The following is a 56,178-nucleotide window of genomic DNA, read 5'->3' as shown; positions in this document are numbered from 1 at the left end:
TGGTCGTGCGGAGCACTCCAGGCGATGCGACGCGGGCGCTGAGCGCCGGCGGTTACACGTGCCGCAGATCCTCCGCAATCGCGGCGGTCGTCTCCAGCAGACGCGGAACATGCTCCTCGCGGAGCCGAGCGAGCGAGTCTCTGCTCGCACTCGTCGACACGTTCACCGCCGCGGCGACGGACCCATCGCGGCGACGCACCGGGGCGGCAGCAGATCGCAGCCCCACCTCGAGCTCGCCGTCGACGATCGCCCACCCCTGCTCGCGCACGCGCAGGAGTTCAGCGCGGAGCCGCTCGGGGTCGGTGAGGGTCCGTTGCGTGAGCGCGGGCGTCGGAGCATGCGCGAGCACGGTCTCGGCCTCCGATTCGGGCAACGCCGCGAGCAGTACCCGCCCCATGCTCGTCGCGTAGGCGGGGAAGCTGGTGCCGATGGTGATGCCGACGGTCATGATGCGCCGCGTCGGCACCCGGGCGACGTAGACGATGTCGCTGCCCGCGAGCACCGCGGCCGACACCGATTCGCCGGTCTCACGTGAGAGCCGCTCGAGGTGCGGCTGCATCACCTCGGGAAGCGAAAGGGCGGAGAGGTAGCTGAACCCCAGTTCGAGCACTCGCGGGGTCAGGGCGAAGGCGCGTCCGTCCGACCGCACGTACCCGAGCGTCTCGAGCGTGCGCAGAAACCGCCGCGCAGCCGCCGCAGGAATTCCGGCCCGCCGTGAAACGTCGCTGAGGCTGAGCTCCGGATGCTCCGCGTCGAAGGCCCGGATCACGGCGAGCCCGCGCGCGAGCGACTGCACGAAGTCGCCGCTCGCCGCCTCGCCCGCGGGTTCTGAATGCGCATTCACGCGCCCACCTTACCGGCCCGACCCGGTGGCCTCCGCACGTGTCATCGTTCGAGCACGACGGCGAGCCCCTGCCCCACTCCGATGCAGATCGCGACCACGGCGACGCCCCCGCCGAGACGCCGCAACCCGTGAGCCGCCCGCCCGATGATGCGCCCCCCTGATGCTCCGAGCGGGTGCCCGATCGCCAGCGCGCCACCGTGCACGTTCAACCGTTCCGGGTCGAGCTCCGGCCACCCGGCCAGGCAGGCGAGCGACTGCGACGCGAAGGCTTCGTTCAGTTCGACGAAGTCGACGTCGGACCAGCTGCGCCCGGATCGCGCGAGCGCCCGATTCGCCGCCTCGATCGGAGCGATGGGGAAGAGGTCGGGATCCACACCGTGCGTCGCGCGCCCCGTGATGCGGGCGAGCGGTTCTGCGGCGATCGCCCCCTCGCCGCCGATGAGGACCGCCGATGCGCCGTCGTTGATCGACGAGGCGTTCGCCGCGGTGACGGTCCCGTCGGCCGCGAACAGCGGTCGTAGGGCGGCGAGCTTCTCGACGGTCGAACCGTCGCGTATCCCCTCGTCTCGAGCGAGCTCCGCTCCCGGCACCTGCACGATCTCGTCGTCGAACACTCCGTCCGCCCACGCCGCCGACGCCCGCTGATGCGAGCGCACCGCGAACGCGTCCTGGCGCTCGCGCGAAATGCTCCACTCGCGTGCGATCCTCTCGGCGGACTCGCCATTCGAGATGCTCCACGGCGCGGGGAACGCCGGGTTCACCATGCGCCACCCGATGGACGTGTTCCACATCGTCTGGTTGCCGACCGACGGCCACGGCTTCGCCGACTTCTCAACGACGAAGGGAGCCCGGCTCATCGATTCGACGCCGCCGGCCAGCACGATCTGAGCGTCGCCGGATTCGACCGCTCGCGCGGCCTGGATCACCGCTTCGACCGACGATGCGCAGAGCCGATTGACGGTCGTTCCCGTGACGGTGGTGGGGAAGCCTGCGAGCAGGGCGCCGAAGCGCGCGACGTTGCGGTTGTCTTCGCCCGCTTGATTCGCATCGCCGAAGATCACATCGTCGATGCGCCCGGGGTCGATGCCGGTGCGCTCCGCACTCGCCCGCATCACGGTGGCAGCGAGGTCGTCGGGGCGCACTCCGGAGAGAGCTCCTCCGGCGCGGCCGAACGGCGTGCGCACCGCATCGTAGATGAATGCTCCGGTCATGATCGTCCCTCCGCAGTCGCATCCGTGAGGCGCAGGCCCGTGGCCGCCTCGAGCATCGGTATCGAGTTATCGCCGAACAGCTCGCGCACGGCGAACCCGTCCTCGGTCACCTCGAAAACGGCGTGATCGGTGTAGACCCGCGAGACACACGCGGTGCCGGTCAACGGATACGAGCCGGCCGCGACGAGTTTCGACTCCCCCTGCTTCGTCAGCAGGTCGGTCATCACGTACACGTGCTTCGCCCCGATCGCGAGATCCATCGCCCCGCCGACGGCCGGAATCGCCCCGGGAGCCCCGGTCGACCAATTGGCGAGATCCCCGTTGGAGGCGACCTGGAACGCCCCGAGCACGCACACGTCGAGGTGACCCCCGCGCATCATGCCGAAGGAGTCCGCGTGGTGGAAGTAGGCGGCGCCGGCGACGGCGGTCACCGCCTGCTTGCCTGCGTTGATGAGATCGGGATCGACGCGTCCGGCGGCAGGTGCTCGACCCATGCCGAGCATGCCGTTCTCAGTGTGCAGGATGATCTCGGCGTCGTCCGACAGGTAGTCGGCGACCAGAGTCGGCGCACCGATGCCGAGGTTGACGACGGACCCCTCGGCGATGTCGGCTGCGATGCGTGCCGCGAGCTCCTCGCGGGTGATGCGGGTGCTCATGCGACGTCCCCCTCGGCCTGCACCGGCGCTCCTGCGAGGTCCACGCCTCCCACGAAGACGCCGTCGCGCAACCAACGGCGCTCGCCGACGGCGACCACGCGATCCACGTAGATGCCGGGAGTCACCACGACCTCGGGATCGATGTCGCCGAGCGGGACCACCGTGTCGACTTGCGCGATCGTCGTCTGCGCGGCCGCCGCCATGATCGGACCGAAATTGCGCGCGGTCTCGCGATAGACGAGGTTGCCCCAGCGATCGGCGTTCCACCCACTGATCAGCGCGAAGTCGGCGCGAATCGGGTACTCGAGCGCGTATGCTCGCCCAGCGATCTCGCGGATCTCCTTGCCTGCCGCGAGTTCCGTGCCGACGCCCGTGGGGGTGTAGAAGGCGCCGATGCCGGCGCCGGCCGCGCGGATCCGCTCCGCGAGGTTGCCCTGCGGCACCAGTTCGAGCTCGATCGCGCCTGCGCGATAGAGCCCGTCGAACACCCAGGAATCCGCTTGTCGGGGGAACGAGCAGATGATCTTGCGTACGCGACGCTCGGCGAGCAGCGCGGCGAGGCCGTCGTCACCGTTTCCCGCGTTGTTGTTCACGATCGTGAGGTCGCTCGCGCCGTGGGCGATGAGTGCGTCGATCAACTCGATGGGCTGCCCGGCTCTGCCGAATCCGCCGATCATCACCGTAGCGCCGTCGTGAATGCCCGCCACCGCGGCCGCGGGATCCGGCACCGTCTTGTCGATCATGAACGCGTCATTTCGCACAGCGAAGTATAGTTCGTCATGCGAACACACTACCCGATTGCGGCGGTGGGGCACACCCCTGGTCGTCCGCACCGCGTGCTGGCAGACTGGGCCGATGCCTCTTACCGCACTGATCACCGGCGCATCGACAGGACTCGGAGCCGAGTTCGCCCGGCAGCTCGCCGCCGCAGGCGTCGACCTCGTGCTCGTCGCACGCGACCGCGAACGGCTCGAGATCCTGGCCTCCGAGCTGCGGGATCGCCACGGCATCGACGCCTCCGCGCTGCCAGCCGACCTCACCCGCGCTCCCGACCTGGAGCGGGTGGCGGGCCGGCTCAGCGCGCGGGATCGTCCCGTCGACATCCTCGTGAACAACGCGGGATTCGGTGTTGCCGACGGCTTCGAGACGAGCGAACTCGACGACGAGCGGAGGCTGCACGAACTGCTGTCATGGGTGCCGCTCCACCTGTCGCACGCCGCCGTCCCGGGAATGCTCGACCGGGGCTACGGCTGGATCCTGAACGTCGCCAGCGTCGCCGCATTCACGCCGACGGGCACCTACGGAGCCGCGAAGGCGGCGATCGTGTCGCTCTCGCGCTCCCTCAACGCGCGCTACCGCCGTCGCGGCGTGCGCGTGACCGCTCTCTGCCCGGGCCTGCTCGGCACCGAATTCCATGCGCGCATGGGAGAGGATCACCTGCCCCGCCTCCCACGGATCGCCTGGGCGAGCACCGCCCGCGTCGCGCAGGAGGGACTCTCCGCAGTTCGACGCGGCCGGAGCGTCCTGATCTCCGATTGGCGCTACCGACTCCTCGCGCCGCTCATCCACGTGCTGCCCGACCGACTGCTCGAGCGCACGTCGACGACGAACGACGGCGCGCTGAACTGAGCCCGAGCGGCACCCGCGCGGCCCGCACCGCACATTCATCCGACTCACTGCCCGCGCACGCCGAGCGGGCATAGGCTGAGGCAATGGTCAACTATCGGTATCTCGGAAACAGCGGCTTCAAGGTCTCGGAAATCACGTTCGGCAACTGGGTGACGCACGCGTCTCAGGTCGCCGACGACGCGGCGATCAAGACGGTGCACGCGGCGCTCGACGCCGGCATCACCACGTTCGACACCGCCGACACGTACGCGAACACCGCGGCCGAGGCCGTGCTCGGGCGCGCGCTGGAGGGGCAGCGACGCGAGGGTCTCGAGATCTTCACGAAGGTGTACTTCCCGACCGGCCAGAAGGGGCCGAACGACACCGGGCTGAGCCGCAAGCACATCCTCGAATCGATCAACGGCTCGCTCCGCCGCCTCGGCACCGATTACGTTGACCTGTACCAGGCTCACCGCTTCGACTACGAGACGCCGCTCGAAGAGACGTTCCAGGCGTTCGCCGACGTCGTGCGGCAGGGCAAGGCGCTCTACATCGGCGTCTCGGAATGGACCGCCGAGCAGCTGCGCGAGGGGCACCAGCTCGCGCGCGAATTCGGCGTGCAGCTCATCTCGAACCAGCCGCAGTACTCGATGCTGCACCGCGTGATCGAGGGGAAGGTCGTTCCGGCGTCCGAGGAGCTCGGCATCTCGCAGATCGTCTGGTCACCCATGGCGCAGGGCGTGCTCTCGGGCAAGTACCTTCCCGGACAACCGGTGCCCTCGGGTTCGCGCGCGACCGATGGCAAGAGCGGTGCGGAGTTCATGCGGAAGTTCTTGGACGACCGGATCCTCGAGGCCGTGCAGGGCCTGAAGCCGATCGCCGAGCAGGCCGGGCTCACCATGCCGCAGCTCGCGATCGCCTGGGTGCTGCAGAATCCGAACGTGGCCGCGGCCCTCGTGGGGGCCTCGCGACCCGAGCAGCTCGCCGACACGGTGAAGGCGTCAGGAGTCGTGCTCGACGCCGACACGCTCGCAGCCATCGACGATGCGCTCGGCGACATTCCCAATCGCGACGCCGAGGACACGTACGAGGTGTCGCCGAAGACCCGTCTGGTCTGATCCGGCCGGCCGCCTCCGGCCTGCCGCTCTCCGCCGAGCACGGGAGAGTGCGATGCGCTTGCGCACCGCACTCTCCCGTGTTAGTTTTGCCGCAAAACTACTTGGGGACCTCCCATGAACTGGAGTGATCAATGAAGATCGTCATCATCGGCGCCGGCATCGGCGGCCTCCTCAGCGCACTCAGCCTGCACGCCGCCGGCTTCGAGCACATCGAAGTCTACGAGCGATCCGAGGAGATCCGCGGCCTCGGCGTCGGCATCAACCTGCTGCCTCACGCGGTCCGCGAGCTCACCGAGCTCGGCATCGTCGACGACATCGCCGCACTCGGGGTCGAGCCGAGCACGCTCGCCTACTACAACCGCCACGGTCAGCCCATCTGGAGTGAGCCTCGCGGCACCGCCGCAGGGTACGCCTGGCCCCAGCTCTCCGTGCATCGGGGGCGGCTGCAGATCGCGCTCCGCGACCTCGTCGAGCAGCGCGTCGGCGACATCATCCGCACCGGGCACCGGGTCGTCTCCGTGGAACACGGGGAGGAGCAGGATCTGGCGCGGTTCACGACGGAGGCCGGCGAGGTCACCGTGTCGGCTGACATCGTGATCGCCGCCGACGGCATCCACTCGGCTGTGCGCGCAGAGCGCTACCCGGAAGAGGGAGCTCCCCCCTCCAACGGGCTCACGCTCTGGCGCGGTGTCGCGTACGCCGAACCGTTCCTCGACGGCAGCACGATGGTGATGGTGGGCGACGGCGAGCAGAAGTTCGTCGCGTACCCCCTCGGCCCGGTCGGAGACGACGGGCGCATGCCCATCAACTTCATCGCTGAGCAGCGGGGAGCAGGATCCGGCCAGGTGGACTGGAACCACCCCATCGACCCGAAGCCCATCGTCGAACTCTTCCGCAAGTGGGCGTTCGACTGGATCGACATTCCCGGCCTCATCGCGAGCGCCGACGAGATCCTCGAATATCCGATGGTGGATCGCGACGCGCTCCCGCAGTGGACGTTCGGGCGCACCACGCTCCTCGGAGATGCCGCGCATGCGATGTACCCCAACGGCTCGAACGGCGGATCGCAAGCGACCCTCGACGCCCGCACGCTGGCATTCCACCTCGCCCACGCCCCCACCCCGCGGGACGGCCTCCGCGCATACGAAGCCGATCGCCGACCGGCCACCGCTGCACTGCTCGAGCAGACGCGCCAGGCCGGCCCCGAGAAGGTGATGGTGCTCGCCGCGGAGCGTGCGCCTGAGGGCTTCTCGCACATCCACGACGTGATTCCCGAGGCCGAGCTGGCGGAAGTCGCGACCGCCTACAAGCAAGCCGCAGGGTTCCACCCGGAGATGCTGAACGCGCGCGCTTCGCTGTCCGTCGAACGCTGACCGATGACCGGCATCGTCGACTCCGCCCGCCTCGCCGGCGTCATCTCGCCCCTGCGGCGTGCGCTGCTCAGCGCCGCGCGGGCCGCCGGGGATCTTCCGGAGATTCCCGATTCTCAGATTCAGGTCATCCGCGCACTCCCCTCCGGCACGGCTCTCGCGCCCAGCGATCTCGCTGAGGCGCTCCACCTCGACCGCTCCACGGTGAGCAACCTGCTCGCCTCGATGCAGCGAGCCGGGCTCGTCGAGCGCCGACCGGACGAGGCCGACGGCCGACGCGTACTGGTGACGACCTCGGAACGAGCCAGGGCGCTCTTCACCGCCTACGACCGTGCGAGCACCCGCATTCTCGGGGAATCACTCGAAACGCTCGCCGGTGACGACCTGACCTCGATCGCCGCTGCACTGCCCGCACTCGAACGGCTGCTCGGCGCGCTCCTCAGCGCACACGATCCGAGTCTCCCCCGCGCCACCGAAGAACGGAGCACCTCATGACCCCTCCCGCAGCGCGCCCGTCGGAATCTGCGCTTCCGGCTCCCGGCCTCGAGCACGTGTTCGACGTCTCCGTCGAGCTCGGTGCGATCGAGGATCACGGTCGGACCCGAGCGGGCCACCGCAGAGTCATCCCGATTCTCGGGGGCAGCATCTCCGGGGACGTGAAGGCCGAGATCCTGCCGGGCGGCGCGGACTGGCAGATCGTGCGGACCGACGGCTCGATCGAGATCGACGGCCGCTACTCGGCGCGCACCGCCGACGGCGAGCTGCTCTACCTGCAGGCGTCGGGGGTGCGCAGCGGAGAACCGCACGTGCTCGAATCGTTGCTCAAGGGCGAGACGGTCGACCCCTCCGAGTACTATTTCCGCACCGTGGTCACGATCGAGACCTCGGCACCGGCGCTCGCGCACCTCGAACGATCGCTGTACCTCGCCGTCGCCCAGCGCACGGCGAGCGCTGTGCGCTACGCCACGTACCGCTTCGTGTGACACGACTCGGTGCGTCGCGTCGCGTCGCACGCCCGAGTGGCTGACGCACGGTCACTCCGGCCGATCCTTCACCACTCGCCGGTGCAGCAGCGCCGTGACCACCGCGATCACCGAACCGATGAGCGTGTCGAGCACGCGCTCGGTCGCAGCGCCCATGAGATCGCCTCCGCCGGCTGCTGCCCCCGTGAGGAGGAGCACGAGCGGCGTGATGAAGACGAGGGCAAGAGCGTAATTGCGCACCACCACGAGCTCGATGATGAACTGCAGCCCGGTGAGTAGCAGCACGAGCGCGAGGGGGAAGGCCCCGAGCGGGGCGATCGCGAGGTAGAGCACCGCGCCGACGAGGGTGCCGACGGTGCGATGCAGCCCGCGGGCGAGCGAGTGTCGGCGCACCGCACTCAAGCCGATGACGGCGACACCCGCGGAGACCGTCCAATAGGCGCGATGGGGATCGATCCAGAGCATCGTGACGACCGTGCCGACGACGGCGACGATCAGAATGCGCAGGATCAGCCGGCGCTCGCCCGGTCCCAACCAGGGCCCGGGCAGCAGCTCGCCGAGGGGCCGCACCGGTTTCGCCCGCTCGGCGTCTCGGAGCAACGGGGCGAGGGCCAGCAGGTACGAGAACAGCGCACCACCCGCGAGCGCCGCGATGAGTATGAGCGGGGAGTTCAGTCGTTCGCCATCGACCACTGCGGTGATGTTGCCGGCCAGTCCGTAGCTCAGCACGAAGAACACCGGACCGGGCGGGCCGAGCCGGAAGGCGAACGACAGCGCCGCAGTCGCTCCGGCGACGACGACGAGCCCGATGCCCAGCAGCACCGGCCACGGCGACAGCACCGCGCCGAGCGCGGCAGAGCCGATGAGGGCGAGTGCCACGAACGGCAGCACCTTGGCCCGCTCCGCAGCGGCGAGGCTGGCGGCGAAGAGTGCGACGAAGGCTCCGGCAGCGGTCTGCAACCCGATGCCTTCGTATCCCAGTGCGGTCAGCACGCCGAACGGTACGCCGATGGAGAGCGCCGCTCGCAGCGCGATCCAGAGTCTCGGGCCCGGGCCGGCGGGCATCTCGACGAGACTGCGCACCGCTTTGATCACGGCGGTGGGCGGCGTACGGCGATCGGGTCGAGAGGACTCACCGTCTCCGACCGCTTCCGCCATACTCGCCTCCATCTCGCTCGCGCCCGTCCATTCTCCCAGGTGCGGAGTACTCAGGGCGCTCAGGCGTTGCGTTCAGGGCGCGGAATTGCTCGATTCGGGATCGATCGCCTCCGCTGCGAGCCGGGCGGCGCCGATGATGCCGGCGTTGTTGCGCAGTCGCGCCGGAACGACCGGCACCGTGACACCCGCGAACGGAAGAAAACTGTCGGATGCCTTGCTGATGCTGCCGCCCAGTACGAATCGGTCGGGGTTCAGGATCTTCTCGAGGTAACCGATGTACCGGGAGACGCGCGACGCCCACTCGTCGAGCGTGATGCCTTCGCGCTCGATCACCTTCGCAGCCGTGTGGCGTTCGATCGAGGTGAACCCGTCGAGCTCCAGATGCCCGAGCTCGAAGTTCGGCACAAGCACGCCGTCGGCGACGAGCGCCGAACCGATCCCTGTTCCGAAGGTGAGCACGAGCGTCACGCCGGGAAGCCCGCTGACCTCGCCGAACGCGACCTCGGCGATGCCAGCTGCATCCGCATCGTTCACGACGGTGCACGGCGCCGCGACCGCCGCCGAGAGCAGCGCGTGCGCGTCCGTGCCGATCCAGCTGAGGTCGATGTTCGCGGCGGTGCGCATCACGCCGTCGCGCACCACTCCCGGGAGCGTGACTCCGACGGGGAGGTTCGCGCTGCTGTCGAACCCGGCGGCAGCGAGCTCAGCCCGAATCGCAGCGGCCATCGATCCGACCTCGCGAGCGATATCGGCCGGCGCACCGCCTACGGGGGTCGCGACCTTGTGCCGAGTGCTGATCTTCTCGCCGGTCGTCACGTCGATCGCGGCGCCCTTGATACCCGTACCACCGACATCGATGCCGATGGCTGCGTGCTGCAGTCCCATAGCGGCGAGTGTATCGGCAGCGCAGGGGCGATCGCTAGACGGCGCGGAGCACGATGGCGCTGCCCTGCCCGCCGCCGCCGCAGATGCCGATGGCTCCGAGGGATCCGACACCCTCCTCGGCGAGCTGCCGCGCGAGCGTGCCGACGATGCGAGCACCGGAGGCCCCGATCGGGTGACCGAGAGCGATCGCTCCACCATGCCGGTTGACGATGCTCGGATCGAGGCCGAGCTCGCGGCCCGACTGCACGCCGACCGCCGCGAATGCCTCGTTGATCTCGACCGCTGAGAGGTCGGCGACGGCGATTGCGCCGGTCTTCGCGAGTGCAGCCGTGATCGCCCGCGCGGGCTGCGAATGGAGTTGCGTGTCGGGGCCGGCGACGAATGCGGTCGCCTCGACGCGGGCGAACGGCGCGAGGCCGAGTCGCTCCGCGGCCGCCTCGCTCACGATCACGAGCGCCGCAGCGCCGTCGGTGATCTGCGAGGCGTTGCCCGCAGTGATGGTGCCCTCCTTCGAGAAGGCCGGCCGCAGACCCGCCAGTGCTTCCGCGGTGGTCTCCGCACGCACGCCGTCGTCGCTCGAGACGACCGTTTCGCCGCGACGCGACGTCACCGTGAACGGTTCGATCTCGCCGGCGAGGAATTCGGCCGAGGCTGCGGCGCGCTGGTGGGAGACCGCCGCGAACGCGTCCTGCTCCTCACGGGTCAGCCCGAGCGGCGTATTGCCGGTCTCGGTGAGCGCGCCCATGGCAACCTGATCGAATGCGTCTGACAGGCCGTCGCGGTCGACCGTGTCGACGAGAGCCGCGTCGCCGTACTTCGTGCCAGCGCGCAACGGCAGCACGTGCGGGGCGAGCGACATCGATTCCTGGCCGGCTGCGACGACGATCTCCGCCTCTCCGCTGTTGATGAGGCGCACCGCCTGAGAGACGGCCTCGGCGCCGGAGAGGCACACGGCGTTGAGCGTTACGGCAGGCACTTCGAGGGGGATCCCCGCGCCCACCGCCGTCTGACGGGCCGGGTTCTGGCCGGCGCCCGCCTGCAGCACCTGGCCGACCACGACCGCGTCCACGTCAGCGGGGGCAACGCCTGCACGGGCGAGTGCCGCACGCACGGCGTGGGCGCCCAGCACGGTAGCCGGCTGCGCGGCGAGCTGTCCGGTGAAACGAGTGAACGGGGTGCGGGCGTATCCCGCGATGAGTGCGGTCATCGGCTGGCTCCTCGGTGGTCGAACGGGGTGCATCCATCATCGCGCACCAGCGGAGCCGCGGCACCTGCGCACCTGCACGGGCGGAGGGCTTCACGGTGTGCACGATGATCGCGCCAGGGCTTGTGCTTGCGATCGGGCTCGGGCTCGGGCTCGGGCTCGGGCGATCATGAATGTCGGTGGTCGCCGGTTGACTGGGGGCATGTTCTCCCTCACGATCGGCACCATCCCGGCGGAGGTGTCAGACGCGCCCGCTGATGCGGTGGCTGATGCGAGTCTGTCGCTTGGACAGGTCGTGAACCTGCTGGAGCAGATGGAGTATCGGCAGCGCGCCCTCGACGCGTTCAGGTACGAGCTCATGGCGGTCGCGGTGCAGATGGCGACCGGCGCCGCGCGTTCCGGCGCCGCGCGTTCCGGCTCCGCGCCCGCCGGCGAGAACGAGCTCGCCTACCGCTCGGTGCGGGCGGAGATCGCGACCGCGTTGAACGTGAGCGAGCGCGCAGCGGAAGCCCAGATGGGCGCGGCGTGGTCGCTGCGAAACGACTACGGCATGACGCATCAGATTCTCGCCGCTGGCGAGATCTCGGCCGCGCACGCGCGCGTGATCGCGGATGCCGGGCGACGTCTCGGCGTCGGGGCCGCTCCTGAAGTCGTCGCGAGGCGGGAGGCGTATCAGGCGGAGGTGTTCGAGTACGCGCGTCGGGAGTCGGTGAACCGGCTTCGTCCGATCGCGCGCAGGATCGCCGAGCAGTACGCCGGTGACACCCTCGACGAGCGGCACCACGAGGAGGTGCGCAGGCGTCGAGTAGTCGTGCAGGAGCGCGAGGACGGGATGTCCGATCTGCTGGCGTATCTGCCCACCGCGGAGGCGTACGCGATACACGACCGGTTGACTCGGATCGCCTGCGAAGTCGAGCGCAGCGAGCGGGCTGAGTCGGCCGAGCGGGCCGGACTGCATGAGCGCGACGGGGGCGCCGAGCGGGGCCAGCGGGCGGCGGCGGAATCTTCGGCGCGACGCTCGCGCGATGAGATTCGGGCCGATGCATTCGCCGAACTTCTCCTCGGCTCAGACGCGAGCGCTGTGACCTCGTGTGCGAGCAGCGAAGCGATACGGGCTCGGGTGCAGGTCATCGTGCCCGTCACGGCACTCGCCCCCTCCCGCCGGAGCGCTGCTCCTGTGGCAGAGCTCGTCGGAGCGGGGCCCATCCCGCTCGCCTCTGCCAGGAACCTCGCAGCGGCGACGCCGGTGTGGGAGCGGGTGACGGTGGATGCGGAATCGGGTTCGGTGCTCCAAGTCGATCGCTACCGTCCGAGCGAAGCGATGAAGCGCCGACTCGGCGCGCGCGATCAGCACTGCCGGTTCCCGGGGTGCCGTGTGCCGGTCGCGCGGTGCGATCTCGACCACACCGTCGACGCGGCCTTCGGCGGCCCGACCTCGACGGCGAACCTCGCGCACCTGTGCCGTGGCCATCACGTGCTCAAGCACCACTCCGAATGGGCCGTACGCCAGAAGAACGATGGTGAACTGCACTGGACCAGCCCCACGGGCAGGCGCTACGTCGACCGACCCCCGAGTCGTGTGAGGTTTATAGAGACCGGGCCACCGGGGCCGATGCGACGAATCGAACGCCGAGAACCCGCGCGTGAACGCAGAGAACCCGAGCATGAACGAGACTTCGCGCGTCACCCGTTCTGACGCGGCCCCTAACACTGCGCATCTTCATTCCCATCATCAGGGCTACCGAGCATCCCAGCGCCTAGCACCCGAGTGTCCAGTGCCCCTGTAGCCCCTAGTGTGGGTCGAGTGAGCCCGAACGCAGCACCGAGCCCCCCTGGCGAGCGCTCCTCCGGAACAGCACCGCGGACCGCCGCCGGGCACCGCCAACGCGCGGGGCGAGTCATCGGAATCGGCGCAGGATCCCTCGCAATCGTGCTCGCGGCAGGCTACGCCGTCGTCTGCGCCATCGCTCCGCTGCCAGAACCGGTGGTGACGTTGGACGCACCCGCGGCGGTCACGATCTCGGCCGACGATGCCGACGTGCGACGGGCGGTCGATGCCGAGCCGGAGCCGACCGCGATCGGATGGCTGCACGACGACGAGATCTGGACGAACACGCAGAGCCCGGCGCCGATCGCGAGCATCTCGAAGCTCGTCACCGTGCTCGTCGCGCTCGATGCAGCACCCGTGGCTGCGGGCGCCGAAGGGCCGACGCACGTCTGGACGGCCGAGGACGCCGCGCGGCAGGCACGGTACGTCGCCGATGACGGCGTCGCGTTTCCCATACCCGTCGGCACCGAGGTGACCGCGCGTCAGATGCTGCAGCTCGCGCTCGTACCGTCGGCGAACGACTTCGCAGCAGCCTACGCGTACTCGGTGTTCGGCGACAACGATGCGTTTCTCTCCGCGGTCCGGGCCTGGCAGGACCGCGAAGGGCTCGCATCGCTCTCGCTGTTCGAGCCGACCGGTACGGACGAGCGCAATGCGGCCTCCGCGTCCGACGTGCTGCGCCTCGCGCGCCTCGCGCTCGCGAACGACACGGTCGCCGAGATCGTCGCGATGCCGCAGGTCTCCCTTCCATGGGGCATCGGCACCGTGGAGAACACGAACCCGCTGTACGGAGCGCTCGACGGTGTGATCGGCATGAAGACCGGGCGCACGAGTGTCGCCGGATACAACCTCGCGGCGGCGCGCACGAGCGATGCGCTGGGTCGCGATGTCGTCCAGCTCGCGGTCGTGCTGGGTCGAGCGACGGCCGAGGATCGCCTGAGCGCGAGCCTCAGCATGTTCTCCGCGCTGGACGCCGCGCCCGCACGCACGCAGATCGTGGCGCACGACGAGCGGGTCGGCACGGCGAGAACGGCCGACGGCGTCGAGATCCCGATCCTGATATCGGGCGACGGCGCCGAAGTCGTGCTCCTCCCCGGAGAAGCCGCAGAGCGAACGGTCGCCCTGGAGACGGGCGGGTTCTCCGAGGCCGGCGCGCCGGATGCCGGACTCACGGGGGCCGATGCCGAAGCCGGGCGACGAGTGGGCATCCTGCACCTCTCGGGCCCCACCGAATCCGACGAGCGCGCCTTGGACGTCATCACAGGTGCCGCGATCACCGCGCCCGACTACGGCTGGCGCCTCACGCACCCCCGCGAGCTCTTCACCTGGAGCTGAGCCGGGTTCCCGAGAACGAGCGGGCGGCGCTGTCTCAATTCACCGGATCGACGACGTCGAATCCCAGCGAGTCGGCGACGGTCGCCATATTCGCATCGTGCGTCACGATCGTCACGTTGCCAGCACCGATTCGCTGCGCGGAAGCCAGATGCAATGCGTCGAGAGACTTGATGTGGGGGCGGATCGCCGCTGCCTCCGTGATCAATCGATTGTCGACCGCGAGCAGGGCGAGCTCCGATAGGAACTCATCGGCCCCATCTACTGCGATGGACTCGCGGCGCAGCACTCGTTTCATCTCGAGCTCGAGGATGCGTGATGAGACGAACGTCGCGCGCCGATCGGCGAGATTGTCGTACCAGTCGATCGCCGATTGGCTGTGCCCCAGCAGGATGCGCAGCGCGACCGAGGTGTCGAGGTACCAGTAGCTGCGGTCCAGTTCCTCAGAGCGCGCTGTCATCGCTCACCTCTGCGATCAACTCGTCGAGATCGCGAGAAAGACGGACGGGCGAGCGGTGCCCGATGGGACGGTGACCGCGTCGCGGCGCGGACGCCAGCCCGGCGGCGACGAGCTCATCGATCGGATCGCCGCTGCTCACAGGCTCGGGCACCAGTCGCAGCACGACGCGGCCGCGGTTGGTCACGCGAACCGTCTCGCCGCGTTCAATCGCGTTGCGCGCAACAGACGACACACGCTGATTGAACTCGGTCATCGTGATACTCTTCATATCCGAATTGTAGTATCTTCATGCTAGATTCGGAAGCAAGGTTGTTACCGCAACGACCTCAATCGAGCAGCGCGCCACCGGCGAGCCGGCGCACGACGCCGGTGAGATGGTCGACTCCCGCGACGAGATCGGCTTCCTCCGTGAACTCGTCGAGGCTGTGGGAGATGCCCGCGACGCTCGGCACGAAGAGCATGACGGTCGGCACCGTGTCCTTCATGTTGGTCGAGTCGTGCCCGGCGACCGTCATCACGCGATCATGGGTGAGACCGAGCTCCTCCGCGACCTCACGGGCGAGCTCGACGCCGGCTTCGGGGTACGGGTTCTGATCCCAGCTGTGCTCGGCCGTGACGGCGATCTCCACGCGATCCTCGCGCTGCACCCGCTCGATCGTGCGCTGCAGCGAGGCATGGGCCTCCCGGATCACGTCGGCGCTCGGCGAGCGCAGGTCGAGCAGCAACCGCACCTCACTGGCGACGACCACGGGCGAGTTGGGATACACGTTGAGCTCACCGCACGCGGTGTGCAGCGCGCCCGGCTCGAACTCGTCGACGAGCTCGCGCGCCGCCACGACAAGCCTGGCCGCGCCGAGCAGGGCGTCGCGCCGATCGACCATCAGCGTCGACCCGCTGTGCGCCTGCGCCCCGGTCACCGTGAATTCGAACTTGTGCGCCGCCCACGTCGCATTCACGAGACCGATCGTGACGCCGTCCTCCTCCATGCTCCGACCCTGCTGCACATGGATCTCGGCGTACGAGGCGACCTCGCGGCCCGAGTCGCCTCCGAATACGTCACCGGCGCCACGTTCCCCGATGGCATCGAGCGCGTCGCCGACCGTCACCCCTCGCGGATCGGTCGTCGCGAGCGCTGCGTCGAGCGGCATCTTGCCGGTGAACACGGAACTGCCCATCATCGAGGGCTTGAAGCGCGACCCCTCCTCGTTGAACCAGTTGACGACCGCGAGATTCACACGGGCAGCCGACGGATCGGCACGAAACTCTTCGGCCACGCGGAAGCACGCGTGGGCCGACGCCATCACGCCGAAGGCGCCGTCGAAGCGGCCGGCGGTCGGTTGCGAGTCCAGGTGCGACCCGGTCAGCACGTAGGGCGCACCGGGCACGAGTTCCAGCAGCCCGAACTGGTTGCCGGCCGCATCGCGCTCGACCGTGAATCCGTGCTGCTCGAGCAGCTGCGCGAACCAGGCGCGCTGCTCGCCGTCGGCTGCGGTCGCGGCCTGCCGGTCGACGCCGTTCGTGCCCGGCACGGCACCGAAGCGCGAGTGCACGGCCCAGTCTGCGAGGAATGCGTCATCGAGGTGCTGCGTCATGGTCGTCTCTGTTCTCTCGTTCTTCACTGTCGTCTGCTGCGCGAGTGCCTCAGGCCGCGATCTCGTCGGATGCCGGTGGCATCACCCTGTCCGAGATCAGCACATGAATCAAGGCGGGAGCATCTCCCGCGAGTGCGCGATCCAGCGCCCCCGCAAAATCCTCTGTGGCCTCGACGCGCTCACCGTGCCCCCCGAACGACCGCATCCAGGCCGCGAAGTCGGGATTCGCCATCCGCGTGCCCGACGGTCGACCCGGATAGTGCCGCTCCTGATGCTGCACGATCGTCCCGTAGATCCCGTTGTCGACCACGATCACCAGCGGCTTCCCGCCGTGCGCGACCGCGGTCGCGAGTTCCTGCCCGTTCATCATGAAATCGCCGTCGCCGCACACCGCGACCGCACGTCGATCGGGAAACACGAGTGAGGCCGCGACGGCCGCCGGAACGGCGAGGCCCATCGCGCCGTTGCGCGCGCCCACGAGGCTCGCCGGGGTCAGGTGCTTCACGAACCGGTGCGCCCAGATCGTCGCGTTCCCCGCGCCGAAGGTGAGCACCGCCTCGCCCCGCAGCCGCTCGTCGAGCTCGCCGAAGGCGACGCCGAGGTCGACGCCCGGATTCTCGACATCTGCCGGGATCCCCGAAGCGCCGGCGACACCGGGCACCGACGCGTCAGGTCGATGCGCCGCGAACCGCGCCTGAGCCACTGACCGGTCTCGCATCCACGAATCGTCGCGGTCGCCGCGAACTGCAGCGGCATCGACACCGGAGAGCGCCTTCGCGAAGGCCTCCGGCGTTGCGAGCAGGTGCTGATCGAGTCGCCCCGCATGCATCGTCGCCTCGGGATCGACGCCGACGAGCACGGTCTCCGCATCGAATCCGAGTCGGTATCCGTCGCTCATCACGTCGGATCGACCGCACCCGACGAACACGAGGAGGTCTGCCTCCGCATACCCGGCAGCGACCGCATCCGCGCGGCCGTACCCGAGCCAGCCCGCCCACGCGGCTCCGGTGTGCGGCACCGCGTCGTACGCACGCCAATCCGCGAACACCGGGACGCCTGCGGATTCGGCGAAAGCGAGCACCTCTCGGCCAGCTCCTGCATGCCAGCCGTCACCTCCGACCACGAACGCCGGGCGCTCGGCGCGGGCGATCCGTTCACCGAGCTCCTCGATCTCGGCACGTGACGGCTGCGGGTTCGGGGAGGCGATCCGCCCACTCGGCGCAGCCTCGGTCACGTGCACGAGCACGTCCTCCGGCAACCCGACCACGACCGGACCGGGGCGGCCGGAGGCCGCGATCCGCATGGCCTCCGCCACGAGCTCCCCCGCACGATCGGCGTCGTCGATCGTGAGCACCCGCTTCGCGGTCGACCCGAACCATCCGGTGAGACTGAACTCCTGGAACGAGTCCCGCTCACGGTCGGCCACCGGAATGAGCCCGACGAACAGCACCAGAGGGGTCGCGTCCTGCCACGCCGTGTGGATCGCGATCATCGCGTTCGACGCCCCCGGGCCGCGCGTCACCATCGCGATCCCCGGCACGCCGGTCAGGCGCCCCTCGGCGAGCGCCATGAACCCCGCACCGCCCTCCTGCCGGCACACGACCGTCTCGATCGACGAATCGTGCAGACCGTCGAGCACGTCCAGGTAGCTCTCCCCTGGCACTGCGTAGACACGGGAGACCCCGTGCTGCTCGAGCGTGCGAACGATGAGATGACCGGCCGACTGCGACATACGATAATCCTTCCAAAAACGGTGTGAGTGAGACTGTGAAGTCCGGGGTCAGGGGCCGATCGGGAGCAGGGACGCGAGCGATTCGCCCGCGGCGATCCGCGCGAGCAGCTCGGGCTCGTCGCGATCCGATGCCCGAGCCGCGCTGAGCACCTCCGGGTCGATGCGGCCGCCCGGGAGGACGAGCACGCCGTGCGCGTCGCCGAGCACGAGGTCCCCGGTCGACACGGGCACGCCGCCGATGACGACGGGCTGGTCGACAGCGCTTCCCGCCAGTGTGCCGGTGCGTTTCGTCGTTCGAGCGGTGAGCCCGGTCGCGTACACGGCGAACCGATCCTGCGTCTCGCGCAGCGCCTGGACGTCGGTGACCGGGCCGTCGACCACGATGCCGACCGCACCCTGCGCGATCGCAGCTCGCGCGGTGACGGCTCCGACGGGCGCGTGCGCACCGCCCGCGACCCGGATCACGAGCACCTCGCCGGGCCGGGCCGCGAGAAGCGCTCGGTTCACCTCGTACGCGTCGGGTTCGCGCAGGTCGAGGGTCCTCGCGAAACCGACGAGTTGCGGGCTCCGCGTGACCGGATGCACCCGGGGGTCGACGAACCCGTCTTCGATGAAGTGGCCGAGCGTCGGCAGCTCGACCTCGCGCAGAGCGTCGAGAAGCTGAGCGTGCTCGAGCGTCATGCGACGACCTCGGGCACCACCGCGACGCACTCGATCTCGAGCGCGATCTCCCAGATCGATACGCAGACCGTCGTCCTCGCGGGCAGGTCGTCGGTGAAGTACCGCGCGTACACGCGGTTGAACGGTTCGCGCTGCTCCGGAGATGTCAGGTAGGCGTTGACTTTGACGACGTGCTGCAGGCCGCTTCCCGCCGCAGCGAGCACTGAGACGAGGTTCTCGAGGCAGCGCGCCACCTGGTCTTCGAAATCCTCCGGCGCGGAGCCGTCTGCGCCGAAGGGCACCTGGCCCGTCGTGAAGACGAAGCCGTTGGCGACGACCGCCTGCGAATACGGACCCAGCACCGGGGCGAGCCCCGCTGCTGCGCTGATCCGCCGGATCACGGCGCGACGTCCACGCTGGTGGTCGCTTCCACCCGGTCGATGTTCTTCTGGCTGTTCTCCCCCAACAGGAAGAGCGCCACGAACGACAGCCCTGCTGAGGCGGCGATGTACCAGGCGATCGAATCGCTCTGCCCGGTCAGGTTGAGGAGCCACACGGTCACGGCGGGGGTGATCGCCGAGCCCAGCAATCCCGAGAGCATGTACGCCACGGACAGCCCCGAATACCGCACCTTCGCTCCGAACAGTTCGGCGAGGAAGGTGGCGATCGGCCCGTAGTTCGCCGAGAAGGCGATCATCATCAGGCCGTACGCGAGGAACACGGCCGCGGGGTTGCCCGTGTTCAGCAACCAGAAGAATGGGAACGCGAGCAGGGCCTCAGCAGCGATACCCGCGGCGATGATCGGCTTGCGTCCGACTCGGTCGGAGAGCCGCCCGAAGAACGGGATGAAGAAGATGCCGAGCAGGCAGGCGACGAGCACGACCCAGAGCATGAGGTTCGCGGAGTACCCCTGCTCGCTCGTGCCGTAGTTCACTCCGGATGCGACCATGAGCGTGAAGCTCGAACCGGTCGACAGCGTCGCCACACCGCCGAGGATGACCTGCTTCCAGTAGTGGCGCATGAGGTAGGCGAACGGGAGCTTCGCCTTGGCGCCCTGTTCGCGCACCTGCTGGAAGCTCGGCGTCTCCTCGATGTTGAGTCGGATGTAGATGCCGACCGCGACGAGCAGCACCGATGCGATGAACGGAACGCGCCAGCCCCACGTGTACAGCGCTTCCGTCGACACCGTCGCCGTGACGATGAGGAAGGCGACGTTCGCGAGGAGCGTTCCGAACGGGACGCCCACCTGGACGAGCGATCCGTACCAGCCGCGGCGCTCCTGGGGAGCGTGCTCGACGGTCATCAGGACAGCGCCGCCCCATTCACCGCCGAGCGCGAGGCCCTGGATGATGCGCAGCGTCAGGAGGATGAACGGCGCCGCGATGCCGATCGTCGCGAAGTCGGGCACGAGACCGATGGCGAGCGTCGCGCCGCCCATGGTCAGCAGCGAGATGAGGAGCATCGATTTGCGGCCCAGACGATCGCCGAAGTGGCCGAAGAGGATCGCGCCGAGGGTGCGCGCGACGTAGGCGGCGGCGAACGTGAGGAAGGAGAGGATCGTTCCGACCGCCGGGGGCAGATCGGGGAAGAACACCTGATTGAAGACGAGCGCGGAAGCGGTTCCGAAGAGGAACAGGTCGTACCACTCGACGGTCGTGCCGATGACGCTCGCGGTGGCGATCTTCCTCATCTTGGATTGGTCGAGTCGTGCGCTGCGGACTTCCGTGTCCTGAGCGGGCGTCGTAGTCATCGAGTCTCCTGTGATTCGAGTGGCGATCGGGTCAGAGTTCACCCTCCCAGCGCTCCGAGGCCCCGACAAGCAGCATCTGCACACGAGTCCCGCGAAGTTCTAGTGAAATGCACAAGGGGCGAGCCGAGCGAGCGGCGATCAAGCAAAATGGGGTGTGTGATTGCTCAACCCTCCGCCGAGACCCGCGACTGGTGGTCGGTCGCGCTGCAGCGGCTGGAGACCGATCTCCCTGCGCTCGTCGACGACTTCCTCGCCCGCCTCACTCGGCTCAGGGGCGGGTACGCCTCCGTGCAGGAAGCCGACCTGCGGCAGACGGCCCATGACACGCTCTCCTACCTCATCGCGCGACTGGCCGGTCGACCGGTACCGCGCGGCCTCGTCGATCTGCCGCAGCGGCTCGGGGTGAGGCGCGCACGGCAAGGAGTCGATCGCGATCAGTTGCTGGAAGCCGTGCGGCTCGATTACCGGGTGCTCTGGGCCGGCCTCGTCTCGATCGCCGGCGATGCTCATGCCGACGAACTGGTGCAGCACGCTGAACCCGTGCTGACCTCCGTGGAGGACTACATTCACGCGGTGCAGGTCGCGTTCCTCGACGAGCGAGAAGCGCTCGCCTCCGACAGCCGCACTCAGGAGACGCGGGCGTTCGCGCAGCTGCTGGCCGCAGACGACCCGGCGGGCATCGCCGCCGAGATCGCTGCACGACTGCGGTTTCCGGCCGATGCGATATTCGAGATCTGCCTCATCCCGACGTTCTCGGCTGCTGACGCCCGCCGCATCGCCATCACGTTCGAGCGCACCCGGCAGCGCTTCTTCGCCTGGGACTTCGACGACAGCGTGCTGTTCGTCAGACCGCGCGTGGCAGGCGATCATCCGCTGACGAGCATCGGCGGCGTGCAGATCTCCACGGTTCGAGGCCTCGCCGCAGTGCCGCCGGCTGTCGAGTTCGCCCACCAGCTGCTCCCCTTCGCGACACCCGGGCGGCTGAGCGATGAGAACGACCTCTGGCTCGCCCTCGCGTCCGACACGGTCCTGTCAGCGATGCCGCAGGTCTTCTCCCATGCGCGTCACGCGATGCAGCAGGTTCGCGCGGACGAGCGCGCGCGGCTGCTCGACACGTTCGCGCGGTTCTGCGCGAACGGCTCGATCAAGCGCACGGCAGAGGAGATGTTCGTGCATCGCAACACCGTGGTGAACCGATTGCAGGCGTTTCATCGCGTGACGGGGTGGGATCCGACCGTGCCGGCAGAGGCAGCGCGAGCCCTGCTGGCGTTCGGCCGGAACCCGGACCCGATCGATCAGGATCGCGAGTCGTAGCTCAGCGCACCGCCGAGCACGGTGGCGACGATGCCGAGTTCGGCCAGGTCGGGCGCCGTCAGCGGCGAAGCCGAGAACACGGTGAAATCGGCGAGCTTGCCGCGCTCGAGCGTTCCCTTGTCGGCGAACTGCCCCGTCGCGCGCGCCGCCCATTCGGTGTGCGTGCGCAGGGCTTCCTCCGGAGTGATGGCCTCGGCCTCGCCGAGCACGGTGTCGTTCTCCGTGCGGCGGTCGACGGCCGCCTGCATGCCGCGACGCAGATTGTTGTCAGCGACCGGCAGGTCGGAGGAGCCGGCGAGGATGATGCCGGCGTCGATCACGGACCGCCCGCGGTACAGCCAGTCCGCGCGGTCACGGCCGACGCGATCCGCCATCTGATCGCCGAAGGCGCTGATGAACCCGGCCTGCGGCGTGACCGCCACCCGCAGCCGCCCGGCGCGCTCCACCTGGTCGGGTCGGGCGATGCCGAAGTGCTCGATGCGGCACGGAACGTCGAGCCGTCCGTAGCGATCCTGCGCCTCCTCGATGAGATCGAGGGCGAGATCGATCGCCGCGTCGCCGATGGCGTGCAAGGCGAGTGGCCACCCGGCCCGGTATGCGCCGAGTGCGCGCTCGCGGTAGACCGCCGGCTCGTCGAGCAGATAGCCCGTGTTGTGCTCGTGCCCGCAGTAGTCCTCGGTCACGGCCGCTGTGGCTCCGAGCAGCGAACCGTCGAGGAAGACTTTGACGTGCCCGAAGCGCACGGCGTCATCGCCGAAGCCTGCACGGATGCCGAGATCGAGGCCCGCCCCTGCACCTTCGCCGGCGAAGTCGGAGGCGTGCCCGCTGAGCGGCCGGAGCGCGTCGATCGCGGGCATCAGCTGGGCGCGCGCGTGCAACCGTCCCCGCTCGGACGCCGCCTGGTAGGCCGCGACCTCGATGGGGCTGTGGCCGATCCATCCCCCGCCGACGCCTGCTTCGGTGAAGCTCGTGATCCCCTGCGCGGCGTATCGGCTGGTCGCCGCTTCGAGAGCCTCGACGAGTCGCTCGGTCGAGTAGGGCAGCAGCAGCGCCTGGACGAGCCCCTGCGCGGCTTCTTCGAGCAGACCGGTGGGCGCGCCCTGCGGGTCTCGCACGACGACGCCGCCGGTGGGGTTCTCGAAGTCGGCCCCGAACGCGCCGACGAGCCGGAGCGTGGCGCTGTTCGTGATCGAAGCGTGGCCGGAGGTGTGGCGCAGGTAGAGCGGGCGTTCGCCGGTGATCTCGTCGAGACGCGCGATGTCGGGGAACGCCCCGCCGTGGTGCGCCTGGTTGAAGCCCGTGCCGTGCACCCATGCGTCGGCGTCTCCGAGGGCGTCGAGACGCTCGACCTCGGCCGCGATCTGGGCGTACAGGGCATCGAGTCCGCGGGTCGTGCTGAGATCGATCGACGCGAGCCCGAGCCCCCACCAGGCGGTATGGCAGTGCGCGTCGATGAGGCCTGGCGTGACGCACGCGTCGCCGAAATCGTGGGTCGTGACGGCTTCGAGGCCGGCGATCTCCTCGTCGAAGCCGACGATTCGGCCGTTCAGGACGCCGACCGATGTGACGGAGGGGCGCGCGGGATCCATGGTGAGGATCTCGCGAGCGGTGAGAATCAGGTCGAGTTGCATGGGGGTCTCCTCAGGCTGCGATCTCGTCGGCGGCGGGCGGCATGACGCTGTCGTCGATGAGCAGGTGGATGAGTGCTGGGCGGTCGGCTGCGAGCGCACGATCGAGCGCTCCGGCGAAGTCATCGGTGTGCTCGACTCGCTCGCCGTGCCCGCCGAAGGCGCGCATCCACTCGGCGAAGTCGGGGTTCGCCATGCGTGTGCCCGATGGGCGCCCCGGGTAGTGCCGCTCCTGGTGCTGCACGATCGTGCCGTAGATGCCGTTGTCGACGACGATGACCAACGGCGTGCCGCCGTGCGCGAAGGCGGTGGCGAGTTCCTGCCCGTTCATCATGAAGTCGCCGTCGCCGCAGACCGCGACCGAACGGCGATCGGGGAACGCGAGCGATGCCGCGACGGCTGCTGGCACCGCGAGGCCCATCGCGCCGTTGCGCGCGCCGACCAGGCTCGCAGGGGTGAGATGGGTGACGAATCGATGCGCCCAGATCGTCGCGTTGCCCGCGCCGAACGTCAGCACGGCCTGCCCCTCGAGGCGGTCGTCGAGTTCTCCGAACGCGACTCCGAGGTCGACGCCCGGGTGCTCGGTCTCCGCAGGGATCCCGGAGGCGCCGGCGACACCGGGCACTGACGCATCCGGTCGGTGCGCCGCGAAGCGCTGCTGCGCCTCCGACCGGTCGCGCATCCACGCGTCGTCTCGGTCGCCGCGGATGTCCGCGGCGTCGAGCGCGCCGAGCGCGGCGACGAACGACGCAGGGGACGACAGCACCTGCTGGTCGATGCGCCCGGCATGCATCGTGGCCTCCGGGTCCATCGTCACGAGCACCGTCTCGGCTCCGAAGCCGAGACGGTATCCGTCGCTCATCACATCGGATCTGCCGCACCCGACGAGCACCAGGAGGTCTGCCGCCGCGTACCCCGCCGCTACCGCGTCAGCGCGACCGTATCCGAGCCAGCCCGCCCACGCCGCACCCTCGTGCGGCACGGCGTCGTAGGCGCGCCAGTCGGTGAAGACGGGAACGCCCGCCGCGGCGGCGAACTCCAGCAGCGCGCGCCCCGCGCCGCCGTGCCAGCCGTCGCCGCCGGCGACGATCGCGGGCCGCTCGGCGCGGGTCAGCCGCTCGGCGAGCGCGGTGATCTCCGCATCCGAGGGCTGCGGGTCGGGTACCGCGATGGGCGCGCTCGGCGCGGCGTCGGTCAGCTCCACCAGCACGTCCTCCGGCAGACCGATGACGACCGGGCCCGGACGACCGGCAGCTGCAGTGCGCAAGGCCTCTGCCACGAGCTCGCCCGCGCGATCCGCATCGTCGATGGTCATGACGCGTTTCGCCGTCGAACCGAACCAGCCCGTCAGGCTGAACTCCTGGAACGAGTCGCGCTCGCGGTCGGCGACCGGGATGAGGCCGACGAAGAGCACCAGTGCCGTCGCGTCCTGCCACGCCGTGTGGATCGCGATCATCGCGTTCGCAGCGCCGGGGCCCCGCGTCACCATCGCGACACCCGGCACGCCGGTGAGCCGCCCCTCGGCGAGCGCCATGAACCCGGCGCCGCCCTCCTGCCTGCAGACGACCGTGTCGATCGACGAATCGTGCAGACCGTCGAGCACGTCGAGGTAGCTCTCACCCGGAACGGCGTAGACGCGCTGCACGCCGTGCGCCTCGAGGGTGCGGACGATGAGGTGGCCTGCCGACTGTGACATGTGGTGCGATCCTTCCGGGGTACAACGGGATGAGAACGAGAAGGGCCGGTGCGGTCCCCTTCCGGAGATCCGCACCGACCCGTTCGATCAGTGCTTGAAGCCGGGCAGGTTCACGCTCAGGCGAGGCGCGACGGCGCCTGCGAATGCCGAGAAGAGGCTCAGGAAGATGAGCATCGCGGCAGCCGGCCACCAGTGGTTGGCCGCCGCGGCGACGAAGCCGGTCGCGAGCAGCGGGATGAAGCCCGAGAGCATGCCTGCGGTGTTCTGCGCCAGGCCGACGCCGGTGTACCGCGTCTTCGCCGGGAACAACCCGGTGAGCACAGTGCCGGACGCCGCGTACGGCAGCGACAGGGCCGCGACGGCGAGCGTCATCGAGAGCACGACCAGCACGGGGTTGCCGGAGGCCAGCATGAGGAAGGCGGGGATCGCCACGACGGCAGACGTCACGCCGCCCCACAGGATGACCTTGCTCGCCCCGTACTTGGAGCCGAGCACACCGCCCCAGATGAGGACGAAGATCTCGACGGTGGCGGCGACCATGCTGCCGAGCAGCATCAGCGAGGAGTCGTAGCCGAGCACGTTCACGCCGTAGTACACGCAGAACGCGGTGACGAGGTAGAACCCGCCCACGCCGAGCAGTGCTGCTGCCATGCCGACGATGATCTGCTTCCAGCTGTGCTTGAAGGTGCTGGCCACCGGGGTCTTGTCGATCTCGCCCGACTCCTCGAGCTGACGGAAGACCGGCGATTCCTCGAGCTTCGAGCGGATGTAGACCGCGACGATGAGCAGCGGGAATGCGATCAGGAACGGGATGCGCCAGCCCCAGGAGCTGAAGCTCTCCTGCGACAGGATGAGCGTCATCACGAAGAATCCGCCGGAGGAGAGGATCGTGCCGATGGGCGAGCCGATCTGCGGGATCGCCGCGTACCGGGCGCGGAGGTGCAGCGGCGCGTTCTCGACCACGATCGTCATGGCGCCCGACCACTCGCCGCCGACGAAGAGGCCCTGGAGCACGCGCAGCAGCACGAGCAGGATCGGGGCGGCGATGCCGATGGCGGCGTAGGTGGGCAGCAGGCCGATGAGGCCGGTGACGATGCCGATGCCGACGATCGTGATCATGAGCACCTTGCGGCGACCGATGCGGTCGCCCATGCGCCCGAAGATGATGCCGCCGATGGGGCGCGCGGCGAGGCCGACGCCGAACGTCGCGAACGATGCGAGCGCCGCCGCAGTGGCGTTCTCGCTCGTGAAGTACTGGACGTTGAAGACCAGCGCGGCGGCGGCGCTGAACAGGAAGAAGTCGTACCACTCGAGTGCGGTGCCGATCAGCGCCCCGAGTGCGACCTTGTTGGCGTCTTTGACGCTGAGTTCTTGCGTGGCACCGTATTCGATCGATGCCGTGTGGGTTGTCTCGCTCATGCGTTCTCTCCGTCGAGGATGCGGGATCCGTGAGGTGCGGCTCTCGCGCGGTTGCGCGGGCGTCGGTACTCGATCATTGCAGGGAATCCGCACATCGCGGGTGCCATATCGCCCCCGAACGCGACAAGATTTCAGTGCATGTGCACATACACTGGCCGAATGGATGATCGTTCCGCCGACGCGCTCAGCGACACCCCCGAGGCAGCCGACCGGGATCGATGGCTCGAACTCCTCGGAGAGCTCGACCCGGAGTCGCTCACCGACCGGTTCCTCGCGCAGGTCGGGACGGTGCCCGGCTACGACCCGGCGCCCATTCCCGTCTCGGAACTGCGACGCACGGGCACGCTCTCATTCATCTCCCTGATCGAGGGGCTGCGCGCCGGCGGGTTCGCCGCGCCAGTGCCGGTCGCGACCGACGTCGGCGTGTCGCGAGCGCGCGCCGGCATCCCGCTCACCTCCCTCATGACGGCCATTCGACACGACTTCACCGTGCTGTGGGAAGCGCTCACCCGGGCGGCGACCGCCGAAGACGCGCAGCTCATCGTGCGGCACACGAACATCGTGCTGCGCACGGTCGACGACTACGTGCACCAGACCGAAGCGGCGTACCTCGCCGAGCTGCAGCGCATGAACGAAGAGCAGGCGTCAGTCCGGCAGGGCCTCATCGCAGCGCTCTTCCAAGACGTGCAACCGGGATCAGAGCGGCTCGAGACGATCGCCGCAGACCTGGGGCTCGGCGACGCCGCTCCGCTCCACGTCGTGGCCGCCGTCGATGACGACATCGCCGCCCTGCGGGTGCACATCTCCGAGCTCGAGCGGGCGGGCGGGAAGGTGTTCACGCACCACCTCGGCGAGACGCTCATCGCATTCATGCGCCAGGTCGCCCTTCCCGGGTCGCGACTGTCAGAGGTCGCCGTGCGCGTGCTCGACCTGCGCGTCGGCATCACTCTCGCCCCCGGGGGCGTCGTCGACCTGCGACGCGCCGCCACCACCGCGGCGTCGCTCGCGCGCGCCTTCGTCGCCGACGAATCCGGCGCCATGACCTGGAGTCGCGGCTGGGCGCGGTTGGCCGCGCGCAGCCTGCTCGACGCCGGCAACCCGATCCTCGCCGACGTGCACGACGCGCTCGCCCGATGCACGCCGGCAGAGCGAGCGCGGCTCGAGGAGGCGGCGCGCAGCTACCTCGAGACCGGCAGCATCGGCGCGGCCGCCGATGCACTGTTCTGCCACCGCAACACGCTCGCGAACCGACTGCGCCGCTTCGCCGATCTCACCGGCGTCGACCCGCTCGTGCCCGCAGACGCCGCGCGCCTCGTCGTGGGGTGGGCCTAGGCGCCGCCCGACCCCGATCGCGTCAGGCGCGCACCGCTTCGAACGTCTTGCGATACCGGGACGGCGCGACGCCGTATGCCGCGGCGAATCCCTGACGGAAGGTGACGGGACTGCCGAATCCGCACGCCTCCGCGATGTGCTCGACCGACCACTGGGTCGTCTCCAGCAGGCGACGGGACTCGTCGAGGCGGCGCGCGCGCACCCAGGCGGCGGGCGTGGATCCTGTCGCTGCGTGGAATGCGCGCACGAACGTTCTGCGACTCATGTGCGCTCGGTGCGCGAGCCGGTCGACGGAGAGGGGTTGGTCCAGGTGGGCGAGCGACCAATCGAGCACGTCCGAGACCGGATCTCCGGCCGATGCCGCTGGGAGCGGTCGATCGATGTACTGCGCCTGCCCACCGTCGCGATGCGGCGCCACCACGAGACTGCGGGCGACGCGGTTCGCCGCGTCGGCGCCGAGACGTCCCCTCACGATGTGCAGGCACGCGTCCAGCCCGGAGGCGGTGCCCGCCGCCGTGAGCACGTCTCCGTGGTCGACGTAGAGAACCGTCTCGTCGAGATCGATGTCGGGGTGCCGCTCCGATACCGCGCCGAACGCCTGCCAGTGCGTCACGGCGCGGCGCCCCGCCAGGATTCCGGCGTCGGCCACGGGAATCGCACCGAGGCACAGACCGGCGATCGTCGCTCCTCGCGCGTGCCCGAGTCGAAGCAGGTCGAGGAGGCCGGAATCGGGCGACCGGCCGTCCTCGTACCACGAGGGCACCACGATGAGATCGGCCCCATCCGCGCGATCGGCACCGTGCACCCCGCTGAGCGTCAGCCCTTCAGCGGTGCGGATCGCGCCCGCCGTGCCTGAGAACAGCTCGGTGCGCCAATCGGCGAGACCGAGGCGGCGCACCTCGTCGAAGACCATCTGCGGGACAGCGAGATGGAACATGGTGACGCCGGGGAAGGCGTATATCGCGATCCGCATCGATGCTCCCGTCGTTCCGAGATTCAGTCTGGCCCGAAACCATCATATCGCGGCATTTCTGCCACTTGTGAGGGGGGCTCCGATGGCAGATCGTAGGGAGAGCATCCGCACCCGGATGCGCACCCGCTGACCTCCAGGAGCATCCCATGGCATCCCCGCGCCGCGCCCTCGTCCTCGTCGACATCCAGCAGCAGTACTTCGACGGCCCACTCGAGATCCACTACCCGAGCATCACCGATTCACTCGCGAAGACCACCGCCGCGATCGCGGCTGCGACCGAGGCCGGCATGCCCGTCGTCGTCGTGCAGCACGACGGCGGAGAGGGCGCCCCGGTCTTCAGCCCCGGCAGCGCGTCGTTCGCGCTGCACCCCGAGATCGAACGGCACCGCACCGACGACTGGAAGCACGTCGTCAAGCAGTACAGCTCCGTCTACCCGGGCACCGGTCTCGCGGAGTGGCTGCGCGAGCGCGACATCGACACCGTCACGCTGGCCGGTTACATGACGAACAACTGCATTCTGGCATCGGCTGCGGAGGCAGAGGTGCTCGGCTTCACCACCGAGGTCCTGTCAGACGCGACCGGAGCGATTCACCTGTCGAACGCGGCGGGATCGGCCTCGGCCACGACCGTGCACCAGACGCTGATGGCGCTGCTGCAGTCCAACTGGGCCGCCGTCGCGTCGACCGATGAGTGGCTGACCGCCACCGCTGCCGGCACCTCGGTGCCCGCGAGCAACCTCGTCGAGTCGGCCATCGCCGGCGCTCAGCACGCGGTGCAGTCGTAACGGGAGCCGGCTCCGAGCTCAGCGGAGACGATCGGCCACGATGCGCTGCAAGGCTTCGAGCGAGAGGGTGACCGACTCCACGTCGATGCGCTCATCGTTGCCGTGCACGCCCTCGCGGTACCGCTCATAGCTCCACTCGGGGCCGAGCAAGCCGAAGCCGTACGCTGGAATGCCGAGTTCGCGCAGCACTCGTGCGTCTGAACCGCCCGCCGCCATGATCGGTACGACCGGGGCGTCGGCGACCGCCTCGACCGCGCGCTCGATCGCGGCGAAGAGCGGCGTGTCCGACGGCGAGGCCGTGGCGGCCCACCCGCGCAGGTGCTCGATCTCGATGTCGTCGGCGAGGGGCCCGAGCACGGCGCGCAGCAGGCGATCGACCTCGGCGTCCGTCGTGCCAGGAAGGGTGCGGATGTCGAGGTCGATCGTGCCCATCGCGGGAATCACGTTGTGCGTCATGCCGGCGCGCAGCACCGTCGGCGACATGGTGATGCGCGAGACCGCGTGGGCGTATCCGGCGATGCCGCCGAGGTGCGGAAGCGCGGCGTCGAGGCGCACCGGATCGCGCAGTCGCTCGGCCAGCGCTGGATCCTGAATACGCGCGCCGACGAACGCGTTCCACAGCGGACCGAGCTGCGCGGCGGGCATCACCTCACCCAAACGCTGCAGCACCTCGCCCACGCGGTACGACGCGCTTTTCGCGCCGTACGGGATCGAGGCGTGGCCGGGTTTGCCGTGGATGATGAGCCGCCGACCGGCGGACCCCTTCTCGGCCACCTCGATCGCCACATGACGCCCCATGCGCATGCCACCCGACTCGGAGAGCGCTTCGGTGACGCGCACCGTCTCCGGGTGCTGCCGTACGAGCCAGTGGATGCCGTACTCCCCGCCGCCCTCTTCATCTGCGACCGCGAGCAGCACGAGGTCGCCTCGCGGCGGCTCCGGTGCCAGCGCCGCGTCGCGCAGCACGCAGGCGAATGCGGCGGTGAGGTAGAGCATGTCCACGGCGCCGCGGCCCCAGATCTCTCCGTCGATGAGATCACCGCCGAAGGGGTTTCTGGTCCACCCGTCGGGATCCACGGGCACGACGTCGAGGTGCCCGAGCAGTCCGAGCGAGGGAGCATCCGGGTCGGTTCCGCGCAGCCGCGCGACGAGCGAGGCCCTGCCGGGAGCCGATTCGAGCACGTGCGTCTCCACGCGGCCCGTGGCGACGGCCTCTGCGAGGAAGCGCTGCAGCACCCGCACGCTGCGAATCTCCTGCCCCGATGCGACACTGCCGTCGTTGACGCAGGCCTCGCGGATGAGCGATCGCAGCAGCGCGATGGTGTCGGCTGCCGACCCGCTCGCGGGGGCGGTCGAGGTCGGAGCACTCGATGCATCGCCGCGTTCAGACACCGCCAGCCACCTCCTCTTCCCGGGCCGCGCCCGCTTCACCCCTCCACCCTACTCGGGATGGAAACGGCGAGGATCAGGCCGTAACCGCGCGTTCGACGGAATCGAGGATCGCGGAGACGCCGGCGCGGTACACCGCCATGCCGTCGACTGCGAGCAGCGCATCGCGGTGGGCGTCCACGAGCGGGTAGTCGCTGAGGGTGATGGGCCCGAAGGTGCTGATCCAGGGAATCGATCCGTCGCGGGCGGCGTGGCCCCGCTGGAAGGCCTCGTTCGCCATCGCCGAGGAGTGCGCCAGCATGAACCCCGAGATCGCCGCGTAGAACCGGATGAGCGCGTCACCGCTCAACCCGGCCTCGACGAGCATCTCGAGCAGGAATTCGACGGCCGAGGCATCTCCGGGGCCGGCCGGGTCGGTGACCGCGCCCTCCTTGCCGATCGCCGGGTACTCGAGACTCAGCTCCGCGGTGCGCGTCACGACGATCTCGAGCCGTTCGCGCCACGTACCGGAGGATGCACGGCCGGCTTCTGACGCCCAGCCGCTGATGCGGTCGAGCGAGGCCCGCACCAGTTCGTCCTTGTTGCGGAAGTGACGGTACATCGCCGAGGCGTCGACGCCGAGATGCTCGCCGAGACGCTTGAAGGTGACCCGCGAGGTCGGTTCGGTGCGGGCGAGCTCGAGCACCCCGTCGACGATGGTGCGCTGATCGAGCCGCACGCGTCTCGTGCTCGGACCACTCGCCACCATCGGCCTCCATCTTGATCGGTGCATCCGGCGCATTCCGGTGTGGGATCAGTGTAACCAGGCGGCGTCGCGGAAAGTCAACGATCATGTCAACAACGTTGACTCAGCGCTCGATTACGCATACCTTGAACACCTACGCATCGAAGAAGATACGCCGAAGGAGGCTGCGGTGACGCACACCCCGACCGCTGACACCGTGCTCGAGCACGGATGGGTCTACACCGGAACCGAGAGCTCCCCCGTCTACGGCGGGGTCGCCATCGCCGACGGACGCATACTCTCGACCGACCCCGACGAGGTGGCACGCCTCGCCGAATCAGCGACCACCCGCGTCGACCTCGACGGCCGACTGGTGATCGCCGGGTTCCAGGACGCGCACGTGCACCCCGTCATGGCGGGGGTCGAGCTGCTGAGCTGCGATCTCTCGGGCTGCGAGACGGCAGCGGACACGCTCGCCGTCGTCGCCGCGTTCGCCGACGCGCACCCCGATCTCCCCTGGATCCAGGGGGCCGGCTGGTCGATGGACGCCTTCCCCGGCGGCACCCCCACCCGTCAGATGCTCGACGAGATCGTGCCCGACCGGCCGGTGCTGCTCGAGAATCGCGACCACCACGGCGCGTGGGCGAACACCCGCGCCTTCGAGCTCGCCGGGATCACCGCAGAGACGGCCGACCCAGCCGACGGGCGCTTCGAGCGCGAACCCGACGGCACCCCGGCCGGCACCGCCCACGAGGGAGCGATGAGCCTCTTCGGCGCCGTGCGGCCGCGGCCCACACTCGAGCAGGCGTACGCCGGGCTCCTCGCCGCGCAGCAGCACCTCCTCTCCTTCGGCATCACCGCCTGGCAGGACGCAGCGGTCGGCGAATTCATGGGCAGCCCCGACACGGTGCCGGTGTACCTGCGCGCGGCGCGGGACGGCGCGCTCAAGGTGCGCGTGCGCGGAGCGCAGTGGTGGAACCGAGAGGACGGCGACGCCCAGCTCGGGCCGATACTCGCCCGCCGCGACGAGGTCGCGAGCCAGTGCCACCCCGACCAGCTCTCGCTCGCCTCCGTGAAGGTCATGGTCGACGGCGTCGCCGAGAACTTCACCGCTGCGATGCACGAGTGCTACCGGGATCACCACGGCAACGCGACCGAGAATCGCGGCATCTCGTTCTTCGACCCACGCGACATGGCGCGCTTCGTGGCCGCCCTCGACCGCGAAGGGATGCAGGTGCACTTCCACGCGCTCGGCGACCGTGCGGTCACCGACGCGCTCGACGCCGTGGAGCACGCCCGACAGGAGAACGGCGCGAGCGGAAACCGCCACCACCTCGCGCACCTGCAGGTCGTGCGCTCGGAGGACGTGGCCCGCTTCGCCCCGCTCGAAGCGACCGCGAACATTCAGGCGCTGTGGGCGTGCCACGAGGATCAGCTGGACACGCTCACGCTGCCCTTCCTGGCCGACGACGCCGAAGAGCACCACTACCCCTTCGGCGAACTCGTCGCATCGGGTGCGCGCCTCGCAGCGGGAAGCGACTGGTCGGTCTCGAGCCCCGACCCCGTGCAGGCGATCCACATCGCAGTGAACCGGCGCTCGCCGCACAACGACCTGCCCCCGCTCGGCCCCGAGTCGCAGCGGCTCACCCTCGCGCAGGCGCTCGACGCCTACACCCAGGGCACGGCCCGAGTGAACCACCTCGATCACGTCACCGGACGCATCGAGCCCGGCTACTACGCCGACCTCGCCATTCTCGACCGCAATCTCTTCGACCTCGCCCCTGCAGATCTGCACACCGCGCGCGTCGACGAGACATGGATCGGCGGCGAGCGCGTGTACTCGCGAGCGGAGGACGCAGCGTGACCCGCCGCCTGACCCGCCGCGGCATGCGCGGTACGGCCGCCCTCGGCACGGCGATCCTGCTCGTCACCGGCCTCGTCGGCTGCGGGCAGAGCGCCGTCGGCAAGGATGCCGGCACCTTCGAGCTGGAGGCGAGCACTCCCGCTCCCGTGGGCGAGATCGACTCGTACACGTGGGCGCTCGGCACCGAACCGTATTCCCTCGACCCGGCATACGCATTCGACTACGCCGACAACACGGTGCTCTCGAACGTCTGCGACTCCCTGCTCCGCTGGAACTCCGACCTGTCGGTCTCGCCCGGCCTCGCCACCGGTTTCGAGCACCCCGACCCGCTCACCTGGGTCTACACGATCCGAGAAGGCGTCAAGTTCCACGACGGCACCGAGATGACCCCGAACGACGTCGTCGTCTCGTTGATGCGGCACCTCGATCCCGAGGTGGCGTCGTTCTGGTACGACACCTTCAAGAACGTCGACACGATCGAGCAGACGGGCGAGCACGAGGTGACCGTGCGCACCGTCGTACCCGACTCGCAGTTCAATCAGCTGATGTCGGCGGCCCCCGGCGTCATCCAGTCGGCCGCGACCACCGAAGCGGCGGGTGCCGACTACGGCAACCAGTCGACCGGGGTCAACTGCACGGGCCCGTTCTCCTTCGGCGAGTGGCGCTCGGGCGAGTCGATCACCCTCGACCGCTTCGACGACTACTGGGATCCCGAGCTGCGCGCGAAGGCCGAGCAGATGACCTTCGTGATCCTCACCGACCCGAACGCGCGCGTCAACGCGCTGCAGACCGGCGAGATCGATGGCGCGTGGACGATCCCGAGCAACGCCATCGACGTGCTGCGGGCGAGCGACACCGGCAGCGTGCACTTCGGCCTGAACGCGACGGTGCAGAGCCTCATCGTGTCCGACATGGACGGCCCGCTCGGCGACGTGCGCGTGCGCCAGGCTCTGACCATGGCGCTCGATCGCGAGGCGCTCGTGCGCGCCGCCGTGCAGGGCTACGCGACGCCGACCGACGCCCTCACATCCGAATCGGTGTGGATCAACGGCGACCCAGAGGCCGCGAAAACCGCATTCGAGGACCTGCCGAACCACGACTACGACCTCGAAGAGGCGCGGCGCCTCGTCCAGGAGGCCGGCGCCGAGGGCGCGAAGATCACGTACGCGACCGCGTCGCTCGACGCCTCCTTCGATGTCATCTCCCAGGCGGTCGCGTCGGCGGGCGCCGAGATCGGCCTCGACATCGAGATCGACACCCGCACCCCGAACGCGTACACGCTGCTGTTCTCCGACCCCACCGCGCTCGAGGGCGTCGACCTGATGACGACGCGCTGGTACCTCTCGAGTACCGACCCGCTCGAGATGTACGCGGTGCTGCGCACCGGCGAGTTCTCGAACTACGGCCAGTGGTCGAACGACGAGTTCGACACCATCGTGAACGAGGCGCTGCAGACGGACGACGCATTCGAGCGCTCCCATCTGGCCGCCGAAGCGCAGCGCCTCACGAGCGAGGAGCTCCCCTGGATTCCGCTCTTCGACGTACCGACGACCCTGTGGCTCGGCGACCGGATCACGGGCGTCGATCCATCGATCTACTACATGTACTACCCCTGGGCCGCGACGATCGGGAAGGCGGAGTGATGACATCAACTGGCGCTGCTGCAAACGAGACGCGGGCCGTGCGACTGCGCGAGGACGGCACCTCGTCCGGCCCTCAGCGCGGGGGGCGCCGCAGTCGCGGCCGCCGCGGTGGGACGACCGCGCGGTTCGTGCTGGGACGCCTCGTCGGCCTCGTGGCGACGTTGTTCGCCGCCTCGCTCGTCGTATTCTTCTCCCGCTTCGTCGTGCCGGGCGACCCGGCGCGCTTCCTCCTGCGCGGCCGGAGCCCGAGCCCGGAGGCCATCGCCGAGGTCACGAAGCAGTACGGCCTCGACAAGCCCCCGATCGAGCAGTACCTCTCGTGGATCAGCGGCGTGGTGCGCGGCGACTTCGGCCGCTCGCTCCAATACCGCGACGACGTGTCGAGCGTGCTGCTGGCCCGGCTCCCGGTCACCCTCGAACTCGTCGCCCTCGCCGCGGTGATCATCGTGCTCTTCGGGCTCGCGGCCGGCATCTTCGCCAGTCTGCGGCGCGGCAAGCTGACGGATCGCGTGATCCTGATGACGTCGACGGCGCTCGGCGCGATGCCCGCCTTCGTCATCGCGATCCTGCTCATCGCGGTGTTCGCCGTGCAACTCGGCTGGTTCCCCTCCTTCGGCAGCGGAGACGCCGGCTGGGACCGCTTCATGCACCTGATCCTCCCCGCATTCGCCCTCGGCCTCGCGTTCGTCGCTCTCATCGCCCGGGTCACCCGCTCCTCGATGAACGAGCAGTTCGTGCGCGAGCACGTCGAGGTGGCCACCAGCCGCGGACTCACCCGGTCATCGGTGGTCTTGCGGCACGTACTGCGCAACGCGGTCGGTCCGATCCTGCTCGTCAGCGGCGTGCTCGTCGCAGGTCTCCTCGTCTCGAGCGCGATCGTCGAGCAGACGTTCGGACTCGCCGGCATGGGGTCGCTGCTCGTGCAGTCGGTCGATCGACTGGACTTCCCGGTCGTCCAGGCCATCGTGCTCGTCGTCGTCGTCGCCTTCGTCACCATCAACACCATCGTCGATCTCATCCAACCGCTGATCGACCCCCGCATCGCCGCAGGATCGGAGACCCGATGAGCACCTCTGCCTCCCAGGCTGCACCGCGGCCCGCCACCTCAGGATCGTCTCCGGATGTCCCGCCGAACGCCACCCGCGCCCTCACCGTGCCGAAGTCGCTGCGGCGCAGGCGCTTCTCCGTCCAGGCCACGGTGTCGCTCGTCTTCGTCGCGATCGTCGTACTCGCCGCGGCGCTCGCGACGCTGATCGCCCCCTACGACCCCGATCACGTCGACCTGCAGAACGTGCTCTCCGGCCCCAGCTGGGCGCACTGGCTCGGCACCGACGCGCTCGGCCGCGATCTGCTCACCCGACTGATGTTCGGCGCGCGCACCTCCCTCATCGGTCCGCTCATCGTCGTCATCGGTTCGACCGTGCTGGGCCTCCTGCTCGGCCTCATCGCCGCGTGGCGCGGCGGATGGATCGACGCCGTGCTCTCGCGCGTCTTCGACTTCCTGTTCTCGTTCCCGGCGATGCTGCTCGCGATTCTCGCGGTCGCGCTCTTCGGCAAGGGACTCTTCGCCCCGGTGCTCGCCATGACCATCGCCTACATCCCCTACGTCGCCCGGCTCACCCGCGGGCTCATCGTGGCGGAGCGCACCCGGCCCTACGTGCAGGCCTACCGAGTGCTCGGGTTCCGCGGATCGTGGATCGCCCTGCGCCGCGTGCTCCCGAACGTCGTGCCGACTGTCGGCGCCCAGTCGACGCTCAACTTCGGCTACGTGCTCGCCGACCTCGCCGCCCTGTCGTTCATCGGCCTCGGCGTGCAGGCCCCCACCGCCGACTGGGGCTCCATGATCAATGAGAGCCGCGGGGCGCTCATGAGCGGGGCGCTCCTGCCGACGTTCGTGCCCGCCGCAGTCGTCGTGCTCGTGGTGGTCGCCATCAACATCATCGGCGAAGAACTGTCCGACCGCATCGGAGGCAACTTCTCATGACCCAGCTCCTCGATATCGCAGATCTCTCCCTGCGCGTTCCCGGACGCGGCCCGCTGCTGAACGGGGTGTCGCTGTCGGTCGCCTCCGGCGAATCCGTGGCCCTCGTCGGCGAATCCGGATCGGGCAAATCGCTCACCACCCGGGCTGCTCTCGGCCTGTTCCCCGACCACGCATCGCTCGCAGGGTCGGTACGCGTCGGCGACATCGACACCGTGACGGCGAGCGAGGCGCAGCTGCGCACGATCCGCCGCACACGTGCGTCGATGATCTTCCAGGACCCCCGCGCCGGCATCAACCCGGTGCGCACACTCGGCGACTTCCTGACCGAGACACTGGTGCGCTGGCACGGACTGAGCCGATCCGACGCCGCGGCGCGCGCCGTGGCTCAGCTGGAGCAGGTCGGGTTGCCGCGTGCCGCCTCGCTGCTCGACCAGTACCCGCACCAGCTCTCGGGCGGCATGCTGCAACGCGTGATGATCGCCGCAGCTCTGCTCGATTCACCCGATCTGCTGCTGTGCGACGAACCGACCACCGCGCTCGACGTCACCACCCAGGCCGGCATCGTCGATCTGCTCCGCGAGCAGCAGGCGGCACGAGGGATGGGCATGCTGTTCATCACGCACGACCTCGGGCTCGCCGCATCGCTGTGCGAGCGCGTCGTCGTGCTGCGCGGCGGGCTCGTGGTGGAAGCGGGCGCGACCGAGTCCATCTTCCAAACGCCTCGTGAGGCTTACACTCGCGAGCTGCTCGCCGCGACACCGCGCATCGAGGTGCGAGAGGTTGCCACCGGTGCGGCGGGCGCTTCGGCGCCTGTGGACCCCCCGCTGATCGTGGCCTCGGGGCTCACGAAGCGCTACCGGGTGACGGGGCGCGACGATGTGACGGCGCTCTTCGACGTCGACTTCTCGCTCGCGCGCGGCGGATCGCTCGGCATCGTCGGCGAATCGGGCTCGGGCAAATCGACGCTCGCGCGCATCCTCGTCGGGTTGGAGCAGACCGACGAGGGAGAGCTGGTGGTCGAGGGCGTCACGCGACCCGATCGCGCGCTCTCGGGAACCGAACGCCGGACACTCGCGTCCAGCACCCAGATGGTGTTCCAGGATCCGTATCTCTCGCTCGACCCCCGCATCGCGATCGGCCGTTCAGTCGCCGACGTCGTGCGCCTGCACGCCGGCGGAACGCGTCGAGACGCCGAGTCGGCGGCCGGCGCGCTGCTGGAGCGCGTCGGCATCCGGCCCGACCAGCTCGCCGCGAGGCCGAAGGCGCTCTCGGGCGGGCAGCGGCAGCGCGTCGCGCTCGCGAAGGCGCTCGCCGCGAAGCCGAAGCTGCTCGTGCTCGACGAGGCGACGAGCGCACTCGACGTGTCGGTGCAGGCGCAGGTACTCGAACTCATCGAGGAGGTGCGCGAGCAGTTCGGGCTCACCATCGTCTTCGTCACGCACGACCTCGCCGTCGTCTCTCGGATCTGCGCTGAAACCCTCGTGATGCAGCGCGGCGAGGTCGTCGAGTACGGAACGACGACGCAGATCCTCACCGACCCGCAGCAGGAGTACACGCAGCGCCTGATCGCGTCACGGCCCGAACCGCTCTGGCTGCAGGCGGCGTAGGGGCGGGTGGGCGTTTCGGCGGCGCCGCGTCGGTTATGCCCCGCCGCGGAGGAAGTCGATGCCGAACCGCTTGAAGTCTCGCGCGCCCGGCGCGTTGAAGTGGTGCCGTCCTTCGATCTCCACGAACGTGCCGTTCGGCAGCTGCGCGGCGAGCTGCTTCGAGTCGTCGAAGATGCGATCCTCGGTGCCGGTCGCGACGAGCACGGGCTGCTGCGGCGGACGCCCCATGTCGGGGTTCTCGTCGCCGAACCGCATACCTCCGGCGAGGGCGATGAGCGCTCCGAGATCGTTCTCGGGCACGCGCTCGGCGAGCCTGACGTAGTTCTGCGTGGCCTGGTCCGTGACGGGCGTGCCGTGCTCGAGGTAGGCGTTCGCCTGCGCGAGGTCCAAGCGGCCGAGCGGGCGCCCGTCGGGAATACCGCCCAGCACGGCTCGCTCGATCCGGTCCCCGAGGTCGACCGCCACGTGCCAGCCGACGCGCGCGCCCAACGAGTACCCGAGGTAGAGCACCGGGTCGATCATGTACGTGTCGAGGATCGCCTCGACGTCAGAGACCAGGAGCGGCATCTGGTAGTTGCGCGGCTCGACCGGCTTCTCGCTCATGCCATGCCCGCGCTGATCGATGCCGAGCACGCGGAATCCCTCGCGCAGCAGCCCGCCGACCCAGCCTGTACTCACCCAGTTGTCGCGGCAGCTCGACGCGAAGCCGTGCACAGCCAGCACTACGGGGGCGTCGTCGTCGCCCCAGGTATAGGTGGCGAGGCGGAACCCCTCTTCCGACATCACATACACGGGCTCTGGCATCTCGGGAATCAGCGGAATCGACACCCCTCTATTGTGGCGGGTGCGCCCATCAGGGCTCTTCAGGGCGGGCTCGACGCCTCCGAGCCGCCGCCGCATGCCGTCGATCCGCGATCTACAAGCCCCGCGCCTGGTTTTGCGTGTTGCGGACCGCGGATCCCATGCAGAACGCGACTGTCAGTTCTGCCGAAGAATCTGCTGCTCGTGGGTCAACGGGTAATCGATGAGCGCTCGCCCGTCGAGGTCTTCTCGATGCATGTCCACCGCTGTGATCCGACTGTTCTCGTACGTCGTGTAGTAATAGACGCCGGTGTCGGTGTTGCAGCAGGAGGAGTAGATGGTGATCTCGAACTCGCCTGGAGAAACCTCCACGCATCCGCGCTGCTGGGCGACGGATCCGAGGATCTGGAAGAACTGACTGATCGATTCCGACTCCGATTCCCCGGACACCGAGTTCAGCTTCGTGAACGCGGCTTTGACGAATCGCGACGCGGACGACAGATCGCCGGGCAGGCCGATCGCGCCCATCCCCCGACTGTAGACATCGAACTCCAGCTCATCTGAGAAGTGCGTCTCCGGCGGGTGCTTGGAGAGGTGCATGAAGTTGTTCAAGTTGAACATCTGCATGTCGAACGGAGGATTGTTGGTGAGCACCCCGACCGGGTTGTCGTACACCCTCAGCCCTTCCGCGACGCTCTCCACAGTGATCGATTCGGTCCGATCAGAGATGATCCAGTGCAGCGGCGACAACGGGAAGGTCTCGTTGAACGAGATGTCGATGAGGTTCATCGTTTCGAGCGCCGACTTCACCTCACCCACGGTTTCGAACTGCCCCAGAATCCACGGGATGAACTCGAACGGAGTGATGTTGGTCCGACCCGGCGCCTCGGGGTGGTAGACCGCGTTTCCCGGGAAGTTGAGACCCGCCATGCTGAGGCCCTGTTCGTTCGTCGCGTCGTAGTACAGGGGGGACCCGTCGGCGATCGTCGCCATCCCGATCATGGCGTGATGGGACACCAGCGACTCCGATCTGCGGAATGCGAACGGGAAATTGCGCGGCGTCACGGTGACCGTCTCGTTGTACGAGAACTCCAGGTCGAGATTGCGACCGAAGTAGTGGTCCCGCGTGGTGTAATTCGCCCCTGTGCACATGCCGTCCTCCGATGTGAGCCCGCCCGTTCCGCGTGGTGCGGACAGCCTACGTCCGCGACCTCCGTTGCGCCACGGGGTCGATGCTCGCGAGGTTTCACTCGACGTAGTCGGATGCCGCACGCTCGATCGGCATCCACAGTTCCGTGGTCGCGGTGCTGAAGTCCTCTGCACGATCGACGACCGCGACGATCGAGGGCCCCTCTCGCAGCCGCCACGGGTTCGATGGGAACCAGTCCGTCGCCGACGCCGCGTAGCTCTCCTGCAGCGCGGCGGGGTACGGGCCTGTCGCTCGGAAGACGACCCAAGTCCCGGCGGGAACCTCGATCATGTCAAGGTCGTCGGGCGCATCGGTCGCATTCTCGACTGCGACGCCGTGCATGTACGTGAGCTCACTGCCCTCCTCGAAGTCGGGGCTGACGTCAGCACTGATCTGCAGCAATCCCCCGGGCTCGCAGTTGCTGAGCGCTTTGAGGCGTTCATGCTCCCCATCGGGCATGGATGCAATGTGCTGCTGAATGTGCGGGTTCGCGCCGTCGTGGATGAGCGGGACGCGTGCGGTGCGGCCGACGAGTCGAAAGGCAGGTCGTTCAGCGAGGCGAGTGTGCATAGTGGTGTTCCCTTCGATGGTCAGGCGCAGCCGCAGTTGAGGTTGCGCGCGAAGGGGACCTCCATGCTGCCGCACGTGAGCGGCGCTCACGCCGTGCACCGCGCGGAACGCTCGGTTGAACGCTTCACTGGAGCTGTAGCCGTATCGCACCGCCACGTCCAACATGCCCGTGTGCTCGATCACGTCCGTCGCGGCCACCGTCATGCGACGCCGACGCACATACTCGGAGAGCGGCAGACCGGCGAGCGACGAGAACATGCGCCGCAAGTGATACTCGGTCGTTCCCAGCGCGCTTGCGAGCTCCGACACGTCGAGGTCGTCCGTGAGGTGCGACTCGACGTGATCGATCAGCGCATTGAGTTCGGTGATCATGGCGACCCCCTTCCAGAACGAGTCTGCCGAATCGCGGCAGGACGCATCCGATAATCCCGGTCCGATGCGATCCTACGACGCGCGATTTCTCGCTGCAGGATGCTTGCACGCCGCGCCCCGTGCGCCGTGCGCCGTGCAGGTCCGCGACGAGCGAACGAGCCAATATGCTCCGCTGCGGACGCACGGAATAACCGGCTGAAGCGCGAGAAAAGGCCCCTGACCCGCGACGAATCGCTGGTCAGGGGCCTTTTTGCGGCGCTCGGCCGGAACCGCCTTAGAAGTCCCAGTCCTCGTCTTCGGTGGCGACGGCCTTGCCGATGACGTACGACGAGCCCGAGCCGCTGAAGAAGTCGTGGTTCTCGTCGGCGTTGGGCGAGAGCGACGACAGGATGGCCGGGTTGACGTCGGTCATCTCCTTCGGGAACATCGGCTCGTATCCGAGGTTCATCAGCGCCTTGTTGGCGTTGTAGTGGAGGAACTTCTTGACGTCCTCGGTCAGGCCGACGGGGTCGTAGAGGTCGGCCGTGTACTTGACCTCGTTCTCGTAGAGCTCGTACATGAGCGAGAACGTGTAGTCCTTGAGCTCCTGGCGGCGCTCCTCGGTCTCGTTCTCGAGGCCCTTCTGGAACTTGTAGCCGATGTAGTACCCGTGCACGGCCTCGTCGCGGATGATGAGGCGGATCAGGTCTGCCGTGTTGGTGAGCTTGGCGTGGCTCGACCAGTACATCGGCAGGTAGAAGCCGGAGTAGAAGAGGAAGGACTCGAGCAGCGTCGAGGCGACCTTGCGCTTCAGCGGATCGTCACCCTCGTAGTAGTCGGTGATGATCTGCGCCTTCTTCTGCAGATTCGGGTTCTCCATCGACCAGCGGAACGCGTCGTCGATCTCCTGCGTGGAGCAGAGCGTCGAGAAGATCGACGAGTAGCTCTTCGCGTGCACCGATTCCATGAACGCGATGTTCGTGTAGACGGCCTCCTCGTGAGGGGTGATCGCGTCGGGGATCAGCGACACGGCGCCGACCGTGCCCTGGATGGTGTCGAGCAGCGTGAGGCCCGTGAACACCCGCATGGTGAGCAGCTGCTCCTGCGGGGTCAGGGTCGCCCACGACTGCACGTCGTTCGACAGCGGCACCTTCTCGGGCAACCAGAAGTTGTTGACCAGACGGTTCCAGACCTCGAGGTCTTTGTCGTCTTGGATCCGGTTCCAGTTGATCGCCTGCACGGCGTGGCCCAGCTTGAAGTTCATCGGGTTCTCTCTACTCCGGTGGATTCTCGATACCTATGCGCGGGTCGGGCGCATCACAGCATGCAGCTGACGCACTCCGACATATCCGTGCCCTCGAGCGCGAGCTGCCGCAGACGGATGTAGTAGATCGTCTTGATGCCCTTGCGCCATGCGTAGATCTGCGCCTTGTTGATGTCGCGCGTCGACGCCGTGTCCTTGAAGAACAGCGTGAGCGACAGGCCCTGATCGACGTGCTGCGTGGCCGCGGCGTAGGTGTCGATGATCTTCTCCGGGCCGATCTCGTACGCGTCGGTGTAGTACTCGAGGTTCTCGTTCGTCATGAACGGAGCCGGGTAGTACACGCGCCCGAGCTTGCCTTCCTTGCGGATCTCGATCTTCGACGCGATCGGGTGGATCGAGCTCGTCGAGTTGTTGATGTACGAGATCGAGCCGGTCGGCGGCACGGCCTGGAGGTTCTGGTTGTAGATGCCGTGCTGCATCACGCTGGCCTTGAGCTCGAGCCAGTCCGCCTGGTTCGGGATCACGATGCCCGCCTGCTGGAACAGCTCGGCGACGCGCGCCGTCGCCGGCGCCCACTCCTGCTCGGTGTACTTGTCGAAGAACTCGCCCGACGCGTACTGCGAGTCCTCGAAGCCGCCGAAGACGCTCTTTCGTTCGATCGCGATGCGGTTCGAGGCCTGCAGCGCGTGGAACAGCACGGTGTAGAAGTAGATGTTCGTGAAGTCGATGCCCTCTTCTGAGCCGTAGTGCACGTGCTCACGAGCGAGGTAGCCGTGCAGGTTCATCTGACCGAGGCCGATGGCGTGCGACTGATCGTTGCCGTCCTCGATCGAACGCACGGAGGAGATGTGGCTCTGATCGCTGACCGAGGTGAGGGCGCGGATCGCGAGTTCGACGGTGCCGCCGAGGTTGCCGCCGTCCATCGCCGCGGCGATGTTCATCGAGCCGAGGTTGCAGGAGATGTCCTTGCCGATGTCGCCGTAGCTCAGGTCCTCGTTGTACGTGGTCGGCGTGTTGACCTGGAGGATCTCGGAGCACAGGTTCGACATGTTGATGCGGCCCTTGATGGGGTTCGCACGGTTCACGGTGTCTTCGAACACGATGTAGGGGTAGCCCGACTCGAACTGCAGCTCGGCGATCGTCTGGAAGAAGTGGCGCGCGTTGATCTTCGTCTTCTTGATGCGCGCGTCGTCGACCATCTCCGAGTACTTCTCGGAGATCGAGATGTCGCCGAAGGGCACGCCGTAGACGCGCTCGACGTCGTACGGCGAGAACAGGTACATGTCCTCGCCCTTCTTGGCGAGTTCGAACGTGATGTCGGGGATCACGACGCCGAGCGACAGCGTCTTGATGCGGATCTTCTCGTCGGCGTTCTCGCGCTTCGTGTCGAGGAAACGCATGATGTCGGGGTGGTGCGCCGACAGGTAGACGGCGCCGGCGCCCTGACGCGCGCCGAGCTGGTTGGCGTAGCTGAAGCTGTCTTCGAGCAGCTTCATCACGGGGATGATGCCGGAGGACTGGTTCTCGATCTTCTTGATCGGCGCCCCGGTCTCGCGAATGTTCGAGAGCAGGAGCGCGACGCCGCCGCCGCGCTTCGAGAGCTGCAGCGACGAGTTGATGCCGCGCGAGATCGACTCCATGTTGTCTTCGATGCGGAGCAGGAAGCAGGAGACGAGCTCGCCGCGCTGCGCCTTGCCGAGGTTCAGGAAGGTGGGCGTCGCCGGCTGGAACCGGCCCGACACGATCTCCCGCACGAGTCCCCGGGCGAGTTCGCGATCGCCCTCGGCGAGGCCGAGCGCCGACATGACGACGCGGTCCTCGAAGCGCTCGAGGTAGCGCTTGCCGTCGAACGTCTTCAGGGCGTAGGAGGTGAAGAACTTGAAGGCGCCGAGGAACGTCGGGAAGCGGAACTTCATCGCGTACGCTTCGTTCGTCAGCTCTTCGATGAACGGCACCCCGTACTGCTCGATCAGTGCCGACTCGTAGTAGTCGTTGTCGATCAGGTAGCGCATGCGCTCTTCGAAGTTGTGGAAGAACACCATGTTCTGGTTGACGTGCTGCAAGAAGTACTGACGGGCAGCCTCTCGGTCGCGGTCGAACTGAATGTTCCCGTCGGCGTCGTAGAGGTTGAGCATCGCGTTCAGCGCGTGATAATCCATGTCGCTGATCTTCGACGATTCGAGTCCGGGCTCCATCACCGCAGGTGCCGTGTCAGCCGTTGTTACTGTCGAGACCAAAACTGTTCCAATCCTTCTTGGACGGCGATGACGTCGTCCGGCGTTCCAAAGAGTTCAAATCGGTAGAGGAAGGGCACTTGGCACTTCCTGGCGACGATGTCGCCGGCGATTCCGTAGGCCTCACCGAAGTTGGTGTTGCCCGCGGCGATCACCCCGCGCAGGTGCTTGCGGTTCTCCTCGACGTTGAGGAACTTGATGACCTGCTTCGGCACGGCCCGTGTTTCCGGGCCGCCTCCGTATGTGGGGAGCAGCAGTACGTAGGGCTCGGTCGCCCGGAGCGGCTCGTCGCCCGCGCGTACCGGGATCCGCTCGGCCGGACGGCCGAGCTTCTCGACGAACCGGTGCGTGTTGCCGGAGACGCTGGAGAAGTAGACGAGATCCGCCATGCGTTCCTCCTTCTTCCAGCGCCGAAAATACTGAATGGGGCGAGAACCATGCGTGTTCCCGCCCCGTCCCATCAGCCTTACGCGAGGCGACCCGCGAGCTCCGAGATCTTGTCGGGGCGGAAGCCCGACCAGTGCTCGTCGTCGGTCACCACGACGGGAGCCTGCAGGTAGCCGAGCTCCTTCACCGCTTCGAGCGCCGTTTCGTCTTGTGAGAGATCGAGAATGTCGTACTCGATGCCCTTGCTGTCGAGCGCCCGGTAGGTCGCCGTGCACTGTACGCACGACGGCTTGGTGTATACGGTGATCGCCATGTCACGCCCTTCGGTAAAAATCTCTTCCGCCCCGTCCGAGGCACTACATCTAGTGAACCACACCGGGGCCGACCACAACATGATGTAGTTACACCAATGTAGTTTTGCACCGACTTTTCCCGGATCCGGGAGCCGGATTGGGGAGAACTTTCGGCGCGTTTTCGCACTTCTCCCTCACTTATCCACAACGTCGTCGGCCCCAAAAAATTCCACTTTCCACACACGTCTCGGCGTGTCGGGCGAGGGGTCGGACGAGCACCCCTCAACTCACCGAAACAGGCCACAGCAGCTCCCTTCCATCGGCCTGAAACCAGCGCAGCACGAGCAGCGCATCGGGAGCGACGGAGGCGACCTCGGCGCGTGAGCCGCGCAGCACTACGCGCAGCCGCTCACCGGGCAGCACGGTGCGCGGCAGCGACAGGCCCAGCAGCCCATCACCCGCGAGGGAGAAGCGGACCGCATCAAGAGCCATCGCGCTCGTGTTCTCCACTTCGATCACCCCGCTCGCCGACCGCTGAGCCACCCGCCAGGGAACGACGACCGCACCCTGCGAGGCCTCCTGCGCCGACACCGCAGCGCCGACCGCCGCGCGCGGGACCACGGCCGCGAGGGCAGGGGCCGCGGCGGAACGCGGTTGCAGCCGGGCTGAGAGGCGGAAGGGGATCATGTGTCGATGATCGCGGAACCCACCGACATTCATGGGGAGCGCCAACAGTCATATGGAGCGCCTCTGCTCGCGCGGTGACGGCCCGTCACTGACATCAGCACGAAGGCGACTCACCCCGGGCCACCCCGTCTGACCCTGGCTCACTCCGGCAGATACTCCTCCAGTGCCAGAAGCGCCGGCTGCGAGCGCTCATCGGCGACCGCAGCGGCCCCGACCGCGCAAGCTGCGGCGAGCGCCGCGTCCTCCGGCACACCACTGATGAGCGCCGCTACGAGCGCGGCGCAGAACGCGTCACCCGCACCCACGGTGCTGCGCACCGCCACTGCCCGCGACGAGGCGCGCGCCACGACGACGCCGTCGCGCAGCAGCTTCGCGCCATCGGCCCCAAGACTGACGGCCACGAGCGGGCCGGCGGCGCGAGCGTCGGCGCCCGCGGCCTCACGACCGGCACCGCCCGCCCGGTCCCCGTGCAGGGCCGGGATCGCCGCGAACTCGGTCTCGTTCACGATCACGAGATCCGCGCGCTGCAGCACCTCTGCCGGCAGCTCAGCCGCAGGGGCCGCGTTGACCGCGAAGAAACCCGTGCAGGCGCGAGCCGCATCGACGACGACGGACATCGGCACCTCGAGCTGCACGAGCACCGCCTCACCGGGGGCGAACGCGTCGGCCGGCACCGACACCGCCGCATTCGCCCCGGGGCACACGCTGATCTGATTCTCCCCGGCGGCGTCGATGCCGATCAGCGCCACGCCGGTCGGCTCGCTCGCCGTGCGCACCCCCGACGCCTCCACCCCGGCATCGACGAGCGCGGCCCGCACCAGCGCCCCATCCGGATCGTCGCCCACCGCGCCGATCATCCGAGTCGTGATGCCGAGCGCTGCGGCGGCGATCGCCTGATTCGCGCCCTTGCCGCCCGGCAATCGCGAGAAGGATCCCCCGCCCACCGTCTCCCCGGGGCGCGGCAGCGTCGCCGTGCGAGCGATGAGATCGATGTTGATGCTGCCGACGACGGCGAGGCGGGGCGAACGCGGCATTGCGGACCTTCCTGGAGAGCGGAGAACTGCGGGCGATCCGGATCGCATCACACGTGATGGTACGAGCGGTTCGCCGATATCTCCTGCGAACGATACAACTGCTCGACGAGCATGAGGCGCACGAGCTGGTGCGGGAAGACGAGCTGAGACAGGCTCCACACGAAGTCGGCGCGCGACCGCACCCGGTCATCCACGCCGTACGCGCCGCCGATGATCACCGTGACCGTTTTGCCCGAATCGAACGCCCCCTGCAGGGTGCGCGCGAGCGACGGAGAGTCGACGTTGCGGCCGCGTTCGTCGAGCAGTACGACGAACGCGTCGCGATCCAGCTTGCCGAGCAGCCGGTCGGACTCCTCGGCCCGGGCCGCATCGCCCTCCCGCGACGAATGCGGCAGCAGCTGCCACGCCGCGTCGAACGGCTTGCGCAGCCGCTTCTCGTACCGGCCGATCCCGTCGGACACCCAGCTCTCGTGCTTCTTGCCGACGGCGAGGATTCTGACGCTCACGCCCGCCGCGTCTCGAGATACTCGCCGATGCGCCCGATCGCCTCGGTGAGCACCGGAATCGCCGGCAGGGTCACGAAGCGCAGGTGATCCGGCGTGGGCAGATTGAACCCTCGGCCGTTCGTCACCAGCACATGGGTCGCCCGCAGCACGTCGATGACGAACCGCTGATCGTCGACGATCGGATACACCTCGGGGTCGAGCCGCGGGAAGAGATACATCGCCCCTCCGGGCAGCTCACAGCTGACACCGGGAATCTCGGTGAGCAGTCGGTGCGCGGTGTCGCGCTGATCGCGGAGGCGCCCTCCCGGAGCGCAGAGCTCGGCGATGCCCGACCAGTTCGAGGCGGGCGAGAGCGCCACGGGGATCGCGTGCTGCGCGGGGACGTTCGCGCACATGCGCATGTTCGCGAGCAGCTGCAGGCCTTCGAGGAAGTCTCGGGCGCGATCGCGGTCGCCGGAGATCGCGAGCCAGCCCGCCCGGTAGCCCGCGACGCGCTGCGCCTTCGAGAGGCCGCTGAAGGTGAGGCAGAGCGTGTCGCGCACGTGCAGCGCGGCGTGCTCGTGCTCCATTCCGTCGTACAGGATGCGCTCGTAGATCTCGTCGGCCATCAGCACAATGCCGTGCCGCTCGGCGAGCGCTGCGAACCCGCGCACCAGCTCGGGCGAGTACACCGCGCCCGTCGGGTTGTTCGGGTTGATGAGCACGATGCCCTTCGTCGCGGGCGTGACGAGGCGCTCGATCGCTGCGAGATCGGGCATCCACCCGTTCGACTCGTCGCAGGGGTAGTGCACCGCGAGGCCGCCCGACAGGGTGACCTGCGCCGTCCACAACGGGTAGTCGGGCGACGGGACCAGGATCTCGTCGCCCTCATCGACGAGCGCCTGCACGACCAGCGAGATCATCTCGCTCACCCCGTTGCCGATGAACACGTCGTCGGGGGTGATGCCCGGGACGCCCTCCTCCGAGTAGTACCGCGCGACGGCCTCGCGCGCCGGCAGGATGCCCCGCGAATCGCTGTATCCCTGCGCCTCCGAGAGGGCCTCCTGCAGACGTTCGACGATCTCGGGCGGCGCCTCGAACCCGAACGGCGCCGGGTTGCCGATGTTGAGCTTCAGGATCCGATGCCCCTCCCGTTCGAGGCGCTCGGCCTCCTGGAGGATCGGTCCGCGCACGTCGTAGCGCACCCCTGCGAGCTTCCGTGACTGGGTGATGTTCCGCACGGTCACGATCCTACGGTGCCGGCCGCAGGGGGCGCCTGCGCCCGCCCAAAACTGCGAGCGGGGAAAGGGAGACTGCGAGCGGGGTCACTTTCGGAGTGTGTCGCGATCGAACTGGCCACAACACACTCCGAAAGTGACCCGGCTGCGGTAAAGCGGGAAAGGTGACTCACTTCACGGCCGCTGGCGGGCCGCTCAGCGCTCCGAGAGCACCGGGACGGGGCGCCGGAAGCCGCGCGTCGCGACGGCGAGCATGACGACGCCGAGCAGCAGCCATGCGCCGCCGATCGCGTACGCCTCCGGGTGCAGCTTCGAGAACAGATACAGGTCGACCGCGAAACCGGCGACGGGGATCACGCTCAGCAGCACCGTGACCGCGATCGGCCGGGCGGGCGCGGCATTCCGCCAGATCCAGACGAGGAACGCGATGTTCACGAGCGCGAATGCCAGGAAGGCCCCGAAGTTGATGTACGCCGTCGCCTTGCCGATGTCGAGGAGCATGCCCAGCATGCCGATCGCCCCGATGAGGAGGATGTTGATCCACGGCACGCGGAACGCGGAGCTGAGCCGCCCGAACACCGCGCGGGGAAGCACGCCGTCGCGTCCCATCACGAAGAGCAGGCGGCTCGATGTGGCCTGGATGGCGAGGCCCGATCCGAATCCTGCGATCACGCTCACGAGATTGTTGACGTTCGTGAACGCGGCGCCGCCGGCGAAGATCGACAGGGTGTATCCCGCGGTATCGGCGTTCTCGAACACACCGCCGGGATGCACGAGCTGCATGAGGAACGACACCCCGACGAAGATGCACCCGCCGATGAGCACGGCCAGCACGATACCCCGAGGGATGTCTCGCCGCGGGTGCTTCGTCTCCTCGCTCAGGGTGCTGATCGCATCGAAGCCCAGGAACGAGTACGCGGCGACGGCGGCCGCCGAGCTGACTGCGACGATATTCGTCTGCTCATTCCACATCGCGGTCGACGGAGCCCCGCCGGCCTCTCGGCCGAGGAAGAGGAGCAGCACGATGACGAGGGCGGCGACGGACGCCATCGCGGTGATCGTGAGGACGATGTTCACGCGATCGGCGAGCGCGATGCCCAGCAGGTTGATCACCGTTGTCGCGCCCACGTTGACGAGCAACCACACCCAGAGCGGAATTCCCGGAAACTGCGCGTGCAGATAGGTCGACTGGATCAGCCAGGCCACCATCGGCAGGAACAGGTAATCAAGCAGGATCACCCACCCCGCGAAGAACCCCACGACGCGGCCGAGCGTCTTGCCGACATAGGTGTAGGCGGATCCGGCAGTGGGGTAGGCCCGCGCGAGCACCGCGTAGGCGATCGCGGTGAGGAGCATTGCCGCAGTGGCCACGAGGTACGCCGTGGGTGCGGCGCCCCGACTCGTCTCGGAGACGACGCCGAAGGTCGAGGTGACGATGCTCGGGGACATGTAGGCGAGCCCGAAAAACACGACGCCGAGCAGTCCGAGCCGCGGGAGAAGCTTCGCGGGTTGCGCCGTCTGCAGCGCGGTGTCGGCGCTCATGCGTTCGTCTCCGCTCGGCGGGGCGTCCAATTCGTCGGCGTGATGCGCCCTCCGTACAGCGGGAGGTCGATCGGAGCATCGCTCGCCCGGAACTGCGACCAGGGCCGGGAGACTCCTGCGGTGCCGAATGCTCGCACCGCCTCCACCTGCCCGAAATCGATCACGGCGGTGAGGATCTCCTGTTCGGCGGTCGCGGAGCTCATGCGGGTCGCGCCCTCGGGATCCACCACGAGCGACCGGCCCCGCCCCGTCGGTGCGGCCGCGTTCACGGAGGCGATCCACACCTGGTTCATGATCGCGTTCCCGCGGACGATCGCGAGCTCTTGATCGCGGTCGCTCGTGTTGGTCTGGACCAGATTCAGGATGAGGTCAGCCCCGTCCCACGCCAGGTGGCGTGCGTGCTCCGGGAACCAGATGTCGTAGCAGATGGAGAGGCCGATGCGGCCGTAGCCCGGCATGTCGAAGACGGTGAACTCCCCACCGGGAGCGCAGGCCTCTGCCGGGCGCCACGGGAAGATCTTCCGGTAGGTCGCGTGCACGTCGCCGTCGGCACCGAACACCACTGCCGCGTTGTGCACGCGGCCGTCTTCGGCGCGCTCGTAGAAGGAACCGGGAACGAGCCAGATCCCGAGTTCGGCGGCGAGGGCAGCGAGCCGAACGAACCGCTCATCGCTGAGTGGCCGGGCGAGGCGCTCGACGTCGGGTGAACCGACCGGGGTGTCGAGGTGCAGTTCGGGGTAGACCCAGAGTGTCATCTCGGGGTGGGCGGCGGTGCTCCTTCTGAGATGCTCTTCGAAATCGGACAGTGTGGTGGCGTGGTGCTGCACCAGCGCAACACCGAGTGATCGGCTCATAGCCTTCCTTCCATTAATTACTGAAACTTTAAATAACTAATGCGCGCGTGTCAACGCTCTCGTCCTGCGCGTCTGGAAGAATGAACCCATGGCCCGCCCCCGCAATCAAGAAGCACGCAAGCGGGAGCTCGTATCGGTCACATCCCGTCTCCTCATCGAACGGGGCCAGGCAGGCGCTCGCCTCGTCGACATCGCCGAGGCGGCATCGCTCACCCCCGCTGCCGTCAGCTACTACTACCCGGATCTCGCCGACCTCTACGCCGACACCTACGAGACGGCGACCGAGCAGTACCTCACGCGGCGCCGCCAGCAGGTCTCCGAGATCGCACCAGCGGTAGAGCGCCTCATCGAGTGCATCGCGTTGGGCGTTCCGCACGCGGGCACGAGCTCACGCGCGGCCACCGTACTGCTGATGGAGCTCTCCGCGCTCGCCATCAGGCGGGAGCGGATCGTCGCCTCCGGACTGGAGTTCGAGGCCGAGCAGCTGCGACTCTTCGGCGAGATCCTCGACCAGGGCGTCGCGGAGGGGACGATGCGATTGCCCTACGGAGCCCTGGAGACGGCCCGGGCGATTCTCGCGGTCGAAGACGGCATCGCGATCCCCGTCGTGGCCGGCCGCCTTCCGTCGGATGAGGCCCTTCGGGTCACCCTGTCGGTGGCGACATCGCTGACGGGGGCGGATCTGCTCGCCGCCCGCGGCTAGTCACGGCCGCCCGCCGCGCCGCCCCTTACTGCGCCGCGCTGCCGCACCGCCCCACTGAGCCGGGTCACTTTGGGAGGGTGTTGCGTCCGCAGCGCGCGCCGACACCCTCCCAAAGCGACCCGGCTCCGGCAACAGACAGACAGACAGGGGGGTGCGCAACCGCCGAGCGCGGCGCTACTGCTGCTGGTCGTAGAGCTCGGCGTAGGCACCGCCGAGGGCGAGCAGCTGCTGATGCGTGCCGTGCTCCAGGATGCGCCCGCCGCCGACGACGTAGATGCGGTCGGCGTCGACGATCGTCGAGAGGCGATGCGCGATCGCGATGGTCGTTCGGCCGCTTCGCGCATCCTCGAGGGCGTGCTGCACGATGCGCTCGTTCACGGTGTCGAGCGCGCTCGTCGCTTCGTCGAGCACCAGCACGCGCGGGTTCTTGAGCAGCACGCGGGCGATCGCGATGCGCTGCTTCTCGCCGCCCGAGAGTCGGTAGCCGCGCTCGCCCACGATGGTGTCGTATCCGTCTGCGAAGCTCTCGATCGTGTCGTGGATGTTCGCGAGCCGGGCGGCGGCCTGAACCTCGTGCAGTGACGCGTCGGGCTTCGCGTACTGCAGGTTGGCCAGCACCGAGGCGTGGAAGAGGTAGGGCTCCTGCGTCACCACGCCGATGCGATCCATCAGCCCCTCCTGGCGCAGTTCGCGCACATCGTCGTCGCCGTAGCGCACGCTGCCCGCTGTCGCGTCGTACAGGCGGGGCACGAGCGACCCGATCGTCGTCTTGCCCGATCCGGATGCGCCGACGAAGGCCACGAACTCCCCCGGTTCCACGTGAAACGACACGGAGTCGAGCGTTGGCCGACCGTCGGGCCCCGCGTCGGGGTAGCGGAAGGAGACGGAGTCGAACTCGATGCGGCCCGCGCGGCCGGGCTCATCCGACGGCTCGCGGGCATCGGCGGCGTCGACGATGGCCGGCTTCAGGTCGAGGTACTCGAAGATGCGGGCGAACAGCGCCTGCGAGGTCTGCAGGTCGAGCGTGATGCGCATGAGCGCGATGAGCGGGAAGAGCAGCCGCGACTGCACCGTGGTGAACGCGACGATGGTGCCTGCGGTGATGCCCGGGTCGAACCCCTCCCCCTGGCCGCGTGCGATGAGCCACCCCGAGACCAGGTACACGATCGCCGGCACCGCGGAGAGAAAGACCTGCACGAGCGCGAAGAACAGCTGCCCGCTCATCGTCTGCCGCACCTGCAGGTCGATCTGGTTGCGGTTCTCGGCGGCGTACCGCTCGGTCTCGGCGCTCTGCCGCGAGTAGGTCTTCGCGAGCAGCACCCCGGAGATCGAGAGCGCCTCCTGCGTGATCGCGCTCATCTCCGACAGCGATTCCTGCGTGTGACCCGCGATCTTGGCGCGGATCTGGCCGACGCGGCGCTGCGCGATCACGAGGATCGGCATGACGACGACTGCGATCAGCGTCAGCTGCCAGCTCAGCAGCAGCATGGCCACCGCTGCGGCGACGACCGTGACGGTGTTGCCGATGATGTTCGACACGGTGTTCGTGAGCACATTGGCGACGCCGCCCACGTCGTTCTGCAGGCGCGACTGGATCACACCGGTCTTCGTGCGGGTGAAGAAGCCGAGCTCCATCGATTGCAGGTGGGAAAAGAGTTTCACTCTGAGGTCGCCCATCACCCGGTTGCCGACGCGCGCCGTGAAGAGCGTCTGCACGATCCCGAGCCCGGAGGAGACGATGAAGACGGCGATCATCGCCCCGACGAGCCAGGCGAGCACTGCGAGATGCGGGCCGCCCCCGTCGAGCGGGAAGAGGCCGTCGTCGAACACCCGCTGCGTGAGCAGGGGCGGGAGGATGGCGAGCGCCGCAGACACCAGCACCAGCGCGATGATGACGACGAGCTGCATGCGGTACGGCCGGAACAGCGCGGCGATGCGCCGCCCGAGCCCCTCGACGGCGGGAGCGTCGCGGTTCAGCTTGCGCTGCAGCTCGGCGTCTCCCGCCGAGATGCGGGATCCCCTCCCGACCGGCCCGCCACCCATGCTCATGCTTCGGAGAATAGCGCGCCGCGATGCACTCCGGAGGCCGTGTTCGCCGGAGGCTGGTGCGCGACACTCACCGAATCGGCGCGCTGCGCAACCCCGCCGCGTCCGCCGAGAGCGGATTTTCGGCGCGAACTCGGGCCTCATCTGGTGTTCCCGTATGTCAGCGCATGCTCGGGCGAGTGCCCCCGGGTCGCATCTTCAGGCGGTTGCGAATACCCTAAGAGATCTGACGTGCAGGGGGACGGAGGTGTCCGGCCCTCTTCACGCGTGCCCGAGCGCGGATTTCGCCCCGGGAGTCGACCGAAACGGATCCGAATGTCCCAGACCCCCCGCGTGGAACCGCACGCTGCTCAGGCATCCCCGGTTCCGGCAGCGGGCGAGCGCCGCGGGGTCGGCGCCGCGCATGCGAAAGCGATTCTCTTCGGCGAGCACGCCGTCGTCTACGGCGCCCCGGCCATCGCCATCCCCGTCGACAGCCTGACGGCGGAGGCGACGATCGACGTGGGCGGCGCTGCGGGGCTCCGGATCGCCAGCTCCCTCTACACGGGACCGGTCGCGGGTGCGCCCGCGCGACTCACCCCGGTCGTCACGGTGATCCGCGCCGCCCTCGAGCGGGCCGGACTCCCGGAACTCGCGCGGTGCGAAGCGAACAGCAGCACCGCCGCGAACAGCAGCGCACCCGGCGCGGTCGCGGAGGGGCCCGGCGCGACCGTGACCATCGCGAGCTCCATTCCGCACGAGCGAGGCCTCGGCTCGAGCGCCGCGGTCGCGGCCGCCATCGCGCGCGCCGCGTTCGATCTCGCGGGCGCCGAGCTCGACAGCGAGACGCTCTTCGACCTCATTCAGACGGCGGAGCGCGTCGCCCACGGCACGCCGAGCGGCATCGACGCACGCACGGTGGCGGCGACCGGAGCCATCCGGTTCAACCGCGGCTCGGTGGCTCCGATCCGGATCGGCGAGCCGCTGATCCTCGCGTTCGCAGACACCGGCCACCCCGGCTCCACCGCTCAGGCGGTGGCATCCGTGCAGGCGCTGCGCGCACGCGAGCCGGCGTCGACCGACGCCCTGCTCTCGCGACTCGCCGAGATCGCGGAGCACTCGATCGACGATCTCGCTACGGGTGATCGCGGTGCGGTCGGCGCCGCGATGAGCGAAGCCCACGCGATCCTGCATCGCGTCGGCGTCAGCTCGGATCGCCTCGACGCGATCGTCGCCGCCGCGTGCGACGCCGGCGCGACCGGGGCGAAACTCACCGGAGGCGGGCTCGGCGGCTGTATCATCGCGGTCGCCGACTCCGAAGCACACGCCGAGCAGATCGGCGTCGCCATGCGCGGCGCCGGCGCCGAACGCACCTGGACCGTGGAGGTTCCCGCCGCATGACGACCGCAACCGCCCGCGCGTATCCGAACATCGCCCTCGTGAAGTACTGGGGCAAGCAGGACGAGGATCTGATTCTGCCCGTCGCCGGCAGCCTGTCGCTGACGCTCGACGCCTTCCCCACGACGACGACCGTCGCGCTCGACGCAGCGACCGGCATCGACACCGGCATCGACACGTTCAGCCTGAATGGCGCGGTCGCGAGCGCCGACGCGACAGGGCGGGTCACCCGGTTCCTCGACCGGGTGCGCGAGCTCGCCGGATCCGAGACCCGTGCGACCGTCACGTCCACGAACGAGGCGCCGACGGGGGCGGGGCTCGCGTCTTCGGCCTCGGGGTTCGCCGCCCTCGCGACCGCCGCAGCCGCCGCGTAC

53 protein-coding genes (2 of these 53 cut by a window edge) are annotated in these 56,178 nt (G+C 68.6%); 19 read left to right on the top strand and 34 right to left on the bottom strand.

The genetic code is table 11. The features are described 5' to 3' along the window. Window positions 1–42: the end of a DoxX family protein gene (locus tag WFH23_RS11940; RefSeq protein ID WP_211649878.1), read on the top strand. 393 nt of this gene lie to the left of the window's left edge; only the last 42 of its 435 coding nucleotides appear in the window; the start codon falls outside the window, past its left edge; its stop codon occupies window positions 40–42. A 10-nt stretch (window positions 43–52) separates the two neighbouring features. Here WFH23_RS11940 and WFH23_RS11935 read toward each other — a convergent pair whose 3' ends face one another. From WFH23_RS11935 to WFH23_RS11920, 4 genes are read right to left on the bottom strand one after another with little or no spacing between them, the layout of a single operon-like run. Next, complete coding sequence (locus WFH23_RS11935) at window positions 53–844, bottom strand: IclR family transcriptional regulator domain-containing protein (RefSeq protein ID WP_336662671.1); 792 nt, start codon at window positions 842–844, stop codon at window positions 53–55. A 41-nt stretch (window positions 845–885) separates the two neighbouring features. Further along, entirely contained in the window at window positions 886–2,055 is a 1,170-nt protein-coding gene (locus WFH23_RS11930; protein ID WP_336662670.1) for a thiolase family protein, read from the bottom strand. Continuing rightward, a complete protein-coding gene (locus WFH23_RS11925; RefSeq protein WP_336662669.1) occupies window positions 2,052–2,711 on the bottom strand; it encodes a 3-oxoacid CoA-transferase subunit B in 660 nt (219 codons plus the stop codon). Before WFH23_RS11925 ends, WFH23_RS11930 begins: the two co-directional genes overlap by 4 nt. Continuing rightward, the gene (locus tag WFH23_RS11920; RefSeq protein WP_090147349.1) at window positions 2,708–3,454 is read right to left on the bottom strand and encodes a 3-oxoacid CoA-transferase subunit A; all 747 of its coding nucleotides are present in this window, start codon (window positions 3,452–3,454) and stop codon (window positions 2,708–2,710) included. The genes WFH23_RS11925 and WFH23_RS11920 overlap by 4 nt, the downstream gene beginning before the upstream one ends. A 112-nt stretch (window positions 3,455–3,566) precedes the next feature. Between WFH23_RS11920 and WFH23_RS11915 the strand changes: the two genes are divergently transcribed. The 5 genes from WFH23_RS11915 to WFH23_RS11895 all read left to right on the top strand — a co-directional run bounded on the left by WFH23_RS11915 (window position 3,567) and on the right by WFH23_RS11895 (window position 7,790). Then, window positions 3,567–4,340 carry an SDR family NAD(P)-dependent oxidoreductase gene (locus WFH23_RS11915; RefSeq protein WP_336662668.1) on the top strand — a complete coding sequence of 258 codons (774 nt, stop codon included), beginning with the start codon at window positions 3,567–3,569 and terminating at the stop codon, window positions 4,338–4,340. 83 nt (window positions 4,341–4,423) lie between these two features. Then, window positions 4,424–5,437, top strand: a complete 1,014-nt coding sequence (locus WFH23_RS11910) for an aldo/keto reductase family protein (RefSeq protein ID WP_200330422.1) — start codon at window positions 4,424–4,426, stop codon at window positions 5,435–5,437. Between the two features lie 131 nt (window positions 5,438–5,568). Continuing rightward, entirely contained in the window at window positions 5,569–6,810 is a 1,242-nt protein-coding gene (locus tag WFH23_RS11905) for a flavin-dependent oxidoreductase (RefSeq protein ID WP_336662667.1), read from the top strand. 3 nt (window positions 6,811–6,813) lie between these two features. Further along, a complete protein-coding gene (locus WFH23_RS11900; protein WP_336662666.1) occupies window positions 6,814–7,302 on the top strand; it encodes a MarR family winged helix-turn-helix transcriptional regulator in 489 nt (162 codons plus the stop codon). Then, entirely contained in the window at window positions 7,299–7,790 is a 492-nt protein-coding gene (locus WFH23_RS11895) for a DUF3237 domain-containing protein (protein WP_090146261.1), read from the top strand. Before WFH23_RS11900 ends, WFH23_RS11895 begins: the two co-directional genes overlap by 4 nt. A gap of 51 nt (window positions 7,791–7,841) precedes the next feature. Here WFH23_RS11895 and WFH23_RS11890 read toward each other — a convergent pair whose 3' ends face one another. From WFH23_RS11890 to WFH23_RS11880, 3 genes are all read right to left on the bottom strand, one after another. Further along, window positions 7,842–8,948: an FUSC family protein gene (locus WFH23_RS11890; RefSeq protein ID WP_090146259.1), complete on the bottom strand. Its 1,107-nt coding sequence runs from the start codon at window positions 8,946–8,948 to the stop codon at window positions 7,842–7,844. 72 nt (window positions 8,949–9,020) lie between these two features. After that, on the bottom strand, window positions 9,021–9,833 hold the full coding sequence (ppgK, locus tag WFH23_RS11885; RefSeq protein ID WP_336662665.1) for a polyphosphate--glucose phosphotransferase: 813 nt from the start codon (window positions 9,831–9,833) through the stop codon (window positions 9,021–9,023). A 34-nt stretch (window positions 9,834–9,867) separates the two neighbouring features. Then, window positions 9,868–11,040 (bottom strand): acetyl-CoA C-acyltransferase, encoded by a 1,173-nt coding sequence (locus tag WFH23_RS11880; RefSeq protein ID WP_336662664.1) that lies wholly within the window; start codon window positions 11,038–11,040, stop codon window positions 9,868–9,870. Window positions 11,041–11,239: 199 nt separating this feature from the next. Here WFH23_RS11880 and WFH23_RS11875 point away from each other — a divergent pair, with 199 nt between their 5' ends. Further along, window positions 11,240–12,733, top strand: coding sequence for an HNH endonuclease signature motif containing protein (locus WFH23_RS11875; RefSeq protein ID WP_336662663.1), 1,494 nt, complete (start codon window positions 11,240–11,242; stop codon window positions 12,731–12,733). A 108-nt stretch (window positions 12,734–12,841) separates the two neighbouring features. Further along, window positions 12,842–14,200, top strand: coding sequence for a D-alanyl-D-alanine carboxypeptidase family protein (locus tag WFH23_RS11870; protein WP_336662662.1), 1,359 nt, complete (start codon window positions 12,842–12,844; stop codon window positions 14,198–14,200). A 34-nt stretch (window positions 14,201–14,234) separates the two neighbouring features. On the opposite strand, the gene WFH23_RS11865 is transcribed toward WFH23_RS11870, so the two are convergent. From WFH23_RS11865 to WFH23_RS11835, 7 genes are read right to left on the bottom strand one after another with little or no spacing between them, the layout of a single operon-like run. Beyond that, on the bottom strand, window positions 14,235–14,657 hold the full coding sequence (locus WFH23_RS11865; RefSeq protein WP_336662660.1) for a type II toxin-antitoxin system VapC family toxin: 423 nt from the start codon (window positions 14,655–14,657) through the stop codon (window positions 14,235–14,237). Beyond that, entirely contained in the window at window positions 14,641–14,925 is a 285-nt protein-coding gene (locus WFH23_RS11860) for a type II toxin-antitoxin system Phd/YefM family antitoxin (protein WP_336662659.1), read from the bottom strand. The genes WFH23_RS11865 and WFH23_RS11860 overlap by 17 nt, the downstream gene beginning before the upstream one ends. Before the next feature lie 58 nt (window positions 14,926–14,983). After that, complete coding sequence (locus tag WFH23_RS11855) at window positions 14,984–16,249, bottom strand: M20 family metallo-hydrolase (RefSeq protein WP_336662658.1); 1,266 nt, start codon at window positions 16,247–16,249, stop codon at window positions 14,984–14,986. A 49-nt stretch (window positions 16,250–16,298) separates the two neighbouring features. After that, the gene (locus WFH23_RS11850) at window positions 16,299–17,981 is read right to left on the bottom strand and encodes a thiamine pyrophosphate-dependent enzyme (RefSeq protein ID WP_336662657.1); all 1,683 of its coding nucleotides are present in this window, start codon (window positions 17,979–17,981) and stop codon (window positions 16,299–16,301) included. A 48-nt stretch (window positions 17,982–18,029) separates the two neighbouring features. After that, on the bottom strand, window positions 18,030–18,662 hold the full coding sequence (locus WFH23_RS11845; protein WP_336662656.1) for an RraA family protein: 633 nt from the start codon (window positions 18,660–18,662) through the stop codon (window positions 18,030–18,032). Continuing rightward, window positions 18,659–19,042 (bottom strand): RidA family protein, encoded by a 384-nt coding sequence (locus WFH23_RS11840; RefSeq protein WP_336662655.1) that lies wholly within the window; start codon window positions 19,040–19,042, stop codon window positions 18,659–18,661. Before WFH23_RS11840 ends, WFH23_RS11845 begins: the two co-directional genes overlap by 4 nt. Then, window positions 19,039–20,391, bottom strand: a complete 1,353-nt coding sequence (locus tag WFH23_RS11835; RefSeq protein ID WP_234037115.1) for an MFS transporter — start codon at window positions 20,389–20,391, stop codon at window positions 19,039–19,041. Before WFH23_RS11835 ends, WFH23_RS11840 begins: the two co-directional genes overlap by 4 nt. A 156-nt stretch (window positions 20,392–20,547) precedes the next feature. Between WFH23_RS11835 and WFH23_RS11830 the strand changes: the two genes are divergently transcribed. After that, a complete protein-coding gene (locus WFH23_RS11830) occupies window positions 20,548–21,705 on the top strand; it encodes a helix-turn-helix domain-containing protein (RefSeq protein WP_141653191.1) in 1,158 nt (385 codons plus the stop codon). Here the strand turns inward: WFH23_RS11830 and WFH23_RS11825 are convergent. The 3 genes from WFH23_RS11825 to WFH23_RS11815 form a co-directional block, all read right to left on the bottom strand. After that, window positions 21,687–23,336: an amidohydrolase gene (locus WFH23_RS11825; protein WP_200330442.1), complete on the bottom strand. Its 1,650-nt coding sequence runs from the start codon at window positions 23,334–23,336 to the stop codon at window positions 21,687–21,689. The genes WFH23_RS11830 and WFH23_RS11825 overlap by 19 nt on opposite strands. 10 nt (window positions 23,337–23,346) lie before the next feature. Further along, the gene (locus tag WFH23_RS11820; protein WP_090146238.1) at window positions 23,347–25,029 is read right to left on the bottom strand and encodes a thiamine pyrophosphate-dependent enzyme; all 1,683 of its coding nucleotides are present in this window, start codon (window positions 25,027–25,029) and stop codon (window positions 23,347–23,349) included. An 87-nt stretch (window positions 25,030–25,116) separates the two neighbouring features. Further along, window positions 25,117–26,448, bottom strand: coding sequence for an MFS transporter (locus WFH23_RS11815; protein WP_090146236.1), 1,332 nt, complete (start codon window positions 26,446–26,448; stop codon window positions 25,117–25,119). 159 nt (window positions 26,449–26,607) lie between these two features. On the opposite strand from WFH23_RS11815, the gene WFH23_RS11810 reads away from it, so the two are divergent. Continuing rightward, a complete protein-coding gene (locus WFH23_RS11810; RefSeq protein ID WP_336662654.1) occupies window positions 26,608–27,780 on the top strand; it encodes a helix-turn-helix domain-containing protein in 1,173 nt (390 codons plus the stop codon). 22 nt (window positions 27,781–27,802) lie between these two features. On the opposite strand, the gene WFH23_RS11805 is transcribed toward WFH23_RS11810, so the two are convergent. After that, the gene (locus tag WFH23_RS11805) at window positions 27,803–28,753 is read right to left on the bottom strand and encodes a GlxA family transcriptional regulator (RefSeq protein WP_090146232.1); all 951 of its coding nucleotides are present in this window, start codon (window positions 28,751–28,753) and stop codon (window positions 27,803–27,805) included. 146 nt (window positions 28,754–28,899) lie between these two features. On the opposite strand from WFH23_RS11805, the gene WFH23_RS11800 reads away from it, so the two are divergent. Then, window positions 28,900–29,538 (top strand): isochorismatase family protein, encoded by a 639-nt coding sequence (locus tag WFH23_RS11800; RefSeq protein ID WP_200330448.1) that lies wholly within the window; start codon window positions 28,900–28,902, stop codon window positions 29,536–29,538. Window positions 29,539–29,556: 18 nt separating this feature from the next. Here the strand turns inward: WFH23_RS11800 and WFH23_RS11795 are convergent, their stop codons facing one another. Continuing rightward, window positions 29,557–30,930: a M20/M25/M40 family metallo-hydrolase gene (locus WFH23_RS11795; RefSeq protein ID WP_090146227.1), complete on the bottom strand. Its 1,374-nt coding sequence runs from the start codon at window positions 30,928–30,930 to the stop codon at window positions 29,557–29,559. Between the two features lie 73 nt (window positions 30,931–31,003). After that, window positions 31,004–31,675: a TetR/AcrR family transcriptional regulator gene (locus tag WFH23_RS11790; protein ID WP_234037116.1), complete on the bottom strand. Its 672-nt coding sequence runs from the start codon at window positions 31,673–31,675 to the stop codon at window positions 31,004–31,006. 166 nt (window positions 31,676–31,841) lie between these two features. On the opposite strand from WFH23_RS11790, the gene WFH23_RS11785 reads away from it, so the two are divergent. Genes WFH23_RS11785 through nikE form a run of 5 tightly spaced genes read left to right on the top strand, consistent with a single transcriptional unit; the run spans window position 31,842 to window position 38,749 of the window. Further along, window positions 31,842–33,515 carry an amidohydrolase gene (locus WFH23_RS11785; protein ID WP_336662653.1) on the top strand — a complete coding sequence of 558 codons (1,674 nt, stop codon included), beginning with the start codon at window positions 31,842–31,844 and terminating at the stop codon, window positions 33,513–33,515. A 23-nt stretch (window positions 33,516–33,538) separates the two neighbouring features. Beyond that, a complete protein-coding gene (locus WFH23_RS11780) occupies window positions 33,539–35,158 on the top strand; it encodes an ABC transporter substrate-binding protein (RefSeq protein ID WP_442918751.1) in 1,620 nt (539 codons plus the stop codon). Continuing rightward, window positions 35,158–36,225: an ABC transporter permease gene (locus tag WFH23_RS11775; protein WP_234037117.1), complete on the top strand. Its 1,068-nt coding sequence runs from the start codon at window positions 35,158–35,160 to the stop codon at window positions 36,223–36,225. Before WFH23_RS11780 ends, WFH23_RS11775 begins: the two co-directional genes overlap by 1 nt. Further along, window positions 36,222–37,142, top strand: a complete 921-nt coding sequence (locus WFH23_RS11770) for an ABC transporter permease (RefSeq protein ID WP_249290822.1) — start codon at window positions 36,222–36,224, stop codon at window positions 37,140–37,142. The genes WFH23_RS11775 and WFH23_RS11770 overlap by 4 nt, the downstream gene beginning before the upstream one ends. Beyond that, on the top strand, window positions 37,139–38,749 hold the full coding sequence (gene nikE, locus WFH23_RS11765) for an ABC transporter ATP-binding protein (protein WP_336662651.1): 1,611 nt from the start codon (window positions 37,139–37,141) through the stop codon (window positions 38,747–38,749). The genes WFH23_RS11770 and nikE overlap by 4 nt, the downstream gene beginning before the upstream one ends. Before the next feature lie 33 nt (window positions 38,750–38,782). Here nikE and WFH23_RS11760 read toward each other — a convergent pair whose 3' ends face one another. The 13 genes from WFH23_RS11760 to WFH23_RS11700 form a co-directional block, all read right to left on the bottom strand. Beyond that, window positions 38,783–39,577, bottom strand: coding sequence for an alpha/beta fold hydrolase (locus WFH23_RS11760; protein ID WP_336662650.1), 795 nt, complete (start codon window positions 39,575–39,577; stop codon window positions 38,783–38,785). A gap of 150 nt (window positions 39,578–39,727) precedes the next feature. Continuing rightward, window positions 39,728–40,702 (bottom strand): choloylglycine hydrolase, encoded by a 975-nt coding sequence (gene bsh, locus WFH23_RS11755; protein WP_336662649.1) that lies wholly within the window; start codon window positions 40,700–40,702, stop codon window positions 39,728–39,730. Window positions 40,703–40,796: 94 nt separating this feature from the next. Next, window positions 40,797–41,681: an AraC family transcriptional regulator gene (locus WFH23_RS11750; protein ID WP_336662648.1), complete on the bottom strand. Its 885-nt coding sequence runs from the start codon at window positions 41,679–41,681 to the stop codon at window positions 40,797–40,799. A gap of 274 nt (window positions 41,682–41,955) precedes the next feature. Further along, window positions 41,956–42,924, bottom strand: coding sequence for a class 1b ribonucleoside-diphosphate reductase subunit beta (gene nrdF / locus WFH23_RS11745; protein WP_010155851.1), 969 nt, complete (start codon window positions 42,922–42,924; stop codon window positions 41,956–41,958). 53 nt (window positions 42,925–42,977) lie between these two features. Then, window positions 42,978–45,119, bottom strand: coding sequence for a class 1b ribonucleoside-diphosphate reductase subunit alpha (gene nrdE / locus WFH23_RS11740; RefSeq protein WP_090146217.1), 2,142 nt, complete (start codon window positions 45,117–45,119; stop codon window positions 42,978–42,980). A 26-nt stretch (window positions 45,120–45,145) separates the two neighbouring features. Next, window positions 45,146–45,547, bottom strand: coding sequence for a class Ib ribonucleoside-diphosphate reductase assembly flavoprotein NrdI (gene nrdI, locus WFH23_RS11735; RefSeq protein ID WP_090146214.1), 402 nt, complete (start codon window positions 45,545–45,547; stop codon window positions 45,146–45,148). Window positions 45,548–45,624: 77 nt separating this feature from the next. Next, the gene (nrdH, locus tag WFH23_RS11730; RefSeq protein WP_090146211.1) at window positions 45,625–45,858 is read right to left on the bottom strand and encodes a glutaredoxin-like protein NrdH; all 234 of its coding nucleotides are present in this window, start codon (window positions 45,856–45,858) and stop codon (window positions 45,625–45,627) included. A 262-nt stretch (window positions 45,859–46,120) separates the two neighbouring features. Then, window positions 46,121–46,525, bottom strand: a complete 405-nt coding sequence (locus WFH23_RS11725; protein ID WP_336662646.1) for a hypothetical protein — start codon at window positions 46,523–46,525, stop codon at window positions 46,121–46,123. 140 nt (window positions 46,526–46,665) lie between these two features. Then, window positions 46,666–47,559, bottom strand: coding sequence for a PfkB family carbohydrate kinase (locus tag WFH23_RS11720; RefSeq protein ID WP_336662645.1), 894 nt, complete (start codon window positions 47,557–47,559; stop codon window positions 46,666–46,668). A gap of 47 nt (window positions 47,560–47,606) precedes the next feature. Beyond that, window positions 47,607–48,065: a 23S rRNA (pseudouridine(1915)-N(3))-methyltransferase RlmH gene (locus WFH23_RS11715; RefSeq protein WP_200330460.1), complete on the bottom strand. Its 459-nt coding sequence runs from the start codon at window positions 48,063–48,065 to the stop codon at window positions 47,607–47,609. Further along, window positions 48,062–49,285: a pyridoxal phosphate-dependent aminotransferase gene (locus tag WFH23_RS11710; RefSeq protein ID WP_336662644.1), complete on the bottom strand. Its 1,224-nt coding sequence runs from the start codon at window positions 49,283–49,285 to the stop codon at window positions 48,062–48,064. The genes WFH23_RS11715 and WFH23_RS11710 overlap by 4 nt, the downstream gene beginning before the upstream one ends. Before the next feature lie 192 nt (window positions 49,286–49,477). Continuing rightward, complete coding sequence (locus tag WFH23_RS11705; RefSeq protein WP_336662643.1) at window positions 49,478–50,824, bottom strand: APC family permease; 1,347 nt, start codon at window positions 50,822–50,824, stop codon at window positions 49,478–49,480. Continuing rightward, window positions 50,821–51,678, bottom strand: coding sequence for a carbon-nitrogen hydrolase family protein (locus WFH23_RS11700; RefSeq protein WP_336662642.1), 858 nt, complete (start codon window positions 51,676–51,678; stop codon window positions 50,821–50,823). Before WFH23_RS11700 ends, WFH23_RS11705 begins: the two co-directional genes overlap by 4 nt. 88 nt (window positions 51,679–51,766) lie before the next feature. On the opposite strand from WFH23_RS11700, the gene WFH23_RS11695 reads away from it, so the two are divergent. After that, on the top strand, window positions 51,767–52,381 hold the full coding sequence (locus WFH23_RS11695) for a TetR/AcrR family transcriptional regulator (RefSeq protein ID WP_090146200.1): 615 nt from the start codon (window positions 51,767–51,769) through the stop codon (window positions 52,379–52,381). Between the two features lie 174 nt (window positions 52,382–52,555). On the opposite strand, the gene WFH23_RS11690 is transcribed toward WFH23_RS11695, so the two are convergent. Then, the gene (locus tag WFH23_RS11690) at window positions 52,556–54,424 is read right to left on the bottom strand and encodes an ABC transporter ATP-binding protein (RefSeq protein WP_336662790.1); all 1,869 of its coding nucleotides are present in this window, start codon (window positions 54,422–54,424) and stop codon (window positions 52,556–52,558) included. A gap of 318 nt (window positions 54,425–54,742) precedes the next feature. Between WFH23_RS11690 and mvk the strand changes: the two genes are divergently transcribed. Both mvk and mvaD read left to right on the top strand, forming a co-directional pair. Then, entirely contained in the window at window positions 54,743–55,807 is a 1,065-nt protein-coding gene (mvk, locus tag WFH23_RS11685) for a mevalonate kinase (RefSeq protein WP_336662641.1), read from the top strand. Continuing rightward, on the top strand, window positions 55,804–56,178 hold the beginning of the coding sequence (gene mvaD, locus WFH23_RS11680; protein ID WP_090146193.1) for a diphosphomevalonate decarboxylase. Its footprint extends 636 nt past the window's final position; the window shows 375 of its 1,011 coding nt (coding positions 1–375); it begins with the start codon at window positions 55,804–55,806; its stop codon lies off the right edge, out of view. The genes mvk and mvaD overlap by 4 nt, the downstream gene beginning before the upstream one ends.

It is taken from the genome of Leucobacter sp. USHLN154, assembly GCF_037145595.1.
GTDB classification, from domain to species: domain Bacteria; phylum Actinomycetota; class Actinomycetes; order Actinomycetales; family Microbacteriaceae; genus Leucobacter; species Leucobacter alluvii.
The sequence above is the reverse complement of the archived record's forward strand: the minus strand, read 5'-3'. Positions and strand labels throughout refer to the sequence as shown.

Coding starts and splice junctions, on each gene's coding strand:
- WFH23_RS11930 (WP_336662670.1), bottom strand. CDS start 2,055: ATGACCGGAGCATTCATCTACGATGCGGTGCGCACGCCGTTCGGCCGC.
- WFH23_RS11925 (WP_336662669.1), bottom strand. CDS start 2,711: ATGAGCACCCGCATCACCCGCGAGGAGCTCGCGGCACGCATCGCAGCC.
- WFH23_RS11920 (WP_090147349.1), bottom strand. CDS start 3,454: ATGATCGACAAGACGGTGCCGGATCCCGCGGCCGCGGTGGCGGGCATT.
- WFH23_RS11915 (WP_336662668.1), top strand. CDS start 3,567: ATGCCTCTTACCGCACTGATCACCGGCGCATCGACAGGACTCGGAGCC.
- WFH23_RS11910 (WP_200330422.1), top strand. CDS start 4,424: ATGGTCAACTATCGGTATCTCGGAAACAGCGGCTTCAAGGTCTCGGAA.
- WFH23_RS11905 (WP_336662667.1), top strand. CDS start 5,569: ATGAAGATCGTCATCATCGGCGCCGGCATCGGCGGCCTCCTCAGCGCA.
- WFH23_RS11900 (WP_336662666.1), top strand. CDS start 6,814: ATGACCGGCATCGTCGACTCCGCCCGCCTCGCCGGCGTCATCTCGCCC.
- WFH23_RS11895 (WP_090146261.1), top strand. CDS start 7,299: ATGACCCCTCCCGCAGCGCGCCCGTCGGAATCTGCGCTTCCGGCTCCC.
- WFH23_RS11890 (WP_090146259.1), bottom strand. CDS start 8,948: ATGGCGGAAGCGGTCGGAGACGGTGAGTCCTCTCGACCCGATCGCCGT.
- ppgK (WP_336662665.1), bottom strand. CDS start 9,833: ATGGGACTGCAGCACGCAGCCATCGGCATCGATGTCGGTGGTACGGGT.
- WFH23_RS11880 (WP_336662664.1), bottom strand. CDS start 11,040: ATGACCGCACTCATCGCGGGATACGCCCGCACCCCGTTCACTCGTTTC.
- WFH23_RS11875 (WP_336662663.1), top strand. CDS start 11,240: ATGTTCTCCCTCACGATCGGCACCATCCCGGCGGAGGTGTCAGACGCG.
- WFH23_RS11865 (WP_336662660.1), bottom strand. CDS start 14,657: ATGACAGCGCGCTCTGAGGAACTGGACCGCAGCTACTGGTACCTCGAC.
- WFH23_RS11860 (WP_336662659.1), bottom strand. CDS start 14,925: ATGAAGAGTATCACGATGACCGAGTTCAATCAGCGTGTGTCGTCTGTT.
- WFH23_RS11855 (WP_336662658.1), bottom strand. CDS start 16,249: ATGACGCAGCACCTCGATGACGCATTCCTCGCAGACTGGGCCGTGCAC.
- WFH23_RS11850 (WP_336662657.1), bottom strand. CDS start 17,981: ATGTCGCAGTCGGCCGGTCATCTCATCGTTCGCACGCTCGAGCAGCAC.
- WFH23_RS11845 (WP_336662656.1), bottom strand. CDS start 18,662: ATGACGCTCGAGCACGCTCAGCTTCTCGACGCTCTGCGCGAGGTCGAG.
- WFH23_RS11835 (WP_234037115.1), bottom strand. CDS start 20,391: ATGACTACGACGCCCGCTCAGGACACGGAAGTCCGCAGCGCACGACTC.
- WFH23_RS11825 (WP_200330442.1), bottom strand. CDS start 23,336: ATGCAACTCGACCTGATTCTCACCGCTCGCGAGATCCTCACCATGGAT.
- WFH23_RS11820 (WP_090146238.1), bottom strand. CDS start 25,029: ATGTCACAGTCGGCAGGCCACCTCATCGTCCGCACCCTCGAGGCGCAC.
- WFH23_RS11815 (WP_090146236.1), bottom strand. CDS start 26,448: ATGAGCGAGACAACCCACACGGCATCGATCGAATACGGTGCCACGCAA.
- WFH23_RS11810 (WP_336662654.1), top strand. CDS start 26,608: ATGGATGATCGTTCCGCCGACGCGCTCAGCGACACCCCCGAGGCAGCC.
- WFH23_RS11805 (WP_090146232.1), bottom strand. CDS start 28,753: ATGCGGATCGCGATATACGCCTTCCCCGGCGTCACCATGTTCCATCTC.
- WFH23_RS11800 (WP_200330448.1), top strand. CDS start 28,900: ATGGCATCCCCGCGCCGCGCCCTCGTCCTCGTCGACATCCAGCAGCAG.
- WFH23_RS11790 (WP_234037116.1), bottom strand. CDS start 31,675: ATGGTGGCGAGTGGTCCGAGCACGAGACGCGTGCGGCTCGATCAGCGC.
- WFH23_RS11780 (WP_442918751.1), top strand. CDS start 33,539: ATGCGCGGTACGGCCGCCCTCGGCACGGCGATCCTGCTCGTCACCGGC.
- WFH23_RS11775 (WP_234037117.1), top strand. CDS start 35,158: ATGACATCAACTGGCGCTGCTGCAAACGAGACGCGGGCCGTGCGACTG.
- WFH23_RS11770 (WP_249290822.1), top strand. CDS start 36,222: ATGAGCACCTCTGCCTCCCAGGCTGCACCGCGGCCCGCCACCTCAGGA.
- nikE (WP_336662651.1), top strand. CDS start 37,139: ATGACCCAGCTCCTCGATATCGCAGATCTCTCCCTGCGCGTTCCCGGA.
- bsh (WP_336662649.1), bottom strand. CDS start 40,702: ATGTGCACAGGGGCGAATTACACCACGCGGGACCACTACTTCGGTCGC.
- WFH23_RS11750 (WP_336662648.1), bottom strand. CDS start 41,681: ATGATCACCGAACTCAATGCGCTGATCGATCACGTCGAGTCGCACCTC.
- nrdF (WP_010155851.1), bottom strand. CDS start 42,924: ATGAACTTCAAGCTGGGCCACGCCGTGCAGGCGATCAACTGGAACCGG.
- nrdE (WP_090146217.1), bottom strand. CDS start 45,119: ATGGAGCCCGGACTCGAATCGTCGAAGATCAGCGACATGGATTATCAC.
- nrdI (WP_090146214.1), bottom strand. CDS start 45,547: ATGGCGGATCTCGTCTACTTCTCCAGCGTCTCCGGCAACACGCACCGG.
- nrdH (WP_090146211.1), bottom strand. CDS start 45,858: ATGGCGATCACCGTATACACCAAGCCGTCGTGCGTACAGTGCACGGCG.
- WFH23_RS11725 (WP_336662646.1), bottom strand. CDS start 46,525: ATGATCCCCTTCCGCCTCTCAGCCCGGCTGCAACCGCGTTCCGCCGCG.
- WFH23_RS11720 (WP_336662645.1), bottom strand. CDS start 47,559: ATGCCGCGTTCGCCCCGCCTCGCCGTCGTCGGCAGCATCAACATCGAT.
- WFH23_RS11705 (WP_336662643.1), bottom strand. CDS start 50,824: ATGAGCGCCGACACCGCGCTGCAGACGGCGCAACCCGCGAAGCTTCTC.
- WFH23_RS11700 (WP_336662642.1), bottom strand. CDS start 51,678: ATGAGCCGATCACTCGGTGTTGCGCTGGTGCAGCACCACGCCACCACA.
- WFH23_RS11695 (WP_090146200.1), top strand. CDS start 51,767: ATGGCCCGCCCCCGCAATCAAGAAGCACGCAAGCGGGAGCTCGTATCG.
- WFH23_RS11690 (WP_336662790.1), bottom strand. CDS start 54,424: ATGGGTGGCGGGCCGGTCGGGAGGGGATCCCGCATCTCGGCGGGAGAC.
- mvk (WP_336662641.1), top strand. CDS start 54,743: ATGTCCCAGACCCCCCGCGTGGAACCGCACGCTGCTCAGGCATCCCCG.